Consider the following 57,067-nt stretch of genomic DNA (forward strand, 5'->3'; position numbering starts at 1 on the left):
TTTCTGACGGTTTATCCTATGCAAAGCCATTTGTGACAGGTGAAAAGTTTGTGCTTATGCTCGGTGATAATGTATTTGAGGATTCGTTAATTCCTTTTGTTGAAGCTTTTAAAAAACAAGAGAGCGGGGCAAAGGTGCTCCTAAAAGAAGTGGAAGACCCGAAGCGATTTGGCATTGCAGAAATTGATGAAGTGCATCATCGTATTTTATCAATAGAGGAAAAGCCGGAGCATCCGCGTTCATCGTATTGTGTCACAGGCATTTATTTTTATGATCAAGAAGTCTTTCAATATATTGAAAAAATTTCGCCATCAGACCGAGGCGAATTAGAAATTACAGACGTGAATAATCTCTATATCTCAAATAGCCAACTGACCTATGATATGTTAAATGGGTGGTGGATTGATGCGGGAACACATGAGTCCCTGCACCTGGCATCTATGAAAATGTTTAAAATCATTGAGAAAAAAGAAGAATAAGAGGGATACGTATGACGAAGTCTTATTTAATTACAGGTGGAGCAGGATTTATTGGTCTGAATTTCGTAAAGCTAATGCTTCAAGAATCAGATGTCCGGCTCACAGTATTTGATAAATTAACCTATGCCAGTCATCCAGATGAGATGGATTCATTATCAGCATTGTCTCATTTTCGTTTTATTCAAGGAGACATCACACAGGAGCATGAGTTGAATCAAGTCTTTGATGAAACCTATGATGCGATCATCCATTTTGCAGCAGAGTCGCATGTCGATCGCAGTATTGAGTCGGCAGAACCTTTTATCCAAACAAATGTCCTTGGCACGTATCGTATTTTAGAAGCTGTCTTAAAAGGAAAAGCGAAAAAACTGATCCATATTTCAACAGATGAAGTGTACGGAGATCTGGAGCTGAATGACCCTGCTTTCACAGAACAAACACCACTCTCACCGAATAATCCTTATTCAGCAAGTAAGGCGAGTTCCGACCTGCTTGTGAAATCTTATATTCACACACATCAATTACCTGCAATGATTACACGATGCAGCAACAACTATGGACCTTATCAGCATGAAGAGAAACTAATACCAACCATTGTACGAAAAGCATTAAATGGAGAAAAAATTCCGATTTATGGAGACGGTCAACAAATTCGTGATTGGCTGTATGTGAAGGATCATGCTAGGGCCGTGAAACTGATATTGGAAAAAGGGACAGCCGGAGAGGTGTACAATATTGGTGGCGGCAACGAGAAGACGAATCTCGACTTAACGAAAACCATTCTAACAAGCCTCGGTATCAGTCATGACCAAATTTCGTTTATTCAAGATCGAAAAGGGCATGACAGACGCTATGCGATTGATGCCAGTAAGCTAAAAAAAGAGCTCGGCTGGGCACAAGCTACTTCATTTGAAAAAGGTATTGAAAAAACGATCAGTTGGTATCGTGCCAAATTCGATCAGAGCGAAGAAGGGTGACGGATGAAGGTTTTAATCACCGGTGCAGGCGGCCAATTAGGGAAGGAATTGAGCAAACAGCTTAAGGAAAAAGATATGAGCGTTATTTCATTAACAAGGAGTATGCTCAATATCACTGATCAACAAGCGGTCAGACATGCAATGAGACATTACCGACCCGACATTGTCGTCAGTGCGGCTGCATATACATCAGTTGATCAATGTGAAACAGAAACAGAAAAAGCCTATCTCGTCAACGGGATTGGTGCATACTACACAGCTTTGGAAGCAAAGCAGGTGGGGGCAGATGTATTACACGTCAGTACAGATTATGTCTTTGATGGTCAAAAGGGCGCTCCTTATCAGGTTGATGATCAAGCTGATCCCCAAACCATATATGGAAAGAGCAAAAAGCTTGGAGAGGAATTGATTCGGCTTGTGTCAGACGAAGTGAAAATCATACGCACCTCATGGCTGTATGGACATGGAGGACACAATTTTGTAAATACCATACTTCGACTGGCTGATACAAAAGATCATGTACGTGTAGTGAATGATCAGTTTGGCTCTCCAACCTATACAAAGGATGTAGCAGAGGCTTTGATTCATTTATTTGATCAGGCATCTGGCATTTATCATGTCAGTAATAAGGAGAGCTGCTCCTGGTTTGAATTTGCAAAAGAAATTGTTGCAAGGAGTGGACGATCTACAACCATTGAACCGATTTCCACCGAGGAGTATGGCTTCCAAACACCTCGTCCAGCGTATTCTGTGTTAGACCTTCAAGCGATTGAGGCCACAGGCTGGCAACCGAGACATTGGAAGGAGGCACTTCAAGAGTATTTGCAGAAAGAAGGGAGATGGCATCAACATGATTGATGGTGTCCAAATCAAAAAACTAATCAAGCATTGCGATGATCGAGGCTTTTTCGCAGAACTCATTCGAGATGATGAACCGATGCTCAAGCGCTTTGGGCAGGCTTCGTGGTCAAAAAGCTATCCAGGTGTGATTAAAGCGTTTCATTATCACGAAAAACAAGATGACGTGTGGTTTTTTCCAGCAGGGCATGCACAGGTTGTTTTATACGATTTGCGAGAGGGATCAACCACAAATGGTCAAACGGATGTTTATTATATGGGTGAAGACAATCCGATGCTACTTCTCATTCCAAAGGGTGTCGCACATGGCTATCGTGTACTAGGCGAGACGCCGCTGCAAATTGTTTATTTTACAACAGAATCCTATGACCCGAAAAACCCAGATGAAAAGAGAATCGCTTGGAATGATGAGACGATCGGATTTAATTGGGAAACGACGTTTAAATAAGAGAGAAAGGACCTTTCGCAGGAGAAAGGTCTTGTTCATGTTGATTTGACTCCTGACTATGAAGTGAAATGAATCTAGGTGTTTCTTGAAAGATGGTTTGATTGATGAACAGAACGTGAAAGCTCGCGCTTGTAACTGCTTAAGCTAATGATAAAACCTACAAAGGTAATCAGCGCACAAAGAAGCCCGACTGTATGATATCCAAAGTGAACATAGACTAGTCCCATAAGTGCTGAACCGAGCATGACCGCAAGATTGGAGGCAAGGCTATAAAAAGCCATGATCTTCCCGCGGTACGTTTGAGAACATTCACTCAAAATTGTGCTCAGCAATGTGACCGATAAACTTTGCATAGCACCCCAAATCAATAGCGCAAAAATCAAGAATATCCATGAAAAAGGCGCATAGGGAAGTAAGGCTAAAACAATCGTCATTCCACCGAGGACCATAAATAAAGACCGTGTTTTTCCAAAAAAATCTGCTAGCTTACCAGTAAAGATGCTCATTGAAAAGCCAATACCATATACCATGATGAGGAGTCCTGCTGATGATTGTCCTCCCTCAAACAGACTTTGCAAATAGGTTCCTAAAAATGAGTACATGCCATAAAATCCAAGCATATTACAGAATGTCACTGTCAGATAGGCGGGTACTCGTTCAATGTTCAATGCATGCCATAACGAGCCTGTTTTCTCCCTAGATTCGGCGACAGATGTATCTGATTTGGTCACTTGTCTTCGTGATTCAAGGATGACGAGCAGCAGGACAACAAGACTCATGATAGCGAAAATCCAAAACGTCCAGCGCCAGTTCAGATTTTGACCGATAAAGGCTCCGATTGGTACACCAAGGACAAGAGAAAGAGACCAGCTCGACACAATGAGGCCCATCACTTTGCCTCGATATTGGTAAGGAACCCTGTCGCCCACAAGAGCATAAGCCGTTGGCACAAATACACCAGTCGCCAGCCCAGATATGGCTCGACCAGCAAAAAACACCGCCAAATTAGGTGCAGCAGCGCACATAATGGTTCCAATCAAAAAGAAAGAAAGTCCGACCACTAAACACAGTTCTCTTGAATACCGGTCCCCTAAAGGAACAAATAGTGGTGCTCCGATCAACACGGCTAAGCCATAAATACTGATGGAAAGAGCGAGAATCTCAAGAGAGTGCTGAAAGGAGTTAGATAAATCAGGCAGTAGTGGCGAAATCACCAGTTCTTCCGATCCCGCCGTAAATACGCCAAGTGTGAGCGCAATGGCAAGTGTGATGGGAAATGTTTTTGAGACCTGGTTGTCTAAAGTTTCTTTCATCAGGTGATCCCTCCATACTTGCTTTTTCATTTAGTTACGTTAGAATAAATTCTACCAATATTTAGTTTTATTTTGAACTTCATATCTTAAGTATTGTCATAAAATATGTTTCAAATGAAACGATTTTGAGATAGGAGATTAACGAATGAAAATCACCGATGTTGACGTGCATATTTTAAATGAATTGAGAGAAGACGCGCGCTTATCCATGAGAGAATTGTCCAAACGAGTCAATTTGTCAGCTCCTGCGGTAGCAGAAAGGGTCCGAAAACTAGAAGATGCAGGGATTATCGAAGGGTATTCCGTACAAGTCAATTATAAAAAACTAGGGCTTGTCATGGATTGTTTACTTGAAGTTACGGTGTTAAACGGAGAGTATCAGCGCTTTGTGACATTTATGGATCAGCATCCGCGTGCATTTTTTGCTTATCGTGTGACTGGACAGTCTTGCTTTTTCATTAAGCTGTCTGTCGCTTCACTTGAGGAGATTGAATCGTTTATCCAAGAGGTGTCTGGTTTTACTAAAACGGTCTCTCATATTGTATTGTCAGAGCTCTCCTTCTCCCATCCAGTACAGGATCGTGTGAAAAAAATAGGAGAGCCAGACATGACGATCATCAAATAAAAAAGGACCTGTTCTCAAGTCCTTGTCATATGTTTATCTGACTGATAGCTCATAATGGTGATGATGAGCCCAATGAACGTTCCAGCATCTCAATGGTGAGATGGCCAAGTGCTGCACCGCCGGCATTCCCGCTAGTAAAGGCAGAATGACTTAATGTAGATGCGAGTGTCGACGCTTCATGTGCCAGCATCATTGTGCGGTAAGACGTTAATGCAAAAATGGCAATAGGGAAGTTCTCATGATGAGATCACCTATCTAAACGATTACATAAAAAGGCTTCGGATGGACCCGAAGCCTTCAGAGCTTATCAAACATGGAAATAAGACGCCAGTTGTTCGTTTGCTAATCGGTTACCGACAAAGAAGGAACCGAATTCGCCATAACGTGCGCTCACTTCATCAAAACGCATTTCATACACTAGTTTTTTGAACTGAAGGACATCGTCAGAGAAAAGTGTGACGCCCCATTCGTAATCATCAAAACCGACAGAGCCTGTAATGATTTGTTTCACTTTTCCAGCATAGCTTCTGCCAATTAAGCCATGGCTTCTCATTAGCGATTTACGCTCGTCCATTGAGAGCATGTACCAGTTGTCATTGCCAGACCGTCTTTTATCCATTGGATAGAAGCACACGTATTTAGAAGAGGGAAGCTCTGGATATAGACGCGCACGTACATGAGGGTTCTCGTAAGGGTCACCCTCGCCGCTTGCTAAGTAGTTGCTTAGTTCAACAACTGAGACATAGGAATATGCAGGAATCGTGAATTCAGCTAGTCGTGACTTGTTGAATTCAAGCTCAATTTCATTTAGCTCTTCCATTGTTGGACGTAAAATCATGAGCATAATATCTGCTTTTTGGCCGACAATACTATAGATAGTTTGACTTCCAGCCTTATCGTGCTCCGCCTTTTTCCATTTTTCTAAAAGACTTGTGAACTCATGAATAATGGCTTGGCGCTCATCACTTGTCAGCAGCTTCCAAGCTGTCCAGTCAATGGTTCTAAAATCATGCAGCGCATACCACCCGTCTAGTGTTTGAGCTGCTTCATTTGTTGTATGTTGTTCGCTCATTTCTTTCACTCCTATTTACAGTTTTCCATCTGTTCCAACTATAACATAGATTGTTCAAATGGAGATGTGATCAAAACTTGAACGGTACAGTCTTTAATGAGTTTGATTAAATTAGTTTGAAAAATAAGAATTTAAATTGTAAGCGCTATAATGTAAGTTGGTAGTTTGAATTTATGTGGAAGAAGAGTATGCTTAAAAGAGAACGCTTTTTTTGTAAAATCAAGGAGGGTATATAAGTGGCAGATATTTTTTCAACAGTTCAGGAAAAGGTTGCAGGTAAAGGAGTAAAGATCGTTTTTCCTGAGGGAATGGACGAACGCATTTTAACAGCGGTTCACAAACTTGCAGATGGTAAAGTACTACAGCCGATTGTGATCGGTAATAAGCAGGAAGTCGAAGCAAAAGCAAAAGAATTAGGTCTTACACTGAATGGTGTTGACGTGTATGATCCTCATACATATGAAGGTTTTGAAGAGCTTGTCCAAGCTTTCGTTGAAAGACGTAAAGGAAAAGCAACAGAAGAACAGGCGAGAAAAGCATTACTTGATGAAAAATATTTCGGTACAATGCTTGTGTATAAAGGTCTTGCAGACGGTCTTGTGAGTGGTGCAGCACATTCAACTGCTGACACAGTGCGCCCAGCACTTCAAATCATTAAAACTAAAGAAGGCGTGAAGAAAACATCTGGCGTCTTCATCATGGCTCGCGGTGAAGAGCAATATGTGTTTGCTGATTGTGCCATCAACATTGCACCAGATAGCCAAGATCTTGCTGAGATTGCGATCGAAAGTGCCAACACAGCGAAAATGTTTGACATTGAACCGCGTGTGGCAATGCTTAGCTTCTCAACAAAAGGCTCAGCTAAATCTGATGAAACAGAAAAAGTTTCAGAAGCGGTTCGCATCGCAAAAGAAAAAGCACCTGAGCTTGTACTGGATGGAGAATTCCAATTCGATGCAGCTTTCGTTCCGTCTGTTGCAGCGAAAAAAGCACCAGACTCTGTCATCAAAGGGGACGCAAACGTATTTGTTTTCCCAAGCCTAGAAGCTGGAAATATTGGCTACAAAATTGCACAGCGCTTAGGTAACTTTGAAGCTGTAGGTCCAATTTTACAAGGCTTAAATCAACCAGTAAACGATCTTTCAAGAGGCTGTAATGCTGAAGATGTTTACAACCTTGCGCTTATCACAGCGGCTCAAGCGATATAATATAGAGGTCAAAAAACCTGTAAAAACAGTTAGTTTCGAGAAAATTTGAAACTAACTGTTTTTTTATGCCTGAAAATACAGGGAGAATAGACGTGTGTCACCTAGATTAATAAAAGAAAATACATCATTAATAGGTATAAAAGCCCAATACATATGATTCATTTTCATTGAATTCGTGTTCAGTTCCATCTCTCATACGCTAAAAAATGGTAGAATAGGTAAGGATAATGGAGGAATAGAGGTGTATGACAATATCTGGAGCAATGATGATAGAATATACAACGGCTTTGTATTCGTTAAAGGCAGACATATCCTTGAAAAAAGAACAAATCATAGAACTCAAAATGTGCCGCAAAGAAGTAAAAGCGGCTAAAGCATTCCTGTCGGATGCTAACCATATAATCACTCAACCTGCTCTTACATCACATACATGGTTTGGAAGGTTAGCAGATACATTTGATGACCTTCGTGATGAGATGACATCTGCCAGCCAAGAGATAAAGAGTACACAGCTCAATAATCTATTGAATCAAATTGATGACAAAATGAATGACCTAATATCAGATATCCAATCCTTAGAGAATGAGATTCGATCAGTCGAAAGTAAAATAGAGAAAGAGAAGCAAAAACAAATGGAAGAAAAAAGAGGTAATTAATATGAGCGGAGAAATCAAAATAGATGCAAGTCATATCAAACGAGCATTGAACAATGCCGAACAGGCAGCCTCTCAAATGAAATCATCACTTCCAAAAACCATCAAAGGGAAAAACCAGCTCTCAACAACAGACAAAATCGAAGTGATCAATCAGCAGTTGAATGAATTCATTACATCATATATAGAAATTCTTCAGAAACAGCTTGTACAAACAGAACAAGCCGTCGACACCATGATTGAAACCGATAAAGCGCTTGCGTCTGCCAGTAAAAGAAAGTAAAGGAGAACGAAATGAAAACCCTTGACGCCTATGCGCTGACAAACGGAATTGACAGGACGCTTGATGCGTTAAATCAGCAATCACAAAACATCAAATCCCTAGAAATACAAATCAATCAAATCATCTCACTAGATGGCGCACTAAAGGGCAAGACTGGAGAAGCCATTCGAGCGTTTTATGAAGAATGCCATATTCCTTTTCTGCAATTCTTTCAGGTCGTCATTGAAGAATACAGCGGTGCGCTAAAAAAGACAAAGCAGGCACTCCATGCACTTGAACCAAACCCGAATGGCTTTATCTCTCAATCATTCATTGAACACGAGCTTGACCAAGGGTTAAAAAAAGCCGAACGGACCATTTCTGATATCGTATCAGATGTCAATCAAGCCCTCGGCAAGGTCAGCCATATTGTGCATTTGCCTCATGTAGATGAATCTGCTTTTCAACAAAGCTATCAAAAAGCATGGCTTGAGACCTCAAGAACCATTGGACTGCTTCATGCATTTGACAGGGAACAAACGAGTGCTTTACATGAAACAGAAAGCTCCCTTCACACAATGAAGCAATACATAGACACCCTAAGCACCATGTTCACTGGTCCAAAAATCGAGATCACCAGCTATCAAAAAGGCTCTATTTTCAAAGATGGAAAAGCAGAAAAAGTGAGCAGTACGATCAGTGAATTGAATGAAAAAATAGACAATCCTGACGAACCCCCAATGATGATTATGCTGAGGAAGCTGAATGAAAAAGAGCAAGCGAATGTGGATGCGGTTGTTCGCAATGAGACCCGCCAAAACATCAACAGAGAAGGAAAAGCAAACGACCCATCGCTTACCCCATTGCAAAAAGAAGCCGTGATCGGAAAAAACCGGATTCATGGAGACATCAGGGTGATCAATGGTAAACTATACAATGTAAAAGGCATCAAAAAGCTCAAAGAATTCGATATCGCAGATGAAGTGGTCACAGACCCATCAGACATTGATTACATTGGCGGGCGGTATACCGTTTACGCCAATAAACAAATCATCCGAACGTATATCGTAAACGGCGAAGTAAAAATCGAAGAAGTCGACAACATCCCAGAAAGCCGAAGCCATGGAAACGTCAAACGCATCTTAGACGGCGAAGTCATCTCAGCCGCAGAAAACATCATCCTAGAATACAGTGGCATTTACGACGGCTACCGAGCCATCACAGGCAAAGACCCCGAAACGAGCCAAAACATTAGCAGCACAGACCAAGCCCTATCCGCAGTCTCCATCATGCCCATCATGAAATTAGCGAAGGTTGGGAAGGTATTTTTCAAAGTTGATAAAGGCGGGAAGATGGTTAAGAGGGTGGAGAAGGGGAATATATTAGATAGAAATCATCAACCGAAATTAGAAAACGCTAAGGTGGAAAGAGAGGTATCTGCAGAGGAAGTTAATAAATGGTGGAATGATGAAATGGGATATAATCAACCTCCATATAAACCGGGGACAATTGTAAAAGAACTAAAGTTAACAAAGCCTACTACTTTTGTAAGAGTTTACGATGGAGAGAACTCTAAAATGTATGGGGGCTGGTTCATGAAGCTAGAGGACATTAAAGACCTAAATCCCAAAGAAATACAAGAAAAATTTGCTTTACCTTATCAACCGAAATATATAGCAGATTTAAAACTGGAAAAGGACACTGTAATAAGAAATGGTATCGTGAACCCTCTATTTGGACATAAAGGTGGAGGGAGTCAATTTGATTTAATGGGTCAGTACATCGGTGAATTTGGTAATGAAAGACGAATAGGTGTGAAAAAATGAATAAAATAGAGATTGATGAAAATAAATTAATTATAGGAGAAAAAGAGGTCTCCTTCGATAAAAATATTCAAGAAGTAAAAATTTTAAATCAAATAATTCTTATACTTTTGGAAATTGATGGGTCTTTAAATAATGTGTATGCAATCAATTATAATTGCGACATATTATGGAAAATAAAAGAACCTAAAACCGAATTTATAGGAAATAGAAAATTCCCTTATGTTGGTTTTAGCGAAAAAGATAATAAAGTCAGTGTAATTGATTTTTATGGTAGAAGGTTTTATCTTGATATAACTAATGGAGAAATAATAGGTGCAGACATCGTTAAATAATTATTTTTAGTAGTATTTTCAAGAGAAAAAGTTTGAAATTTGACTAATTAAATAAATCTAAACCTTGATTGGCTAAATGTCTTTCAAGGTTTTTTGCTTTACTTATTTAATAGCTGGGATGGTTTTGGCATAACATAATTAAAAAACTAACGAGAATGACAAAGCTCGTGGCGATAAAGGGATCAATTATCTCTGATATCGTATCAGATGCCAACCACTTCCGCCAATAAGCAAATCATCCGAACGTATATCTAAACGGCGAAGTCATCTCAGCCCGCCGAAAACATCATCCTAGAATACAGCGGCATTTACGACGGCTACCGAGCCGTCACAGGCAAAGACCCCGAAACGAGCCAAAACATCAGCAGCACAGACCAAGCCCTATCCGCAGTCTCCATCATCCCATTTATGAAAATCATTAAAGGCGGGAAATATGTTTTTAAGATTGATCAAGGGAAGAATGTGGTGAAGAGGGTTGAGAAGCCGGCTAAGGGTGCGGGTGAACTGATTAAATTCAAAGGTGATGAAGCTATTATTCATTATGAAAAGCATAGCAAAGAGATAATGGATGCAATGGGTAAAAACCAATACAATATCAAAAATTATCTTGAAGATGCAAACCACCTTATTCAGAAGGGACAATATGTACCAGAACTGAATGGATATGTGAGACTTGTTGGTGGAAAGGGAAGTGCAAAATACGGATTTGTTGGGCTCGATAGAAAACAGGAAATGTCACCACATTTCATATAAAATCGGTTAAAGAACTTTCTAAAAAAGCACCAAGTTTAGGGATAAAAACAAAGAAGTAAGAAAAGGGTGATCGCATTGAAAATAAAAAAAATAAACTGGATTTCACAAGAAGCTTCAGAAGCTGAAGTAATTGTAACAGATGGTGAACTTGAAATAATGTGTTTTGCACAACCATTAAATTACCTTGAAGAAAGTGAACTATTAGAGCCTATTTATTGTTTAAATGTCTCAGACCTTGTGAAAGCTGAAATGTCAGAGTATAGAATTGAAAAATTAGATGATAATTTTAGCTATAGATTTATAGGACAATTAATTGATAAGCATGATGAAAAAGTGAAAATAGGTGAACTTTTATTAGAATTGGATAACAATCTACCAGGAGATATAGCTGAAGGCGATTTTATAAGTTTTAGTTGTCAACGATTAGATATTTATTAATATAAGGTGAAGTCTTAAATAAATAGAGTTGAAAAATAGTATACCTACACTAAAAGACGATGTGATCAGATACTTCTATTACAAAGATGGCCTATTGCATTGATAAGGGAATGAAAAAGTGCGGAGTCTTTAGTGGCGTTAAATGAACAAAAAAGAAGAGCTAACTAAACAAGTTCAAATAGTAATCATTCTAGAAAAAGAATATTCTCATGAGATAAATCAAGGTGTTCTTCAATTAATATATAAAAGATATAAGGATGCTCGAAGGATTATTCAAAAAAATGAAGATTTCCAAAAGGTCTGTATTATAGTCGGAGTAAGAGCTTATTTGGATAGTGACAATGACTATCTAAATCCCTTTCTCTTTCTAAACGAATGACATAAAGCGAATGTATAAAAGGGTCATGAAAAAATCAGCTGGTTAAAATATATCTCAACCTTTTAGGAGGCTCTCAAAAAATGATCAATTTACCTCAAATCCCAAACTTGCTCATGAACGAACCAGCAACTGACATACACATCAAAGAGCTAGAATTCCAACTCAACATGATTTTGCCTCATGCCTATAAAGCCTTACTGAAACATATCAATGGGTTATCCATTGGCGGTGAGCTACTTCTATACGGTACTGAGGACATTGTGGAACGTAATGAAACGTGGGAGGTCCATCATTATGCAAACGGCTATGTGGCGATTGGCGATGATGGCGGCGGGCAAGTATTTCTCATGCAACAGGCTGAAGAAGAGAAAAAAGTATGGATCGTCGATGCTGGTGTGATGGACCCTCAGCATGCGGAGTTGATGACCGAAAACTTGATAAAATGGGTAAGTGATGGCTGTATCATAGAAACATGATCCATATAGGAGATGATCACATTGCCTTGGAACACATTGATCGCTGCCGGTCTCATGGTTGGGGTACCTTTCATTTTGTTCGCCACTGTTTATTTCATCATGAAAACCAAGAACAAGAAAACCAAATCATCCAACTGAAACACTCTGTGACGCCCATTGTCACAGAGCTTTTTTTAAAATAGATCAAACAACACCCTTGGCATGTCACTTATTTTCCCTCCATTCCTCCCATGTTATAATAAACACAGTTTATGAACGAGAGGATATGTAGGAGATGAAAAATGAACCTATTGAGTTACTGACGCAGCCAACATGGCGAATCATTGACCAGTCGAGTCTGGGTCCTTATGTGGATGCGAAGCAATCTTTTGCCATGGATGATACGCTTTGTACGTCGGTTGGAAAAGGCTTATCGCCAGCGACGGCGCGCTCTTGGGTGCATCACAATACGATTGTGCTTGGGATTCAGGATACGAGACTTCCCTTCCTTCAAGACGGCGTGAGACTACTTAAAGAAGAGGGTTATCGTGTAATCGTGCGGAATTCAGGCGGTCTTGCTGTGGTTCTGGATGAAGGCGTATTGAATATTTCCTTAATTTTTGCAGAACAAAAGAAAGGCATAGATATCGACCGCGGGTATGATGCGATGGTGGCGTTGATCCGTCGTATGCTTGCGATGTATCAGGCTGATATTAAAGCTTATGAGATTGTCGGTTCTTATTGCCCAGGAAGTTACGATTTGAGTATTGATGGGAAGAAATTCGCAGGTATTTCTCAGCGCAGGTTGCGCGGGGGGGTTGCCGTGCAAATCTATTTGTGTGCAGATGGAAGCGGCAGGGAGCGAGCAGATTTAATTCTCCGGTTTTATGAGGCGGCATTAAAGGATAAACGACAAGAAGTGAAAGCCGCATATCCAGATATTCAGCCTGATACGATGGCATCCTTATCTGAATTAATAGGTGAACCGATTGACTGTATGTTTCTCATGCGTCTTTTGCTAGAAGAGCTAAAAAAGCTCAGTGATCAGCAGACAGCTTCCGGTCTAACCCCAGAGGAACAGTTAGAGTTTGAGAAAAACATGATGCGCATGATCGAGCGGAATGAGAAGGTATTTAGCTTGTAGAGAAAGGTTTTTTCTACAAGCTTTTTAATTTAGTTTATATCATAAAAAGTGGGTAAAATTTTCAAGAAAGATGTTGGAAATGGAAATATTGTGATATATAATGCTTCATATATGGGAAGATAAAATGAAAAACTCTATAGCTCATATTGTTTATTTTTTACTTGAAAACATAGTGTATCATGTGAGTATATTTGAAAAAATAGTGGTGTATCTTTTACTCGAGTGTTCTGTCTTCTTTTTCCACATGGACTTTTTGAAATTCCTGCACTGCTTTTAAGTGGTTCAATCGGTTTTATGAGCATAAAGATGGTCTGGGATTTATGTTTTACGAATCGAGAACATGCTTTAAAGATTGGAGTTAAACAGATCACTATGTGTGCGGTCTTTGTTGTTGTTCTAATAATCAGTGCAGCCTTCGTGGAGTCTTATTTGACACCTTTTTTATGTTGTAAGGAGAGATGAGTTTGAAATCGACCAACTATCTTTTAGGTATGCCAGTTATACTAGCAGTGGGTTGTCTTGTGTCAATGTCTCATGTTTTTTTATTTCCTGTATTGACATTTGGGCTTGTTGGTTTGTATTTGTTTATATTTTCTTCTGTTCAAAACAAGTGGGTCAACTATTTTTTCTTACTCATTTTTGTTCTGAACCTTTTAGCTAGTATTGCGCTTTACTTTGACAAACAATCGTAAATAGAGAGCGACAGGATGAAACATCTAGTATGGTGAAGCCGGAAGGAGTCGTATCTTGAAATCAAAAAACGGCAGTTACCTTTATTTACTTTGGCTCCCTATCATGATTGGAGCCGGCTATGGTATTTCGCTTTTCGTACCGTTTCTTCAGCCTGTACTGACACTTGGAATCGCAGGACTTTATATTTTTATCTTTGGTGATTTTCAGGTGAGACAGGTGAAGTATATCTTTATGTTCGTTTTTCTGATCAATGTCCTTTTTAGTGTGATGCTGTTTTTGGATATTTAAAAAAGTGCTTCCCTCAGGTGGGGAGCACTTTTTGTTATTCGGCCATTTTTTCAAGATTGCCGTTGCGATCCATTTTAAAGGTTGGTGCGGCATTATCTTCATCCTCAAATAAAACTAGTTTTCTTGCACGGTTCATAATTTTTACGAGTGTTTCATAATCTTCTTGAATGGTGAGCTGATCCTTTTCAAGCTTTTTCACTTCGGCTTCTAATTGCGCGACTTTATTTGAAAGTTCACTGTTTTCACGTTTTAACCGGCTGTTTTCCATACGCAAGGCAGAAGATTGTTGTCCCTCGCCTTCATAGCGGCGTAAGAAATGAATGATATCTTCTATTGTTAGTTCCTCGCGCTGCTTGACAGGAGGAGCTTCCGTTTTTTTCTCCTTGACGTGGGATGACTGTGACAATAAATGTGACAAACTAGCTAACTCTTCATTGTAACTTTGATCTACAAACTTGAGCTGTTCTGCTGTTTCAGCCGCAGGTGCAAATGTTTCTTTTTGTGCTGGTTTCAGTTCTTGAGATAATTCCTCATTTGTGATTGTGTCCTCTACTTGCGGTTGATATAGTAAGCGTTTCTTCGCAGGCTGTCCATTGCCGAGTGCGCGCATTCGTTGTTTTCGTTGTTTTTTGGCCAGTGCCAATGCTTTTTCATATTGATGTCTGACAACGGCATTCCATCTAAACCCGCATGCCGCCGAGGTGCGATTGAGCTTATCTCCTACTTCTTCAAAGGCATTCAACTGTGTGCTGCCCTCTCTAACATGACGTAAGACGGTTTCTGCCAGAAGGAGATCATTTTCCTCTGACCAGGCATCTTGTCTTTGTTTTGACATTGTTTAAACCCCCAAATGATTTGATGATATTAGATTAGCCAAGTTCATGATGGTTTATACAAGTTTGCTAAAAGGATAGTGGAAAATACTAGCTTTTATATGAACATGTTAGGTAACAGAATGCGTCTTGCAAGTCCAGCCGCTTCGATGTACAATGTTGGGTGGTATATTCTTAACGATTGCTTGTCCAACTGTTTCATATAAAACGAAGTTTTATCATTGAAAGGAAGCGTAAGACAATGGCTAATGAGTTTCGCGTATGTGACGATTGTGATGCGACGAACCTAAAGACGTTATTGCCTCGACTCAAATCGGTTGATCCTGATGCGAAAATTGAGATTGGTTGTCAATCCTATTGTGGTCCAGGACGAAAAAAGGCATTTGCGTTTGTGAACAATCGCCCATTATCAGCACCAACAGAAGATGAACTACTCGAAAAGATTCAAAAGAAAGTCAAATAAATGTCACTGAATGTATTCAGTCGTTCAAAAAAAGGTCCGTCCCTGTCAGGGCGGGCTTTTTCCGTCCGTTTGATCAACGAGAACACATTCTCCAACAAATTCAAGGATGTTTTCGGGGGAATTTTCCCGATATAATAGAAACACGTCTTAAAAAAGAGGGACGAAACGATGGCGTATCCAAAAGGGAAATTATCTGAAGAAAAAGTATTTAAAGATCCTGTGCACCGCTATGTCCACGTACGGGACGCATTAATATGGGATTTAATAGGAACACGAGAATTTCAGCGCCTTAGACGAATAAAACAGCTAGGAACAACTTATTTGACGTTTCACGGTGCAGAACACAGCCGGTTTAATCATTCACTCGGTGTATACGAGATTGTGAGACGGATTGTAGATGATGTGTTTAAAGGGCGCCCTGAATGGGATGAAGGGGAACGTGAGCTTGTGCTGAGCGCAGCTTTGCTTCATGATCTCGGACATGGTCCGTTTTCTCATTCCTTTGAAAAGGTCTTCCACTTAGATCATGAATCGTTCACAAGAGATATTATTCTAGGAAAAACTGAAGTGAATGAAGTGTTGAGCCGAGTTAGTGACGATTTTCCGAAGCATGTGGCTGAAGTGATTGCAAAAACATATCAAAACAAACAGGTGGTCAGTTTGATTTCCAGTCAAATTGATGCCGACAGGATGGACTACTTACAGCGTGATGCTTACTACACAGGCGTCAGCTATGGTCATTTTGATATGGAACGTATTTTGCGGGTAATGCGTCCGAGAGAAGATCAAATTGTGATGAAGCAGAGTGGGATGCATGCCGTAGAGGATTACATTATGAGCCGCTATCAAATGTATTGGCAAGTATACTTCCATCCAGTTACACGCAGTGCGGAAGTCATTTTAACGAAAATCCTTCATCGAGCGAAAGAGCTGCATGAAACCGGCTATATGTTTACACATGCCCCTGTTCATTTTTACTCGATTTTTGAGGGGAATGTCACAACAGAGGATTATATTAAGCTGGATGAATCCATTGTCTTGTTTTATTTTCAAGCGTGGGAAGATGAAGAGGACCACGTGCTCGCTGATTTGTGTCGCCGTTTTATGAACCGCCGTTTATTCCAATATACAGAGTTTAATCCAAACGAAGAAATGACGAAGTTTTTTAAGTTGACTGCCTTGTTCAAAGAGGCAGGCATTGATCCAGATTATTATTTAGTGGTCGACTCTTCCTCTGACTTACCTTATGACTTCTACAGACCGGGGGAAGAAGAAGAGAGACTGCCGATTCACCTCATGACACAGAGTGGTCATATTAAAGAACTGTCGAGACAGTCAGATATTGTCGACGCCATTTCCGGTAAACGAAGAACCGATCACAAACTTTATTTCCCGATGGACTTAATTGTAGATATGTCGGAAAAAGCTGAAGAAAAGAAGGCGATCATGAAGCTGCTTGGATTGGGATAAGGAAGTACTGAAAAAGGAGATGTCGGGAATTTGTTGAAAGAACATGCAAAGTTGATGAAGGTATTCTCTGAATCAGGAGAAATCGTTGGACGGAAGAAGCTGCAAAAAATGATTTACATAGCAAAAAAGTTAGACTTGCCTTTTTATGAGAAATACGATTTTCATTTTTATGGTCCGTATTCAGAGGAGTTGACGCTCAGGATTGAAGAGCTGTGTAACCTTGGATTCTTGGACGAAATGAAGGAAAAAAAGGGCGGATACTATCAATATCGCTATTCGCTAACGGATAATGGGAAGGAATTTCTCGATCAGTGTGAAGTGGACATGCCTGACGTTAAGAGGATTACTCAGCAGATGAATCAGCAATCGTCCCGTTTTCTTGAGCTCGTCTCGACGATTTTATACTTTGATGACTTGTCTCAAGATGAGGTGAAGGAAAAGGTCTTCACAATTAAAAGGAAGCAGCGGTATACGGACGAAGAGTTTGAAGCCGCACTTAATTATATTGATCAATTAAGAGAATTGTGCTAGTTTTGCCAAAACGCCCGACAGAATTCGGGCGTTTTTTTTTTTGTTTGTGAGGACCCATGCCAAAAGCGCTATTTACTAATGAAATGTGTGCCAAAATATCTGAAAAATTAGTGAATATGTCGTCATTAGACTACATTCTTGTGAATCTAACTTCCTGTTTTTGACTGAATAGAAGGAAAATGGTGAATTTTCAGTGAATATATAACCTTGTTAAAAACAAAGGAGGGATAGGAATGAGAAAACGATCAGTCTTTTTGTCATTTTTATTGGTAGGTAGTTTGTTACCGGGGGTAAGTTCTGCTTCAGCACCATTAACGAGTGCAGGTCATGATCATGATCATCATGTGCCATTTGAAACACATATCAGTGATGGGTTGCCAAAGGCAAACGATTTTAAAGATTTGATGACAGCTCCTTCAATTGAGCGTGATGTAACGACAAAGGTTTTAGATGAATCTGGTAAGCAGGTTGGATCAAGAACCTTTAAGGCGAATACAGGAGATTCTATTTCAACGAAAGCAAGCACAGGCAGTCAAAAAGTGACAGTCTATGCAGTGGCAGATGCACAGTATCGTGCGAAATATAGCGATTGGCAAACACGTATTGCCAGCATCATTGAGCAAGCGGATGTCACATTTAATCGTGACCACGATGTCGATTTTGTTGTACAAGCCGTAGGGTCTTGGACGTCTTCTGGGTCTAACGCTGATCAAATTCTTTCAAACCTTCAGCGTAGCTTTGATGGCAGAGGGTATGACTTTGTGACAGGATTTACAGCAAATCCAAACTTTGATGCTGGCGGTATCGCTTATGTATATAATAGTGCTCCGAGCGGAAGTGCATTTGCCGTTAACCTTGATCAAGGAACAGCGAATACAGCGAAAGCAGCTACTCACGAATATGGTCATAACTTTGGTTTACCTCATGACCCTCAAGGAAGTGGTATTGTTTGCTTAATGAATTATGATTATTCTTACACAGTCGATTTTTTTGATGCTGCACATAAAAATCAAGTGAATCGTAATAAAGCTTGGTATAGATAAGATAAGAAACAAAAAGGACAAACACTCAAACACGAGGGGTTTGTCCTTTTATATGCTTACTGGTCGCTCATTCGTTTTCCTGCTACGGCATAGTGTTCTTTTTTCATTTCTTCAATAATGACAGAGACTTTTTCTGCTCCTGCGCCTGTTGTTTCCACAACTGCAGCTGTTACTTTTTCCACAAGTGCTCTTTTTTGTTCATCTGTTCTTCCTTCAAGCATTTGTACGGTGACAATCGGCATATTCAATCCTCCTTTTTCCTTCAATGTTACGCTTCCCTTTAGTTTAAGGAACTTCTTATAGTATACTGAATGAAGTAAATCATTGTATAGAAAGAAAGAGGGATTTATGTCTTTGGACCAATTGTTTGTTTATCCATTAGAACTCATTCCATTTGTCGCCATTACGCTTGTTGTTGCGTTCACGATGCACGAGCTGGCTCATGCATCTGTTGCTTATCGTTTTGGAGACCCGACGGCTAAGAATCAAGGGAGACTCACGTTAAACCCACTGAAGCATCTCGATATATTCGGAACGATTTTGATCTTTGTGGCCGGGTTTGGCTGGGCGAGACCTGTACCGGTGAATCGTTACCATTTTAAAAAACCGCGCTTAGCAGGGATTTGTGTCTCCATTGCTGGGCCCTTAAGTAACTTGGTGCTGGCGTTTTTGGGCTTTTTTGTGTATGTGCTTCTTCAGAAATTTGGCGGGGAGTGGGTCATGCGCTTTGAGCCGGGAATCGATAATTTCTTCTTAATCTTTATTAACTTAAACGTCATCTTGTTCCTATTTAACTTATTCCCACTTCCGCCGCTGGATGGGTATCGAATTATTGAGGACGTCGTCAGCCCTGGTATCCGGGCGAAAATGACGCAATTTGAACAATATGGGATCATTATTTTTCTCATATTCGTGATCACACCGCTGGGACAGTTTGTGTTTGGTCCATTGATCGGAATGCGGGATCAAATCATATACTGGTTTAATCTTATTTTGAAGCCGCTGCTTTAGGAGGTCAGATGAATGGAAGGTAAAAAAAAGAAACCAATTGGTTTTAATATCATTAAAAAAACAGATGCAACTGACGGGCATGGAGGTTTTGGGGCAGGTGCGCTCAGCCTTGATAACATCTCACCCGTCATTATTGATGTGGAGGAGAAGGAAGCTTTCATTGATATCGGTGCGATGCATGCAAGAAGTGCAGTAGAAAAAGGAATTAAATTTTTGAAAAATAAAGAAGAGGTTCCAAACGGAAAACCATATTGGCTCGTGTGGGTGACCATTGACCGCAGGGAAGTGGGTCCTTATTACGCAGGGGTGACGGCATGTGAAATGACGGTCGACCGTTCGATTCGCCGCGGATATAAGTCGCTCCCAGAACATGTGAATTTAATGGATAAATCAATGAAACGTAACATCATCGTGGACCATATGGATGATTCGTCCAAGAAGGTACTCGCTGATTTCTTAAAGACACATAATGAAGCTCTTTGGGAAGCATCAACAGATGAATTGAAAAAAGGTCTCGCCGTCGCTGATTAATTGTGAATTTTTTGTGAAGAATGGCTGGAAGGCTACCCATTCTAGCTGTTTTTTGAGTAAACTGGTGTTAAAGCTAGGACATGGAGAATCCCGAGATTTGTTCATCTCGGGTTTTTTCATGTCTTTTTTTATTTTATCGGTTCAACCATTTTTCCCACCATTTTCTTGGCTTTTGATCTTGAGGCGGATCTTGATCCACTGCCTTTTTCTCGGCGCCATTACATACCCCTGTCGGTTCAGTTCCTTCTATAAAATAAGTGAATACTTTTGATTCACATCCGGGGCCTGCGATATCACCGGTTTTTGGGTTGATATACACGCCTTTCACTCCGTCCGGCGGCATAAAGGAGGAGGCTGGTTGATCTTCAAGGGCTGATTCCATAAAATCTGCCCAGATTTTTTTCGCATAGGCGGTTTCTTCAACAGAGTCAATAGTGCGTCCTTTATCATATCCAGTCCACACCCCTGTGACGAGCTGCGGGGAAAAACCAATCATCCAGCTATCGGCTCCAGTTGTCCCAGATTTCCCGCCATATGTTCGTGTGAGTTCCTTCATGATGGTGCGACCGGTGACACTCGTATACCCGTTTAGTTGATCATTGAACATGCCTGTCATCATGTCTGTTATGACAAATGCCGCTTTTTCATCAAGCACTTGCTCTCTTTTTTGTTTCTCCTCAAAGAGTACGTTGCCTTTTGCATCCGTTACTTTGGTGATAAAAGTTGGTTTCACCCGTTTGCCCCCGTTCACAAGCATGGCATACGCATTTGTCATTTCAATGGGCTTAACAGGTGACGTACCTAGAGCAAGAGAAGGGACTTGATCCAGTTTTTCATGGATGCCAAATGTTTTGCCAGCACGTACAAGCTGTTCCATCCCTAAAAACAGATGGGTTTTGACGGCATATATATTATCAGAGAGAGCCAAGGCTTGAAGCATTGTAATGCCGTCATTGGCGTAATAGCCGTGATAGTTGCTTGGCGAATAGGTAGCGTCGTTTCCTTGATCGTCGAGTTCAAATACAGTTTCCTCACTTCGCATCACTGTCGCTGGTGTAAATCCATTTTGCACTGCAATGTAATAGAGCAATGGTTTCATGGTTGAACCAGGCTGTCTTTTAGCTTGTGTGACCCGATTGAATGGGCTTTTCTTATAATCTCTTCCGCCAACTAAGGCAAGCACATGCCCTGTCTGGGGATGAATAGCTGTGAAGCCAATCTGGATGTCTGAATGAGGACTTATGGTGTCTTTCATTGTGTTCTCAGCGATTTTTTGCAAAGCAGGGTCCAGTGTTGTTTGAATATGAAGTCCATAGGTTTCAATCTGTTCCTCTGTTAAGTGAAGGTTTTGTTTCAGCTCTCTGATCACATCATCATAAAAATACGGTGCTTGTTTTGCTTGCAATTGCTGTTTTTGCAAAGGACGATAAGACAGTTTTTCTTGAGCCGCATCAGCGGCTGCTTTCTTTGAGATCATCCCATCTTCTTGCATTTGTTTCAGGATCATCATTTTTCTTGAATGGGCTTTCTCCTGATTGACATAAGGAGAATAGAGGGAAGGACCTTTTGGGATTCCGGCGAGCAGGGCGGATTCGGCTAAAGTCAAATCCTTTGCTTTTTTTCCGAAATAAAGTCGAGAAGCGGCTTCCACACCATACGCACCGTGACCGTAATAGATGGTGTTCAAATAGCCTTCTAAAATTTCATCTTTTGTATAGTTTTGCTCTAAGCGAATCGTGTAAAATGCTTCATTCCACTTTCGCTTCCATGTTTTATCGTGATCTAAATAAAGGTTACGCGCGTATTGCTGGGTGATCGTGCTGGCACCTTGGACCTTTGCCATGGCACGGATATCAGCCACCGCAGCACCTGCCATCCGTTTGATATCAAACCCATGATGCTGATAAAAAGTTTTATCTTCAACGGCCACAACTGCTTGTCTCATGTAAGGAGACATCTCTTTCAATGGAACCCAATACCGTTTTTCTCCAAAATTGGTTTCTCCAAGCTTCGAGCCGTCCGCTGCATAAATGGTCGTGGATTGAGGAACTTGCACAGAAGGAGCACCTTGCCATTTTGCCAGTAAAAGGATTGTCAAAAATACAGTCCCTGCAAATAGAAAGGCGAGCAGGCCAATAAAAAAGCATGCTCGAATCGTTTTCATGGTCATGCGGATTCTTTTATTACTCATGATTGTGTCCATGCAAAGCCCCCATTTTGCCGTTTTTTATCAGTATGGAACAAAGAAAACTGTTTTAAACAAGCGAATGCATTGGCTTGATGGAAAAATGAAGATATGTCATGTGGTTCTTTACAATTTGATATGAATCCACTATACTTTTTTCTTGGACAATTGCGATATGTAATAGCCGTTACAGTGCTAACAATAGATGTTTGTTTATTATTGGATGAGAGGAAGATGAACAATGAGCGAGCTTTGGTATACAGAAAAGCAAACGAAGAATTTTGGCATTACATTGAAGGTCAATAAAACCCTTCATACGGAGCAAACAGACTTTCAACATTTAGAGGTGGTGGAAACAGAAGAGTTTGGCAATATGCTGTTTTTAGATGGCATGGTGATGACGTCAGAGAAGGATGAGTTTGTATACCATGAGATGGTGGCGCATGTTCCTCTTTTCACTCATCCAAACCCTGAAAATGTACTAGTCGTAGGTGGGGGAGACGGCGGTGTCATTCGTGAAATCCTCAAACATCCAAGTGTGAAAAAAGCGACACTTGTTGATATTGATGGCAAAGTGATCGACTACTCGAAGAAATATCTTCCTTCAATTGCTGGCAAGCTCGATGATCCTCGTGTCGATGTCAAAGTGGGAGACGGTTTTATGCACATTGCAGAAGCTGACAACGAGTATGATGTCATCATGGTGGACTCTACTGAACCAGTAGGACCAGCGGTTCATTTGTTCTCCAAAGGATTTTACGCAGGAATTTCAAAAGCATTAAAAGAAGACGGCATTTTCGTTGCACAAACGGACAATCCTTGGTTTACACCAGAATTGATTACGAATGTACAGCGTGATGTGAAAGAAATCTTCCCGATTACAAAGCTTTATCTTGCAAACATCCCAACGTATCCGAGCGGGCTTTGGACATTTACGATGGGTTCGAAGAAATATGATCCACTTGCGGTGGAGGACAGCCGTTTCTTCGATATTGATACGAAATATTATACGAAAGAATTGCACAAAGCGGCGTTCGTTTTGCCGAAATTTGTGAGCGACTTAATCAAATAATCAAGTAAAACTTGGAATGCGCAAATGACTGTTTGCGCATTTTTTGAAAGCTAAAAGGAGGAATCTTTGCATGAGATTTGACGAGGCTTATTCAGGAAAAGTATTTATTGGAAGTCTTCCAACATGGGAAGATGCAAAAGTGATTTTATATGGCATGCCGATGGATTGGACAGTGAGCTATCGCCCAGGTTCACGTTTTGGTCCGAACCGCATTCGAGAAGTATCCATTGGTTTAGAAGAATACAGTCCTTATTTAGATCGTCAGTTGCATGAAGTACCATTCTTTGATGCCGGAGATATTCCACTTCCATTTGGTAACGCACAAAAAAGCTTAGATTTAATTGAAGAGTACGTCGACAGTATTTTAGAAAAGGGCAAGTTTCCATTAGGAATGGGCGGGGAGCATCTAGTCTCTTGGCCTGTCTTCCGTGCCATGCATAAGAAATATCCAGATTTAGCGATTATTCATATGGATGCCCATACGGATCTGCGTGAGGAATATGAAGGTGAGCCGCTATCACATTCTACACCGATTCGTAAAGTAGCAGAGCTGATCGGTCCTGAAAATGTGTTCTCTTTCGGTATCCGTTCTGGTATGAAAGAAGAGTTCGAATGGGCAAAAAAAGCCGGCATGCATATATCTAAATTTGAAGTGCTGGAGCCATTGAAGGAAGTATTGCCGAAACTGAAAGGTCGTCCAGTTTATGTGACCATTGACATTGACGTACTTGATCCAGCACATGCGCCTGGTACAGGAACAGTTGATGCTGGCGGAATTACTTCTAAGGAATTGCTTGCGTCTATTCATGCCATTGCTGGTTCTGATGTGAACGTTGTCGGTGCAGACCTTGTGGAGGTTGCGCCTGTATACGATCACTCCGACCAAACAGCGAATACAGCCAGCAAGCTTCTTCGCGAAATGCTGCTCGGGTTTGTGAAATAAATCGTGATATAAGAGCTTGCCATTTAAATTGGACAAGCTCTTTTTTTAGCTTGGTTGATCATTGGATTTATTCTGTTTTTCAGCTTCATTTTCTCTTTTCCTTTTTTTACAGTGAAATAGCCCATTCAAACAACGTTTATTCCAAGTGAAGTTTAGAAATGATGGTATGATAGGCGAACGTGAATATGGTATACTATTTTAGTTAAACGGGTCTTAGCAAAGGAAGTGCAAAATGACACAAAACCAGATTTCAATTCATGTAAAGTCAGTGATGAGACCAGAGACGGAGCAAGCTGAAACAATTGAATTCCGAACAACTGGAACGTATCAAGAGATAAATGACAAAACGTATCTCACTTACTATGAAGAACATGAAATGGGTAAAGTGAAAACCGTTGTGAAAATGAGTGAAAAAGAGATTTTTGTCATGAGATCAGGTGCTATTCATATGAAGCAACGTTTTCTCATTGGAGAAACGACAGTGACACATTACAAAATGCCATTTTGCACACTTCAGCTTGATATGCACACACATGGCATCGAACTCGATGAGGAAAATGGGTTATTGCACATTACGTACGATATGCTGACAGGTGAAAATCAAAAGCATTTACATACATTATCTATTTCGTATAAGGAGGATTTACGTTCATGAATATCGCAGAACAGGTCAAAGATGCGTTAAAGAAAGAGATAATCGCCGCAGTCGTCAAGGCAGGACTTGCCACAGAAAGTCAGGTGCCTGATGTCTTGCTAGAAGTGCCGAAGGAGAAGGCGCACGGAGACTATTCCACCAATATGGCAATGCAGCTTGCAAGAATCGCAAAGAAAGCACCACGTCAAATTGCAGAAGACATTGTGGCGGTCTTTGATAAAGGGAAAGCATCTATTGAAAAGCTTGATATTGCCGGACCAGGCTTTATTAACTTTTATATGAACAATCAATATTTAACAAAATTAATCCCAGCTGTACTTGAAGCAAAAGACGCTTATGGAGAAACAAATACAGGGGGCGGACAAAAAATCCAAGTTGAATTTGTTTCTGCAAATCCAACTGGAGACCTTCACCTAGGACATGCACGCGGGGCAGCCGTAGGTGATTCGCTTTGTAATATCCTTGCTAAAGCAGGCTATGAAGTGAGCCGTGAATACTATATCAATGATGCGGGCAATCAGATAAACAACTTGGCGTTATCTGTAGAGGTACGCTACTTCGAGGCGCTTGGTCTTGAAAAGGAAATGCCAGAGGATGGCTACAGAGGGGAAGACATTAAAGGAATTGGTCAGAAGATTGCCGATGAATTTGGTGATCGTTTCGTGCATGAGCCAGAAGAAGAACGAATGAAGTTCTTTCGTGAGTACGGTTTAAAATATGAATTAGAGAAACTACGTGTAGACCTAGAGAATTTCAGAGTTCCGTTTGATGTATGGTATTCAGAAACATCCTTATATGAAAACGACAAAATTGAGCCTGCACTTAAAACGCTTCGTGAAAAAGGCTATATCTATGAATCAGAGGGTGCGACTTGGTTTCGTTCGACTGATTTTGGCGATGACAAAGATCGCGTCTTGATAAAAAAAGATGGCAGCTTCACCTATTTGCTCCCAGATATCGCATATCATAAGGACAAGCTAGACAGAGGTTTTGACCAACTGATTAACATTTGGGGGGCAGACCACCACGGCTATATCCCTCGAATGAAGGCGGCGATTCAAGCGCTTGGATATCCAGCCGACAAACTTGAAGTGGAGATCATTCAGCTCGTTCACCTATACAAAAATGGTGAAAAGATGAAGATGAGTAAGCGTACAGGGAAGGCTGTCACCATGCGTGATCTCATTGAGGAAGTCGGATTAGATGCGACTCGTTATTTCTTTGCAATGAGAAGCGCGGCGACACATATGGACTTTGACCTAGACTTAGCGATTTCAACGTCTAATGAAAACCCAGTGTATTATGCACAGTATGCACATGCGAGAATTTGCAGTATGTTGCGTCAAGGTGAAGAAAAAGGCTTTGAGCCGAGCCTTGAAAAAGCAGATCTTACTTACATCCAGTCGGAAAAAGAATACGATCTTCTGAAAATCATTGGCAGTTTTCCAGAGGTTGTGGCAGAAGCAGCTGAAAAGCGTATTCCGCACCGCGTAACAAATTATATTAACGACTTGGCATCTGCGCTTCATAGCTTCTACAATGCTGAGAAGGTCATTGATGTAGAAGACGAAACAAAAACAATTGCACGTCTGACATTAATGAAGGCAACACAAATTACCCTATACAATGCATTAAAATTGATCGGTGTATCCGCTCCTGAAAAAATGTAACATGAACAAGACCCGCTTAGGAAAAAGAGCGGGTCTTGTTTTTAGTGATGAATGATCATGTTGCTTGTGTCAAAAAATCATATTGTCTGTTTTTTCGCTAATGCATTTGTTTTTCATTCGACCATCCACTGTAAGCATCAAATTCTGTCGACCTGTCAATGATAGAAGAAAGCTTAAACGACAATCTGCGTTTGAGCCAAGCTGTAAACAGGGTATAAAAGAGAAAAAGACGGAGACGAATGAGGCGGAAAACGGTGGAAAAGAGAAGACTGGAATTTTTATTTTTATATTTCATGATATTGGGCGCATATGCTGTGTTTTGGCTGCCGATACCAGCATGGAGCAGCCAGTTGTATGCTACTTTTTATGTTGCCATTATTTTATTTAGCGTCGTGTCACTGATGCTAGAGAATCGCACATCACAGCACACACTGTTATGGATGTATGTACTGATCTTTTTCCCGATCATTGGGTATCTGTTTTATTTGTTTTCAGGACAGCTCTATGTAAAAGGGCACTTGTTTAAATCAAAGAGAATGTATAACCGTGAGAAGTTACGTAGAATATCTGAATTGGAGAGTCGGCCGGATGAAACGTGTTTAACAGATAGCCAGCGTGCTTTTTTTCACTATACAGAAAAGGCGACAGGCATGCATGTGAATACGAATAGTAATATGGAAATTTTAAAAAATGGAGAAGAAACTTTTCGGCGAATGTTTGAAGAAATAAAAAAGGCTGAAACGTTCATTCATCTTGAATACTACATGTTTAAATCTGATTTCCTCGGTCATCGGATGATGGAGATTCTCATAGATAAGGTGAAAGAAGGCGTTGAGGTTCGCTTTATTTATGATGCGGTGGGCAGTATTCGTTTTTCACGCAAAGATATTCAACGATTGAAGCAAGCTGGTGTAAAAGTGGCTCCATTTTTACCGTTGAAATATGGATTTTTTAATCAAAAAATCAACTTCCGAAATCACCGGAAAATCGTTGTGATTGATGGAAAGACTGGGTTTGTCGGTGGATTAAATGTTGGGAAAGAATATGTAGGGCGAGATGAAAGTATCGGCTTTTGGCGTGACACGCATACGATATTGAAGGGTGAAGCTGTTCAGACTCTTCACTCTATTTTTATGTTGGACTGGGAGTACGTATCAGATGAAGTGTTAATCGATGACCCGAAGTATCATACACCACATCCTGTCACAGGAGAGGACGTCATTCAAGTTGTACCAACCGGTCCTGATATGAAGGAAAGTATGAGTGATTTATATGATGCACTCATTTCCAATGCCAAGAAGTTTGTTTGGATTGCCACACCTTACTTTGTGCCAAATGAGTCGATTCGGACAGCACTAAAAATCGCTGCCACAAGAGGTGTCGATGTGCGTGTGATGGTGCCGGAGACGAATGACGGCTTCTTGACGCAGTACGCCACACGATCATATTTCCCAGAGCTTTTAAAAGAAGGCATTAAAGTGTATCACTATCAGAAAGGCTTTATGCATCAAAAGGTCATGATTGCAGATGGAGAGCTGGCCTCTGTTGGCACAGCGAATGTCGATATGAGAAGCTTTCAGCTCAATTTTGAGGTCAATGTGTTTATGGCTGCGAAGAAACCGATTGCACAATTGATAGCACATTATGAAGAAGATATGAAGGAATGTGAGCAGATGGGACCGGTTCATTTTTATAAAAGAGGCTTGAAGGAACGTTTAAAGGAATCTTTTGCCCGATTGTTTTCAGGTGTGTTGTGAAACGTGTCATTGGAAGAAATCATTCGTTTTCATAAAACGAAACTCCTTTTCTATAAACATGATGTCGGTCAATGGAGTCGTCCACCAACTGCAGTCTTCCGCCGCGTTTTTATGATCGTGATGATGGAGAGATCACCATTGATGGCGTGAACACGAAATCAATGGCATTGTCTCCAGTTCTCATCTTTGATGAAACAACGTTAGCACATTTGGCAGCCGATCAGACAACATGGCTCATCGACTTGCAATGATAAAAATTGCAAATTGTATCATTGTGGTCATAGAAAACGGCATTCAAGAACAAGGCCGCCACCAAGACTTAATCAAAATGGGCGGCGTATACAGCAGACTGCACGAAGCGCAATTTGGGCATGAATGAAAAACTCTTTTGAAGAAGGGCTTTTTTTGTCAGGATAGAAAAAAATCGTGTAGGAAGGATCTGATGGAATGAAGGGGCTTCGGCGATTACAAAAGGGAGATAAGATCGGTATTTTTTCACCTTCAAGTCCTGCATCAGCGACCTCGCCTCTTAGGTATCAGCGGGCGAAGAAGTGGCTTGAGCAAAAAGGATTCATTGTGGTACCAGGATCATTAACAGGAAAAGAGGATCACTACCGTTCAGGTACGATTCAAGAACGAGCGGATGAGCTGAATGAGCTTATGGCTAGGGAAGACTTGGCGTGTGTCATGTCAATGATTGGCGGGACAAATTCAAATAGTTTGCTGCCTTATCTTGATTTTGAGCTGCTGAATCAACATCCGAAAATCATGATCGGTTATTCAGATGCGACAGCGATTCTTTTAGCCGCCTACGAAAAAACGGGACTGCCTGTTTTCTACGGACCGGCGCTTGTCCCATCTTTTGGAGAGTTTGAACCGTTCGTCGTTTATACATATCAGTCGTTCGAAGACATCCTGATGCAGCCTCAAACCATTCCTTATCAAATCAAAAAACCACCCTTTTGGACGGATGAACGAATCAATTGGGAAGAAAAGACACATGATAAAAAGCAGCGTCCAAACGATTGGCTGAGCGTCATAGAAGGGCAGGCTGAAGGCAGGTTGATCGGCGGGAACCTGAATGCAATGTACGGAATATGGGGCAGTGAGTACATGCCCGCAATCCAAAAGGGAGATATTCTCCTCATTGAAGATTGCATGAAAACCGCTTCGGTTGTAGAAAAAAACTTCTCTTTATTGAAAGTAAATGGAGTGTTTGAGCGGGTATCAGGTATTCTTTTGGGAAAACATGAGCTGTTTGATGATGAGGGAACGGAAAAAGAACCTTACGAGATTTTACTTGAGGTGCTTGGAGAGACAAAGAGACCGCTCATCGCAGATTTTGACTGTGCCCATACACACCCGCTGCTTACGATGCCAATCGGGGCACAAGTGAAAATGGATGCAGCTTCAAAACAAATTTGGTTAACAAAAGAGTGGATATAACAAAAGAGCGGCCTGAGGGCTGTTCTTTTTTATGAAACCTACTCTTTTTCAAATGACTGTAGAAGATCTTGCGCTTTTTTCCCCTCTATGACAATTAAGTAGTCATACTCTAAATGAGTGAGCCTAAAGGTTTCAAGCTCTACGATGTTCTTTGCTTTCGTAGCGATTTGGATTGAATAGATTTGAGACACCTTCATATCCTCCTGATAATTACTTTTTCACAAGTTTGCATAAGGATTAACCTTTCTCTATGATTTCCACTCAATGGTTCCTCCGCCTGTTCGCTTGTTGCCTCTTATCGCAGACAGCTCTTCGACAAGACGGAGCAGTGCCTGATCCTTTAACTTCGCCTCAATCATAAAATCTACATCACGCCCATACGGTTTTAATGCATGAAAAAGCGGTAAGACAAAGGACATATCTACACCATCTGCATGACTGCGTATGGCTTTTTCTGATTTCGGTGAGGATAAATGGATTTTAGGCGGAATGCCAGTGCTCGTCCAAGTATCGAACATTCTTGGCAGGATGTCTTCAAGCACGGCATCATCATCTTTATTGGCCACGTGATGGTGGTAATCAAAAACAAATGGAATACCCTGCTTTTCACATACACTAAGGGTTTCTAACGATGTATACGTTTTGTCATCATTCTCAAGCGTCATTCTTGCCTTGATATGCGCCGGAAGCTGTTTGATATTGTCATCAAAACGTTGAAGCGCCGATTCTTTATCGCCGTACGCACCGCCCACATGAATGTTTATATAGCCTTTCTTTTCGAGCTTCATCGCCTCAAGCATTTGATAATGGTACGTCATATCAATCACGGCATTTTCTGTGATTGAAGGCTTTGGGCTAGTAAGCAAGGTAAATTGGTTAGGGTGAAAGCTCACACGCAGCCCATGCCGTTTCACCAACTCGCCAATCTCAAGAAACTCCTTTTGAAAAGGTGTCACAAAGTCCCAGCGCACCTCGGGATGGGTCGCAAGCGGGACGATCGAACTTGAAAAACGGTAAAGCGGGATATCATGGGCAATGGCGAAATAAAGGGTCCTTAACGTATTCACGAGATTGGCTTTCGTTGTACGTAATAACGCCTCCTGCCTGTCCTCTTTTGACAACTTGCTGTATCTTGCGAAGGTCAGCGACTTAGCAGGAGAAGCGTCCCATAATGTGACCGCATTAGATACATAACCAAAGCGATAACGCATAGGTCATCTCCTTTATAAAAAGTACGAGAACATGGCGCCAACCCATTCCAGCGGACGTGACAAAAGCGGACGCTGTGTCAATTTCTCCTCTGTCATAAGCTCAGACACTTCCATGTGCTCCCGAATCTTTTCCTCTACGTGTGCAGTAAAGTCGGCATCATCAATGACCACATCTACTTCCTCATTTAAAAACAAGCTACGTTTATCAAAATTTGCTGTACTGATCATGCAGCGACTTTGATCAATCAGCATCGCTTTTGCATGATAGAAGCCTTTATAAAAACGATAAACGAGACAGCCAGTTTCAATCAGATTTTTTAGATAATGAAAACCTGCTTCTTTGACAAGAGGATGATCTGCCTTCATTGGAATGACGATTTCCACTGTTACTCCCCGCTTTCGTGCATCGAGCAGGGCCTGAAGAAGTTGTTTCGATGGAATAAAATAAGGTGTGCAAATGATCACCTGTTGCTTTGCATGTTGAATATCATGAAGTAATAATTGTTCAAGCGAAAAGCCAGCAGTCGCACGTGTCGTACATGGTAATGTTCCCGGTTCAAGTGTAGGAAAAATCTCGTATTGTAGCTGATGAATGCCAGATGAACGGAACAAATCATTTAGGAACACATGCTGCAGGTCTGCTACAATTGGTCCTGTCAATCTCAAATGATAATCCTTCCAAATGCCGAAACGTCCTTTTTTGCCTACATATTCATCTCCAATATTAAATCCGCCAATATAGCCTATTTTTCCATCAATAACTGTGATCTTGCGGTGATTTCTCATATTTAGTCGATAAATAAAAAACGGAAAACGGGGTTTATTTAAAAAGTAGAACTGAATACCGCTTTTTTTCAGCATTTGTATTGTTTGTTGATCAAACGAATATGATCCTATCCGATCGGTCAGTAAAAAGACAGAAACCCCTTGTTCCGCTTTGGCTTTTAGTGCTTGTAAAACTCTTTGCCCGATCTTGTCGTTCTTTACAATAAAGAACATCATATGAATAGAAGAAGAGGCCTGTTTAATATCAGTGAGTAACTGATCAAAAAGTGGTTCCCCATCATGATAAAAGACTGCATCGCCACTCGTTTGTTCAAAGGACCGTTCAAAAGCGTGTGCAGAAAAATATTTTTTTGCTATATAAAGATCTAACATCACAAGCAGTGCCAATGCGATGAGTATGAGTAGGATGATCAATGCGATCATGAAGGTTCCTCCTTTTTTGCATATTTCATTAGTGTACCCAAACGTGTAAAAAATATTGACTGAATACTCATTCATTATTTATGATAGAGGTACAACATGGAAACGGAACAAAGAGGTTTTTGGGGAATGAAAGGGGGAGGGCAAGATGGATAGCCTTTTAATTGTTAACTTTATCGCATTTGCGGCGGTGACCGCTTACGCTGTTTATTTGTTTATTTATCTCATTCGAACACGTACGGCGTATATTCGCCTTGGCAAAAAGGAAGAGTTCCAAAAGGACTTAAAGAAACGCTTCAAACGTGTATGGGTCAATGTGTTTGGACAAAAGAAACTGTTAAAGGATAAAAAGAGCGGTATCATACATGTGCTGTTTTTCTATGGGTTTATTCTTGTTCAGTTTGGTGCTCTTGATTTTATTATGAAGGGGCTCGTTCCAGATAGCGGGCTACCGTTAGGCTCACTGTATGGTGTCTTTACTTTCTTCCAAGAGATCGTCACGCTCCTAATTTTAGTAGCAGTTGTTTGGGCGTTTCATAGAAGGTATGTGGAGAAGCTTGTACGCTTAAAACGAGGCTTTAAGTCAGGTCTTGTGCTTTTGTTTATTGGTGGTTTGATGCTGACCGTATTACTTGGGAATGGCATGAATATCATCTGGCATGAGCATTCACTATCATCAAACGAGCCAATTGCTTCAAGCATTGCCTTCTTGTTCAGTGGGCTGTCACCAATGACCGCTGCCGTTGTTTTTTATATTGCATGGTGGGTACACCTTCTGATATTGCTTACTTTTTTAGTATATGTTCCGCAGTCAAAACATGCCCACCTCATTGCAGGACCAGTTAACGTGTTTGTCAGCAGGTTGGACCCGCCAGGCAAGCTGAAAAAAATTGATTTTGAAGATGAGACACAAGAGACCTTTGGTGTTGGGAAAATTGAGGATTTTAGACAATCTCAACTGATTGATCTTTACGCTTGTGTTGAATGTGGACGCTGCACAAATATGTGTCCGGCGACTGGAACGGGTAAGATGCTCTCGCCAATGGATTTAATATTAAAATTAAGAGACCATTTGACGAATAAAGGAGCTGCTATTACATCCAAGACACCTTGGGTACCGCAGCTTGCCTTCAGGCAGACAACAGGTAACCAATTGGCAATGCAGGCAAGAGGAGCTGGAGCGGAAGAATCAGCAGCAGGAATTCTATATCATCCGTCTCTCATTGGTGAGGTGATGACAGAAGAAGAGATATGGGCTTGTACGACATGCCGGAACTGTGAAGATCAATGCCCTGTCATGAATGAACATGTTGATAAAATTATTGATATGCGCAGATATCTTGTACTCACAGAAGGGAAAATGGATGCAGATGCACAGCGTGCGATGACGAGCATCGAGCGTCAAGGAAACCCTTGGGGGCTGAATCGGAAAGAAAGGGAAAACTGGCGTGATCTTAGAGAAGATGTGTATGTGCCAACAGTGAAAGAACTGAAAAAAGAAGATAAAACTTTTGACTACTTATTCTGGGTTGGCTCAATGGGTGCGTATGACAATAGAAGCCAAAAGATTGCGCTCGCCTTTGCAAAACTGCTCAATAAAGCAGGGGTCTCCTTTGCCATCTTAGGCAATAAAGAGAAAAACTCAGGTGATACACCAAGAAGGCTTGGGAATGAATTTTTGTTTCAAGAGCTCGCGACGAAGAACATTGAAGAATTTCAGAAAAATGGCGTCAAGAAGATCGTAACGATTGATCCACACGCTTATAATGTATTTAAAAATGAATATCCAGACTTCGGGCTTGATGCAGAAGTGTACCATCATACAGAATTGCTTGCAGAGCTTGTCAAACAAGGAAAATTAACGCCTGTACATGAAGTGAATGAAGTGATTACCTTTCACGATTCTTGCTATCTTGGCAGGTATAACGAGGTATATGATCCACCAAGAGATATTTTAAAAGCCATTCCTGGTGTGACGCTGAAAGAGATGGAGCGTCATCGTGAAACAGGGATGTGCTGTGGTGCTGGTGGAGGCTTAATGTGGATGGAAGAGGAGACAGGAACTCGCATTAATACAGCGCGTACCGAGCAGGCCTTGCAAGTAAAACCATCCATTATCAGCTCCGGTTGCCCATATTGTTTGACGATGCTTGGGGATGGGACAAAAGCGAAGGAAGTAGAAGAGCAAGTTGGTACATTTGACGTTGCTGAGATTCTTGAAAAATCAGTATTTGGTGAGACCAAGACACAAGCTTCATAAAGATGACATGCCGATGAATTCCATGTTCGTCGGCATGTACTAGGTGTCTATAACAAACGGTTTGACTTGAATGTAAGCGGTAACAAATTGGAGGGAGAAACGATTGAGCAGAACTGTCATCGTAGCTGGAGCGAGAACGCCATTTGGAAAACTGGGAGGATCTTTAAGTAGTTTCACTGCCGCTGAATTAGGAGGGATGGCCATAAAGTCTACATTGGAAAAAGCCTCAGGTTCTCACGAAATAGATGAGATCATCATGGGAAGTGTGCTTCAAGGAGGTCAAGGACAAATTCCATCAAGACAAGCGGCAAGATATGCTGATATTCCATGGTCAGTTCCAACGCAAACGATCAATAAAGTGTGTGCTTCTGGAATGCGTAGTGTGAGTGTAGCCGACCAAATCATTCGAGCTGGAGATGCAAAAGTGATTGTGGCAGGCGGAATGGAGTCGATGTCTCATGCACCATATCTTCTTAAAAAAGCAAGATGGGGCTACAAAATGGGAGACGATGCTGTGGAAGACGCTATGATTTCAGATGGATTAACCTGTTCATTTACAGGTGTTCATATGGGCGAATATGGAAGTCATGCAGCGAAAGAACTTGGGATTACGCGAGAAGAACAGGATCTATGGGCGCTCAGAAGTCATGAGCGAGCTGTCGAAGCTCATAGGAGCGGTTTTTTCCAGAATGAAATCACCCCAGTCACGGTCAAGACTAAAACAGGGGATCAATTCATGGCAGCAGATGAAACACCTCGGCGTGATACGTCATATGAAAGATTATCAAAGCTCATGCCTGTTTTTGATGCGAGCGGCACAATCACAGCTGGGAACGCACCTGGTGTCAATGATGGTGCATGTGCCCTCCTTTTAATGCAGGACACATATGCAGCACATCACGGTGAAAAACCAATGGCCGTCGTGCTTGGGCATGCACAGGTGGCACTAGAGGCAAAGGATTTCCCGAAAACCCCAGCTCTTGCAATCGAAAAGGTCTTACAGAAAACAGGAAAACGTTTAGAGGATATTGATTTGTTTGAAATCAATGAGGCCTTTTCTGCTGTAGTACTGGCATGTGAGAAAATACTGGCGCTAGACCGGCGTAAAATAAACATCAACGGAGGGGCAGTAGCACTCGGTCATCCGATCGGAGCAAGTGGAACGCGCATGATACTGACCTTAATTCATGCATTGAAACAAAGAGGAGGCGGCATTGGTATCGGAGCCATTTGCAGTGGGGGCGGTCAAGGGGATGCATTGATGATTCAGGTGGAATAAAAGAGGAGGGGTTATGATCATGAGTACAGAAGAGACCGTCATGGTCGTCGGTGCTGGTCAAATGGGAACAGGGATTGCACAAGTATTTGCACAGTCTGGTTATACCGTCCTGCTCCATGATGTAGCAGAAGAACAGGTCCATAGAGCCATTTCTTCCATGACCAAACAACTGACGAAGCGGGCGGAAAAAGGAAAAGTTGCACATCAAGCAGTCCGTGATATCACGCAACGGCTTGCGGTCTCCACAGATTTAAAGGATGTGAAGCAGGCTCATATGGTGATTGAAGCTGCGTCAGAGCAAATGATCGTAAAAAAACAAATTTTCGAAACCCTTGATCAATATGCAGAGGATCAGGCGATATTTGCGACCAATACCTCTTCCTTGTCGATCACAGAATTAGCAGCAGTCACAAAAAGACCAGAGCAAGTCATTGGCATGCACTTTATGAATCCTGTCCCTGTCATGAAGCTTGTTGAGGTGATCCGAGCGTTGCAAACAAATGATCAAACCTATCAGATCGTTTGTGAAACAGCCAAAAAACTAGACAAAACACCGATTGAAGTAGAAGACTTTCCGGGTTTTATTTCAAATCGTATTTTGATGCCGATGATTAATGAAGCCATTTACGCCCTTTATGAAGGGGTGGCAGATGCAGAAAGTATTGATGGCATCATGACACTTGGCATGAATCATCCAATGGGTCCGCTTCGTCTCGCCGATTTAATCGGGCTTGATACATGTTTATTTATTATGAATACTCTTCACGAGGGGCTAGGGGATAGTAAATATCGACCTTGCCCACTCCTTAAAAAATATGTGAATGCGGGCTGGCTTGGCAAAAAGACAAAGAGAGGTTTTTACACATACCACGATCTCTCATAGGGGGAGTCAAGATGGATGTTTTACTAACAGAAAAACAGCGTCTTTGGAGAGAACAAGTAGCGGAGTTTGCACATCAATATGTATTCCCTGAAATAGAGAACATGGAAAAAGGCCGATTTCCTAGAAAACTTTTAACTGATATGAGTAAGCAAGGTTTCCTAGGTATTCCAATCCCTTCCGCATATCATGGATTAGGAGCAGATTTTACAACCTATATTATTGCCATTCACGAACTGTCTAAAGTGAATGCGGCCATTGGTGTCATCGTTTCAGTTCATACATCCGTTGTGACAATGCCCATTTTAGCATTTGGCACGAGCCGGCAAAAAGAGTCATATGTTCCGTTGCTTGCTACTGGGCAGAAGCTGGGTGCATTCTGTCTGACAGAGCCTACGGCTGGGTCAGATGCTTCAAGTATTCAGCTAAGGGCAGAGCGATCAGACGAACATTATGTGTTAAATGGGACGAAAATTTTTATCACAAGTGGAGGAGAAGCAGATGTGTACCTTGTGTTTGCAGTGACGGACCCCTCTTCGACTAAAAAGAATATATCGGCTTTCATTGTCGAGAAAGGCACGCCAGGGTTTACTGTTGGAAAAGATGAGAAAAAGATGGGACTTCATGGATCAAAAACAGTGACGCTTCATTTTGATGGGGTTCGCATCCCGAAGGAGCAGTTGCTCGGCGTTGAGGGAGAAGGCTTTCAAATTGCCATGTCGAGCTTAAATGCGGGGAGAATCGGCATCGCAGCACAAAGTCTTGGCATTGCAGAAGCAGCATTGACCGAGGCAGTATCTTATCTAAAGCAGCATCCAGCCGGGATTGAGACGACCATTCGCCTTGGCGATATGGCGGCTAAATGGGAAGCGGCTAAGCTGCTTGTCTATCAGGCCGCATCTTATAAACAAGCGAATCGACCGGTCACAAAGGAGGCATCGATGGCAAAATTATTTGCCTCCAAAGCGGCGGTCGAGATCAGTACAGAGGCCATCCATTTGCTTGGCATGGCGGGTTATACAAACAGATACAAGGCAGAACGTTATTTTCGTGATGCGAAGATTTGTGAAATATATGAAGGGACAAGTGAAATTCAAAGGTTAGTCATTTGTAAACAGCTAATGAAATGAGGTGCCACGAATGCAGTTCCAATTAAGCGATGAACATGAAATGATACAAAAAATGGTGAGAGACTTTGCAATAAATGAAGTGGAGCCAACAGCAGCAGAGCGAGACGAGACAGAAACTTACGATCCAACCATTTTTCGTAAGATGGCGGAGCTTGGATTAACAGGGATTCCTTGGCCAGAGGAAGTTGGCGGTATTGGTAGTGATTATTTGGCATATGTGATTGCTATTGAGGAGCTCTCAAGGGTATGCGCCTCCACTGGTGTAACACTGTCCGCACACACATCACTTGCCTCGTGGCCCATCTATTCATTTGGAACAGATGAGCAAAAGGAGAAGTACTTAAAGCCGCTGGCAGAGGGGCAAAAGGTAGGGGCATATGCACTGACTGAAAGTGGTTCCGGATCAGATGCTGGCGGTATGAAGACAACAGCGATGAAAGTAGGAGACGAATACGTATTAAACGGTGCGAAGATATTTATTACAAATGGTGGGATTGCAGATTTTTATATTGTGTTTGCAGTGACAGACCCAGAGGCAAACTCTCGGAATATCACTGCCTTTATTGTAGAAAAAGAGACGCCAGGTTTTTCCGTTGGCAAAAAGGAAAGTAAACTTGGTATACGTTCCTCTCCAACGACTGAGATTGTTTTTGAAGATTGTCGTCTTCATGAAGAGAATCGCCTCGGTCAAGAAGGGGAAGGCTTCAAAATCGCAATGATGACGCTGGACGGTGGAAGAAATGGAATTTCTGCACAGGCTGTCGGGATTGCTCAAGGTGCACTCGATGCAGCGGTTACCTATGCAAAAGAGCGCCGACAATTTGGAAAGCCAATCATTCAGTTGCAAGGTATTGCTTTCAAGTTAGCAGATATGGCTACAGCCATTGAGGCTGCAAGGTTGCTCACATATCAGGCGGCGTGGCTTGAATCAAATGGCCTTCCTTATGGAAAGGAATCAGCCATGTCCAAACTCTTTGCTGGTGATACAGCCATGAAGGTGACAACAGAAGCGGTTCAGATCTTTGGCGGGTACGGCTATACAAAGGATTATCCAGTTGAACGCTACATGCGTGATGCGAAAATCACGCAAATCTATGAAGGAACGCAGGAAATACAGCGGCTTGTCATCTCAAGGAAACTGCTAGATATTTAGAAAATGAGCACAGACCACCTGAACGTAAAATCTTTACTTCATACTGGAATATTAAGCTTTGTGATGCAAATCGAACTGGCAACCCATATGTAGTAATGATGGATACACATAACCCACAACAGACCTACTAAAGTATCTCATTGATGATATAGTTGAACCAGCATACAAGGTAATAGTCAGATTTTCCTTAATTTAAGATCATTTCCAGTAATGATCCATATTATACTGTATGTTAAAATTGGAAGAAATATAAATATGGGAGGTTATTATGACCACAACTACTTCCATCTTAGCAATAGTAACTATGGTTATATGGATTATGGTTTCCGCAGAACTTTCGAAATCTTCAAAGAAGGACGATAAAGAAAAAAGCCGTAGAAAATTAATCGTATTAATGTCCGCAGGAACTTTATTGACCATAGCTGTAGTAATCTCATTACTTCAGAATATCTAGCTTTAAAATAAAGCATAAAAGAGGTTTTTTTCATCTGATTTTTAGAAAATATTATTTAGTATATGTAAAAATTGGTAATAATTTCTTAGACGTCAAATACTTAAAGCAAAGCACAATGCTTGAGAAGTAAGTTGTGCCGAAAAGAAATGAAATTATCTTGGATTTAGCAGAAGTGTTAGTGATTAGCCTCATCCTAGAAGAGAATGGATTTATAAAAATGATGGATACTAATACTAGAACAGTCAAAAACAATTATTTGCAACATTAATTCAAAAAAATAAAGCCTTATTTACTATGTCATATGCTAGTTTTTGTAAGCAATGGAAAGCATCAATTCTCTTTGCTGCACCATTTATAATTGATGCTTTAATTTCCTTAGTTAAAGAAATAGTCACTATATTGTGATGAATGATAATTAGAGCACTAACTTGCAAGTGAAGAAATAAGTTTGATCGTTGATTATTCAAAATAAACAAAGCTTGCTAAAAAGAGGTAACTGTATTAGTACAAAATGAAGTCAAGGTGCATCAAAGAATAATGGCTAAATATCAAGTTTTTTCAATGAGGGTACACGTAGACATAAACCCGTTTACGTGTACCTTTTTATAAAGCATTATGAAAAAAACAGACATTTACTTCGTCCGCTCGATAGCCGACCAGGTGCTTATTGTCATGTACAGACATTATATCCATTCGCCTAGATTGTCGCGGGCTGTTTCGGTTTCATCCATGTGAAAAAGACCTAACGGGTAAGCGATCCCATCCCAAATATGATGCAGAGGGAAAGGGTGAGAATAAAATAGATTTTCTTGCCTAACGGTGCAAAGCGGCTGGCTGTTTTTTTGCTGAAGGGCCAACAATGTACATTTTAATCAACAAAGCGGTGACAAAACCGAGCACATAGCTGAGGAACCTTTCTAACCACGTCATATGTCCATACTGACCATTTAGAAATAGATTGTAAAAGAACATCACTGAAAACATACAAAAACACATCAATACACCAAATTGTAAATCTTCTATTTTTGTCATTGTCAATTCGATCAACCTCTAAAAATTAGTCTACTCATTATAGATTTTTGTATCAAACGGTAGTAAGTGAACATTTTAGTTCCCTTTTTAAAGAAGGAGAAATAGCTTTTATGCTATCAAAACGGAAGATAAAAAAGCACACATAAAGTGTAAGGCATACGAGAACCAGTCCAATTCTGTGCACATGATTATCCTCTGGAGGCTCCTCATGAGAAAAAATCAAAATTTAACTACGATAAAGGTGGCATAAACTCCCCTCATTTGTTTATAATGAGAGGTATGGTTTGTCGTCAGAATAAGGTATAAATACTTATTATTTCACTGATAAATGGATACATACATGTAATAGAAAGGGAGTGTCTGACCTTGAGTTTGAAAGAATACTCACAGGAACAGCTCAAACAAATGTCTTTAGTTGAACTTGCTTATGAAATTTTCAGAGACAGTAAAACACCGATTACGTTTACAGAGTTAATAGATGAAATGGTTCGTTTGCAAGGGATACAAAAATCTGATCTCAATGATCGACTTGCCCAATTTTATACAGACTTAAATATAGATGGTCGTTTCATTTCGCTTGGTGATCAGAGATGGGGACTTCGTAGCTGGTATCCAGTTGATCAAATCGAAGAAGAAGTTCAGCCAGCCGTTAAAACAAAAGCGAAAAAGAAAAAAGTAAAAGCTGCAGTCATTGAAGAAGACTTTGATGATTTAGAAGAAGAAATCGATGAGCTTGAAGAAGATATTGACCTTCTTGATGACGACGATGATCTAGATTTAGATGATGAAGAAATCGATGAAGAGCTAGATGAATTCGACGACGATGAAGATGATGACGACCTAACTGAAATTGACGAAGATAATTTAGAGGACGAAGAGGAAGAGAAATAAACCTCATAAACCGACCGTCACAACTGGACAAAACCATCTTGACTTTCGAGAGCGAACTATGTAGTATGTATTTTGGGCTCTCTAAAAAAAGAGTACGTCAAGATACGTTCATTTACGCTCCCTTTCATTTATTTGAAAGGGAGCTTTCTTATTTTTCAAAAAAGTTAGGGATACAATTTAATTGGATGAAGCTGTGCATGTCTAGTCATGCAAGGGTAAAAAAGAGAGGAGTATACGAAATGACAAAGTATATTTTTGTAACAGGAGGAGTTGTTTCCTCACTTGGAAAAGGGATCACGGCTGCATCATTAGGTCGCCTTTTGAAAAACAGAGGGCTGGATGTGACCATTCAAAAATTCGATCCTTATATAAATGTAGACCCAGGGACAATGAGTCCATACCAGCACGGAGAGGTTTTTGTCACAGATGATGGTGCTGAAACCGACCTTGACTTAGGTCACTACGAGCGTTTTATTGATATTAACTTAAATAAGTACAGCAACGTGACGACTGGTAAAATCTATTCAACTGTTCTGAAGAAAGAGCGCCGCGGTGACTATTTAGGCGGTACGGTTCAGGTGATTCCCCACATTACAAATGAAATCAAAGACCGTGTATACCGTGCAGGTAAAGAAACCGGTGCAGATGTCGTGATTACAGAGATCGGTGGTACAGTTGGAGATATTGAATCTCTACCATTCCTTGAAGCGATTCGTCAGATGAAGAGTGATATCGGTCGTGAAAATGTAATGTATATTCACTGTACCCTTGTCCCTTATATCCGTGCAGCAGGTGAGCTCAAAACAAAGCCGACACAGCACAGTGTAAAAGAATTGCGCAGTCTTGGTATTCAGCCAAACGTCATTGTTGTGAGAACAGAAATGCCAATGACACAAGATATGAAGGATAAAATTGCACTATTTTGTGACATTGATACAAAAGCTGTCATTGAATGTCAGGATGCAGATACACTCTATTCCATTCCGCTTGATTTGCAAAAGCAGGGATTGGACAAGCTTGTATGTGAGTACATGAAGCTCGATTGCAAAGATGCGGACATGAATGAGTGGAAGGCACTTGTAGACAAAGTACAGAACCTTTCAAAACAAGTAACAATTGGCCTTGTCGGAAAGTATGTTGAATTGCAGGATGCGTATATCTCTGTCGTAGAATCACTTCGTCATGCAGGTTATGCGTTTGATGCCGATGTCCACATCAAATGGATTAATGCAGAAGAAGTAACAGCAGATAATATAGCTGATTTAGCACATGATGTAGACGGTATTATCGTACCTGGTGGCTTCGGAGATCGCGGAGTTGAAGGGAAAATCATTGCGACACAATATGCTCGTGAAAACAAAGTGCCGTTCTTCGGTATTTGCTTGGGTATGCAAGTCGCGTCTATCGAATATGCAAGAAATGTGTTAGGTTTTGAGGGAGCACATTCAGCGGAAATTGATCCAGAAACGAAGTTCCCAATTATCGACCTTCTTCCAGAACAAAAGGATGTAGAAGATCTCGGCGGAACACTTCGTCTTGGACTATACCCTTGTAAATTAAGTGAAGAGACAAAAGCATTTGCTGCGTACAATGATGAAGTGGTATACGAACGTCACCGTCACCGCTATGAATTCAACAACGAATACAGACAACAAATGGAAGCAGCAGGATTTGTTTTCTCTGGTACAAGCCCAGACGGACGCCTTGTTGAAATTATCGAGCTAAAGGATCATCCGTGGTTCCTTGCCTCTCAGTTCCACCCAGAATTCACTTCAAGACCAACAAGACCACAGCCGTTATTTAGAGACTTCGTAGGTGCTTCACTGCAAGCAGCCGAATCAAAATAAAACAAAAAACTGCCGAGATGATCATGTTCTCGGCAGTTTTTTTATTCGTATTCTTCTATGATTTCTTTGACAGTAAAAGAAAGTGCGTGGTACACGTATAAGCATGTCATCAAAGCAGGATAACCGAACCGTGTTCCATCTTCAGCAGGTACAAGTGGTTTTTTGAGCTGGAAATCAATGTGGACATCACAATGTTCCTCAATCGTTGACGGTTCTGTTTGTGCTGGTCCCACACCTACAATCGGTGTACCTTGTGCATAAAGCTCTTTGACAAGTGATTTAATTTCCTCGTCTTCTGGATCGGAATAAAAAAGTAGCACCCTGTCACCTGCATGGAGTGAGGCACGTTCTTTTTGATCATGCGGAAGCACGTTGCAGCTCGGAAATGGTTCCTTGCTTTCGGATGCTTCTATGGCCACAGCTGCTAGTTCGTGCTTACCGTAAAAATAAACAGAATGTCCACTCACCACGGCCTGGGCAAGAAGGCGTGCACCGTCTTCAATAGATTCTGCTTCCTTTTCTCCAATACGTGAAAAAATACCCGATAACTGGGTTGTAAAAATTTTTAACAAGACTCATTTCCTCCTTCGGTCAGATCATTTTATAATAGAATCTCAAGAGAATGTTAGGAAAAATGCTCAGAAAATCTCAGAAAATGTCGTAAAGTAAACTATTATAAATAAAGGAAATGTGAAAATCAAACAGAATTATTTAACAACTGCTCTTTTTATGACGAAAAATGAAAGCAATGGGGTGTAACGGATGAATGAGAAAATTTTAATTGTCGACGATCAGTACGGTATTAGAATATTGCTGAATGAAGTGTTTCATAAAGAAGGCTATCAAACTTTCCAAGCAGCGAATGGACTTCAGGCGTTAGATATTGTGAAAAACCATAGACCGAACCTCGTCCTGCTTGATATGAAAATTCCCGGAATGGATGGAATTGAGATTTTAAAACGCATGAAATTAATTGATGAAGATATTCGCGTCATCATTATGACAGCGTATGGTGAACTGGACATGATCCAAGAGTCAAAAGAACTTGGCGCACTTACTCATTTTGCAAAGCCATTTGATATTGATGAAATCAGAGATGCTGTAAAAGAATATTTGCCGCTTGAAACAAATGGTTAAATGGAAATGATTGAATCGATTCATTCTGTTGCCGATTTGTCGAATAATTGGTATTCTAGATAAGAAGAAGAAAGCGATCTAAGTGTACATATGACGAGAAATTCTGGTCATGCTAGGGTGGAGAGCTTTTTTTAGTAAGCAAATTAGCTACATAGGGAGGATTTTTCATCATGCCTTTAGTTTCAATGACAGAAATGTTGAAAGATGCAAAAGAAAAAGGTTATGCTGTCGGACAGTTTAACTTAAATAACTTAGAATTTACGCAAGCGATTTTACAAGCTGCTGAAGCTGAGAAGTCTCCAGTCATCTTAGGAGTATCAGAAGGAGCAGGACGCTACATGGGTGGCTTCAAAACAGTTGTCGCTATGGTGAAAGCGTTAATTGAAGAATATAATGTAACAGTTCCTGTTGCGATTCATTTAGATCACGGTTCAAGCTTTGAATCTTGTGCGAAAGCGATCCATGCAGGATTTACTTCTGTAATGATTGATGCTTCACACCATCCATTTGAAGAGAATGTGGAAATAACTGCAAAAGTAGTAGAACTTGCACATATCCACGGTGTATCTGTAGAAGCTGAGCTTGGAACTGTTGGCGGACAAGAAGACGACGTCATTGCTGATGGTGTTATTTATGCTGATCCAAAAGAATGCCAAGAGCTTGTAGAACGTACTGGCATTGACTGCCTTGCGCCTGCACTAGGCTCTGTGCATGGTCCATACAAAGGTGAACCAAACCTTGGTTTCGCTGAAATGGAAGAAATTGGAAAAACAACTGGTCTTCCGCTTGTTCTTCATGGCGGAACAGGCATCCCAACTGCTGATATCAAGCGTGCAATCTCACTTGGTACAGCAAAAATCAATGTCAACACTGAAAACCAAATTGCTTCTGCAAAAGCAGTTCGCGAAACACTTGCTGCAAAAACAGAAGAGTATGATCCACGTAAATATCTTGGACCAGCTCGTGACGCAATTAAAGCGACTGTTATCGGCAAAATGCGCGAATTTGGTTCTTCTAACCAAGCATAATTTGATGAGAACCGAGAGCCGCCTGAGTCACAGGCGGTTTTCTCCATATCTTGAGAAAGCGCAAACAAATTTACATTTCAGACAATTTATTGATAGGAGAGTGGCACTGTTATGTTATTTTTCGTAGACACAGCTAATATTGCAGATATCAAAGAGGCACATGAACTTGGTATTTTAGCAGGTGTAACAACAAACCCTAGTTTAGTAGCGAAAGAAAAGGGCGTCTCATTCCATGATCGTCTCCGTGAAATCACTGATGTGGTTTCAGGTTCTGTCAGCGCTGAAGTCATTTCCTTAAAAGCAGAGGAAATGATTGAAGAAGGTAAAGAGCTTGCTGCCATTGCCCCAAACATTACAGTCAAAATTCCAATGACAACGGACGGTCTTAAGGCAGTCAAAGCCTTAACGGATCTTGGCATTAAAACGAACGTTACCTTGATCTTTAATGCGAATCAGGCATTGCTTGCAGCTAGAGCTGGTGCGACATACGTTTCTCCATTCCTTGGTCGTTTAGATGACATTGGTCACAATGGTCTTGATCTCATTAGCGAAGTGAAAACCATCTTTGATGTTCATGGATTAGATACACAAATTATTGCTGCATCCATTCGTCACCCACAGCATGTGACAGAAGCCGCTTTAAGAGGTGCTCATATCGGTACAATGCCACTGAAAGTCATTAAGCAACTGACAAAACACCCGTTAACGGATGCAGGCATTGAACAATTTTTAGCAGATTGGAATAAATAAGTGATTGTGGCAGGCGGAAAAAGTTTTCCGTTTGCCGCAGTTTCTTGCGAAAACGCTAAGAAATGTTTTGTGCAAAGAAGAGAACATCACAGCCTCGCAAAGCTTCGATTATTTTTCTTCCGACAAATTTCGTTTAACCTGTATTCTTTCTCTAGATATTGGCTAAATTTTGGACAAGACCTTTTTAAGCGCGACATCCACAATCAGTATAACTCCAACAGTGATCTTCTTTAAGAAGGGAGATAAATATGGAAAAGTTAAACATTGCCGGCGGTGATCCCCTTCGCGGGACCGTACATATTAGTGGTGCAAAAAATAGTGCTGTTGCACTGATTCCTGCCACGATTCTCGCTGATTCCCCAGTCACAATTGAGGGCCTTCCGCACATTTCAGATATTTACACATTAAGAGATCTTTTAGAAGAAATCGGTGGGAAGGTCATATTTGAAAAGGGGGAAATGGTTGTCAATCCTGCAAATATGATTAGCATGCCGCTTCCTAATGGGAAAGTGAAAAAACTGCGTGCGTCCTATTATTTAATGGGTGCTATGCTTGGCAGGTTCAAACAAGCTGTCATTGGTTTGCCAGGAGGATGTCATCTAGGACCTAGGCCGATTGATCAGCATATCAAAGGCTTTGAAGCACTTGGGGCAGAAGTGACAAATGAGCAGGGTGCAATTTATTTACGTGCCGAAAAATTAGTCGGAGCCCGCATTTATCTTGATGTTGTCAGTGTAGGTGCGACCATCAATATTATGCTTGCTGCCGTGCTGGCTGAAGGAAAAACAGTCATAGAAAATGCCGCAAAGGAGCCTGAAATCATTGATGTGGCAACACTACTTGCAAGCATGGGAGCAAAAATCAAAGGGGCGGGTACAGATGTCATTCGTATTGAGGGTGTAGAATCTCTACACGGCTGCAAACATTCAATCATCCCTGACCGCATTGAAGCAGGTACATTTTTAATTGCTGGTGCTGCGATGGGGGATGAAGTTGTACTTGATAATGTCATACCAACTCATTTAGAATCAATTACGGCGAAACTTAGAGAGATGGGGTTCACAATTGAAACGAGCAACGATCAGATGCTGATTGTTGGGAAAAATGAAGGACTCAAGCCTGTCGATATCAAAACCCTTGTGTACCCAGGCTTTCCGACTGACCTCCAACAGCCGATGACTGCACTGTTAACAAAAGCGAAAGGCACAAGTGTGGTCACAGATACGATCTACTCTGCCCGTTTTAAGCACATTGACGAATTGCGCCGAATGGGTGCAAACATGAAAGTTGAGGGGAGATCTGCCATTATCACAGGACAAACACAGCTTCAAGGTGCAAAAGTAAAAGCGAGTGATTTGAGAGCGGGTGCTTGTCTAGTGGTTGCAGGATTAATGGCAGACGGAGTGACTGAAATCACAGGGCTTGAACATATTGACAGAGGATATAGTATGCTTGAGGAGAAGCTTGAAGGCTTGGGTGCAACCATCTGGCGTGAAAAGCTGAATGACCGAGAAATAGAAGAACTTCAAAATTCATAAGGCTTTGACTGTGAGAGGAGATTTGGACAAAAATGGAAAGAAGCTTATCAATGGAACTAGTACGGGTGACAGAAGCAGCCGCGTTGAAATCTGCCCGCTGGATGGGAAGAGGGAAGAAAGACGAAGCGGATGACGCTGCAACTAGTGCGATGCGTGATGTATTTGACACAATTCCAATGAAGGGAACAGTCGTCATCGGCGAGGGAGAAATGGACGAAGCACCAATGCTTTATATCGGGGAAAAGCTTGGGAACGGATATGGACCTCGCGTTGACGTAGCAGTTGACCCACTGGAAGGAACAAATATTGTGGCAAGCGGCGGCTGGAATGCATTAGCTGTTATCGCTGTTGCTGATCATGGCAACTTGCTGAATGCACCTGATATGTACATGGATAAAATCGCAGTTGGTCCAGAAGCGGTAGGCTGTATCGATATTGAAGCACCTGTCATTGATAATCTTCGCGCTGTTGCAAAAGCGAAAAACAAAGATATTGAAGATGTTGTTGCAACGATTCTAAACAGAGATCGACACGAGAAAATTATTGCAGAGCTGAGAGAAGCAGGAGCAAGAATTAAACTGATCGACGATGGTGACGTTGCAGGAGCTATTAATACAGCATTTGATCATACAGGTGTTGATATTCTATTTGGTTCAGGTGGAGCGCCAGAGGGTGTCCTTTCTGCTGTTGCATTAAAGGCACTTGGTGGTGAAATTCATGGTAAGCTTCTTCCTCAAAGTGAAGAAGAGATGAGACGCTGTGAGAAAATGGGTCTAGATGTTGGAAAAGTCTTACGAATGGAAGATCTCGTAAAAGGGGATGACGCCATTTTTGCAGCTACCGGTGTGACAGATGGCGAGTTATTAAAAGGTGTACAATTTAAAGGGTCTGTTGGAACAACGCACAGTGTTGTCATGCGTGCGAAATCGGGTACTGTTCGATTCGTAGATGGTAGACACAGCTTAAAGAAAAAACCGAATCTTGTCATTCGTCCGTAAGAAAGCGGGGTATCATTACCCGCTTTTCTATAGGTGTCAAATAAATATCATTTTCCTTTTAAAGTTGAATATTCTCTGCAAATGAGGTAAAACTAAAGAGTGCTGCGAAATTTTCTGCGAATTTACTTCTTTTAAGCTTCAACAAGTTTAAATACTGCCGCATCATGAGATATACTCATTACCCTTCTCTATGTTGACAAAGCTCTATTTCACATTGTTCCTATCTTCACGATATAACGAGTGGGAGCGTTACCATAAGAGCGAGGTCATTCCAACAAAAAGCGGAATTAAAAAGGCTAATCAAATACAATGTTCATGGATTTTGTAAAGAAATACATTGACTAGAAAAGTGTGGTGTCCATTTTGAAAGATGTGTCGATTTCATCTTTGGAAAATATGAAATTAAAAGAGCTGTATGAGCTAGCAAAACGGTATAAAATCTCTTATTACAGCAAACTAACAAAAAAAGAATTGATATTTGCCATTTTAAAGGCAAATGCCGAACAAGAGGATCTCTTATTTATGGAAGGGGTTCTTGAAATTATTCAGTCTGAAGGGTTTGGCTTTTTAAGACCGATTAACTACTCCCCAAGTTCTGAAGATATTTATATTTCTGCTTCACAAATCAGACGCTTTGATTTGCGAAATGGAGATAAGGTTTCTGGAAAGGTACGCCCTCCAAAAGAGAATGAACGCTACTATGGACTTCTTCATGTTGAAGCGGTAAATGGGGACGACCCAGAATCAGCTAAGGAACGTGTTCACTTTCCTGCACTCACACCGCTATTCCCAGATCGCCAAATGGTTCTTGAAACACAGCCTAATCACCTGTCCACTAGAATTATGGATATGATGGCGCCGGTTGGGTTTGGACAGCGCGGGTTAATCGTGGCGCCGCCGAAGGCAGGGAAAACCATTTTGCTTAAAGAAATTGCAAACAGCATTTCAGAAAATCACCCTGAGGCAGAATTGATTGTCCTTCTAATTGACGAACGCCCTGAGGAAGTAACAGATATCGAACGTTCTGTTGCAGGGGATGTTGTTAGCTCAACCTTTGACGAAGTACCGGAAAACCACATTAAAGTAGCAGAGCTTGTATTAGAGCGTGCGATGCGTCTTGTTGAGCATAAAAAAGACGTCATTATTTTAATGGACAGCATTACAAGGCTCGCTCGTGCATACAACCTTGTCATTCCACCAAGCGGAAGAACGCTTTCTGGCGGGATTGATCCGGCTGCTTTCCATCGTCCAAAACGTTTCTTTGGAGCCGCGCGTAACATCGAGGAAGGCGGAAGCTTGACCATTTTGGCAACAGCACTTGTTGAAACAGGATCACGTATGGATGATGTGATCTATGAGGAGTTTAAAGGAACGGGGAACATGGAACTCCATCTGGACCGCTCTCTTGCAGAAAGAAGAATTTTCCCGGCCATTGATATTCGCCGTTCTGGTACAAGAAAAGAAGAGCTGCTTGTTCCAAAAGAGCATCTTGATCGTCTATGGGCCATGAGAAAATCAATGTCTGATACACCTGACTTCGTTGAAAAATTCATGCGTAAAATGAAAAAAACGAAGACAAACCAAGAATTTTTTGATATCTTAACGCAAGAATGGAAACAAGCAAATATGTCTGCAACTAGAAGATAGATTCTTGAAAAAAACCATTTGCAATCATAGACTCACACTGTTATAATTTTATCATGTGCGTTTCAGATTTATTCTGAGATAATAACTCTGTTTCCGAATTGGATTCAGGGCGGAAGGAGATGACAGTAGATGAAAACAGGAATTCATCCTAACTACAAAAAAGCTACAGTCAAATGCGCTTGTGGAAATGAGTTTGAAACTGGATCAGTAAAAGAAGAGGTACGCATCGAGATTTGCTCTGAGTGCCATCCTTTCTATACAGGCCGTCAAAAATTCGCTTCTGCTGATGGACGTGTTGACCGCTTTAATAAAAAATACGGTCTTAAGTAATAATAGATACAATAAACAGGCAGGAATCCGTTCTTGCCTGTTTTTTTACGTGGATTGATGGAATTTTATAATGGGGGAGAAGACCTTATGTATGTGATGAAACAAAGCGGTTGGCTTGAAGTCATCTGTGGTAGTATGTTTTCTGGAAAGTCGGAGGAATTGATTCGGAGAGCTAAAAGAGCCGTCTTTGCCAAACAAGAAGTTAAAATATTCAAACCAATGATTGATAACCGATATAGCACAAGTTCCGTTGTGTCACATAACGGTTCTTCAGTAGATGCAATTGCAGTTGCCTCACCAAAAGACATCATAACGCACATATCAGAAAAAACCGATGTCATTGGCATAGATGAGGTGCAATTTTTTGATGAGACAATCATTGACATTGTCACTCAATTGGCTGATAAAGGCTACCGAGTCATTGTTGCAGGCCTCGATCAAGACTTCAGAGGAGAGCCATTTGGTGTTGTTCCGCATTTAATGGCATGTGCAGAGCTTGTGACAAAACTTCAAGCAGTTTGTTCGGTATGCGGCTCCCCAGCGAGTAGAACACAACGCTTGATCGACGGTAAACCCGCATCCTATGATGATCCCATCATTTTAGTAGGTGCGGAGGAATCATATGAAGCACGATGCAGACATCACCATGAAGTACCAAGACTTGATGTTGGTACAACACTTGACAATTAAAAAATAGCAAATGCCGCTGTGTTTTGTTTTTCGTGTTTTTGACTTAACACCCATCATTTTTACTTAAATAAGTTAAATAACGCTATGAAAAAATTATCTAATTTTCAAAGCTTGCGTTTTAACATAAGCAGGCATAAAATGACTAACTGTAGTGTAAAGCATTTAAACGAAAGTTCGATTTCTTGTCATAATTTTTTTGATGAAGGATTTTTCTCCTTAATCGTTCTTTGGATTAATAGTTAACCTTATTTATATTTTAGAAAGAGGGTAGTTTTGATGAACAACGTGAAGAAAACAAAAGAAGGTTACCTCGAAACCACTTTAACAGGCAAAGATGTATTATCAATTCCAACGTTGAACAAAGGTGTTGCTTTTTCAGAAGAAGAAAGACAAGAACTCGGACTAGAAGGCTTGCTTCCTCCAACTGTACTTACTTTAGAACAACAAGCAGAAAGAGCATATAAGCAATTTCTTGCTCAGCCAGACCGTCTTCGTCAAAACGTATACTTAAGCGATTTACAAAACCGCAATGAAGTCTTGTTTTACAAACTGTTAACAGACAAGCTTCGCGAAATGCTGCCTGTTGTATACACACCAACTGTTGGTGAAGCGATTCAAGAATACAGCCATGAATACAGAAGACCTCATGGTGTCTATCTTTCAATCGACAACATTGATGGCATTGAGAAAGCATTTGAAAACTTACATGCAACAGCTGGCGATATCGACCTTATCGTTGCAACTGACTCTGAGAGCATTCTAGGAATTGGTGACTGGGGTGTTGGTGGTATTAACATTGCAATCGGTAAATTAGCGGTTTACACTGCAGCAGCAGGTATTGACCCAAGCCGTGTGATTCCGGTCGTATTAGATGTTGGAACAAACAACGAAAAATTATTGAATGATCCATTATACATCGGAAACCACCACAAACGAGTACAAGGTGAAAAGTACGAAGAATTCATTGATGCTTATGTGAAAACAGCACTCAAATTCTTCCCGAAAGCATTACTACACTGGGAAGATCTTGGTAACAAAAATGCACGTAACATCATGAAAAAATACAACGATAACATCTTAACATTTAACGATGATATTCAAGGTACTGGTGCCATTACTTTAGCGGGAGTTCTTGCAGCTGTCAAGAAAACTGGTACACAATTGAAAGATCACCGTATTGTGATCTTCGGAGCAGGATCAGCTGGTATCGGAATCGCAGATCAAATGCGTGACAAAATGGTACTTGAAGGTCTTACTGAAGAAGAAGCGAACAATGCATTCTGGACATTAGATTACAGAGGACTATTAACAGATCAATTTGAAGATGAAGTGCTTGATTTCCAAAAACCATATCTTCGTTCATCTGACGAAGTAGATGGCTGGGCACGTGACGAAAAAGGACAAATTTCCTTTGCAGAAACAGTTCGCCAAGTGAAGCCGACAATTTTAATCGGTACGTCAGGTCAAGGTGGAGCTTTCACAGAAGAGATCATCAAAGAAATGGCAGCTCATACAGAGCGTCCTGTTATTATGCCAATGTCTAACCCAACACCACTTGCTGAGGCAGTGCCAGAGGATCTATTCAAATGGACAGACGGACGTGCACTTGTTGCAACAGGTAGCCCATTTGAAAACGTTGTATACAACGGAATCGAACATGAAATTGGACAATCAAACAATGCGTTTGTCTTCCCAGGTCTTGGTCTTGGTTCAATCGTAACGGAGTCAAAAATCATCACAAAAGGAATGTTTGTGGCTTCTGCAAATGCAATTGCGGAAATGGTTGATTATGATCATCCGGGTGCTGGTCTACTGCCAAGTATTGATAAATTGCAAGAAGTTTCAATCCAAGTAGCGATTGCTGTAGCTAAAGCAGCGATCGAAGATGGGGTAGCAAGAAAGACTCCAGATAATATCGAACAAGCTGTAAAAGATGCAATGTGGATTCCTGAATATAAAAAAATTGTAAGAGCATAATAAGGTAAGTATGCGGTATTGTTTAGAATACCTAAACAATACCGCTATCAAAAGAAACATGTAAAGAGGATTTAAGGAGGAAAAGTAAGATGGACTTTTTAAATATTTTGGTCCTCCTAGCACCGATTTTTTTCGTTATCGCGCTGGGTTGGTTCGCAGGGCACTTCGGCAGCTATGACGTTAAATCTGCAAAAGGTGTAAGCACACTTGTGACAAAGTATGCTTTGCCAGCGCACTTTATCGCCAGCATTCTGTCTACCCCCAAAGATAAATTTTATAGTCAAATCCCATTTTTCGTTGCACTCATTTTAGGGATTCTCGGTTTTTATGTCATTATCCTATTTGTTACAAAGTTTGTTTTTAAATATGATTTAACAGATTCTTCTGTATTCTCATTAAACTCAGCTCAACCGACCTTTGCATTCATGGGGATCCCGGTCTTAGGCAGTATATTTGGGGCTCAAGAAGTTGCAATTCCTATTGCGATTACCGGAATAGTTGTAAATGCATTGCTTGATCCAATTGCGATTATTGTTTCAACTGTCGGTGAAAAAACAAAAGGTAAAGTCAAAGAGGGCGAAAGCTTCTTAAAGATGACAACAAAGGCCATTTTGCACGGTTTGTCAGAGCCGCTAGCGCTTGCGCCGCTTGTAAGTATCATTCTTGTTCTTCTAGGATTTAAACTTCCTGAAATTGGACATGACATGTTAGAAGAAATCGGAAGCGTTACATCAGGGGTTGCGCTATTTGCAGTTGGTGTCACTGTTGGTATTCGTAAGATTAAATTAAGCCTACCAGCATTTAGTATCGCTTTGCTAAAAGTAGCTGTACAACCTATACTTATGTATTTTATCGCCATTCTTCTAGGTCTTTCAGCTGATGAAATTACAAAAGCTGTATTACTTGTTGCCTTCCCTGGTTCGGCAGTTGCGGCCATGATTGCTACAAGATTTGAAAAACAGGAAGCAGAAACTGCATCCGCATTTGTAATTAGTGCGATCTTGTCATTGATTACCTTACCAATTATTATTGCTCTGACCGTATAATAAAGTAGAAAGGCTGCCTGTTTTAGGCAGCCTTTCTTAGCGAAATGATTGAAAGAGAGGGAAAAGAACACGTTTCTTTTTGATCTCAGAGTGTGCGGTTTCCTTTTCTTCTTTTACTTTGGATAGTTGTTTGAGTGAAGTAGTCAGGTGTTCGAGCCGTGCAGTTAAATCTTCAATTTCCCTTCGATGCTGTAATAGCTGATAAGAGACAACCTCATCTGCTTTTTTCGCAAGCTTCCGCTCAAGCTCGTTTAAACGATGTTCAAAAGCATTGGCGTGTGATGGCTGTTGAAGCAGTTGTTTTACTTGCTGTTCTAGTGCTTCAACTCTTTGTGTATAAATTTTAGATTCTGCGGCAGATGCGAGCTGATGGGCCGTCTCTTCATCAATTGGTAGTCTAATCTCTTGCAGGAGCACACCATCACTTAGTTGCTGTTTCACTTGCTTGAGCAGCATCACATTGTCTTCAGAGAATTCATAATGCCCAAGTTCGTTCCGGGCGACAGGGATATGGAGTTGTTTGACCCAACGCTGAATCGTTTTTGAAGAGACACCAATTTCCTTTGCAACCTCATTTGTATTCAAACCAAAAGCCCTCCCTTTTTTCGATTATAAGTATCATTCTCTTGAGAGAGGACTTGCTCCTTCACCTTAGACAAAACAAGTAACCATTCGCCAAAGAAAGTGGTTTTTAGTGAAAAATTGATATTTTTTTGACTGTCATATCCCGCTATACTATAATTAGACTGTTACGCACAAAACAGAGGTGAAGACCATGTTAGACCGTTTAAAATCAATTGAAGAACGCTATGAAAAGCTAAATGAATATTTAAGTGATCCTGAAGTGGTGAACGACCCTAAGAAGCTTCGAGAATATTCAAAAGAACAATCTGATATTCAAGAAACTGTTGAGGTATATAGACGATATCGTGAGGCGTATGAACAGCTAAGTGATGCGAAAGCTATGTTAGAAGAGAAGCTGGATGCCGACATGCGCGACATGGTCAAGGAAGAAATTTCAGAGCTCACTGCAGAAACAGAACGTTTGGAAGACAAGCTGAAAATTTTGTTGATCCCGAAAGACCCAAATGACGATAAAAACGTTATTGTAGAGATTCGTGGTGCAGCGGGCGGAGAAGAGGCTGCTCTTTTTGCAGGAAACCTTTACCGTATGTACAGTCGATATGCTGAAATGCAAGGCTGGAAAACCGAAGTCATGGAAGCAAGTGTAACTGGCACAGGTGGATATAAAGAAATCATCTTCATGATCAACGGGAAAGGCGCTTATTCCAAATTGAAATTTGAAAATGGCGCACACCGCGTGCAGCGTGTTCCTGAAACAGAATCAGGCGGTCGTATTCATACATCGACTGCAACAGTTGCTGTTTTACCTGAGGCAGAGGAAGTAGAAGTTGATATTCATGAAAAAGATATTCGTGTAGATACGTTCGCATCAAGCGGACCTGGCGGACAAAGTGTTAATACCACAATGTCAGCTGTTCGATTAACTCACCTTCCAACAGGTGTCGTTGTTTCCTGTCAAGATGAGAAATCGCAAATCAAAAACAAAGAGAAAGCAATGAAAGTGTTACGTGCTAGAATTTACGATAAATTCCAGCGTGAAGCACAAGCTGAATATGATCAAACACGTAAATCTGCTGTCGGAACAGGGGATCGTTCAGAGCGTATCCGTACATACAACTTCCCGCAAAACCGTGTAACAGACCACCGAATTGGATTGACGATTCAGAAGCTTGATCAAATACTTGAGGGTAAACTTGATGAGGTCATTGATGCATTAATTGTTGAAGATCAATCAAGAAAGCTTCAAAATGAAAAATAATCATCAACGAACGATTTTTGAAGCCCTTAAATGGGCTTCTTCTTTGTTAACAGAAGTCGGCAGAGACCAAAATGCATCTGAAATTCTTCTCATGCATGTACTCGGATTGAGTAGAAGTGAGCTCCTCGCACGATTTCATGATCCGCTACCAGAGGAACAGGATCGTCTGTTCAGTGACTTTGTCAAACAGCACGAACTTGGGGTGCCTGTTCAACATTTAATTGGCTTTGAATACTTTTATGGTCGCCCCTTTGAGGTAAACAAGCATGTCCTCATTCCTCGTCCTGAAACGGAAGAAGTCGTTCTCTGTGCACTGAATATGCTGAATGATGTATTTCCGCATGATCAGCAGTTGTCAGTTGTTGATGTTGGCACAGGAAGCGGTGCCATTGCAATTACTTTAGCGCTTGAAAATAAGTTTCTAAATGTGACAGCGACGGATATCTCACTTGATGCGCTTGAGGTAGCGAAACGGAACCAGCAAGCACTTGGTGCTGATGTTCACTTTTTACACGGGGACTTACTTGAACCTGTGATTGCTCAAGGAATAAAGGTGGATTTGTTCATTTCCAATCCGCCCTATATTGCAGTAGAAGAAATGGACAACCTGTCTGATGTTGTGACAAAGCATGAACCAGAGAATGCACTGACTGATGGGCGTGACGGGCTGTGGTTTTACCAGCGTCTGACCAGAGATCTCCACAAAGTATTAAACAAGCAAGCTGTTGTTGTATTTGAAATTGGACACACGCAAGCACGAGATGTACAAGCGCTTCTCGTCCAAGCGTTCCCTTCTGCAGATGTGAGCATCGTACAAGATATCAACGGAAAGGATCGAGCTGTTTGCGCACACATTCAAATGGAAAGTCCGGCTAAATAAAGTCGGACTATTTTATTATGTAAAAATGAAACTAATGGTAAAAGAGA

General features: G+C 41.1%; 62 protein-coding genes and 2 pseudogenes (1 of these 64 only partly in view). 52 read left to right on the forward strand and 12 right to left on the reverse strand.

Annotated features, from left to right (window positions below; all coding sequences use genetic code 11):
- The 4 genes in view from ACIQCE_RS06065 to ACIQCE_RS06080 are tightly spaced (at most 11 nt apart) and all read left to right on the forward strand, a layout consistent with a single transcriptional unit that may run on beyond the window.
- Nucleotides 1-479 carry the 3' portion of a sugar phosphate nucleotidyltransferase gene (locus ACIQCE_RS06065; protein ID WP_400494010.1) on the forward strand. 256 nt of this gene lie to the left of the window's left edge, so only the last 479 of its 735 coding nucleotides appear in the window; the start codon falls outside the window, past its left edge; the stop codon is at nt 477-479.
- Between the two features lie 11 nt (nt 480-490).
- On the forward strand, nt 491-1,456 hold the full coding sequence (rfbB, locus tag ACIQCE_RS06070) for a dTDP-glucose 4,6-dehydratase (protein ID WP_353854281.1): 966 nt from the start codon (nt 491-493) through the stop codon (nt 1,454-1,456).
- 3 nt (nt 1,457-1,459) lie between these two features.
- Nucleotides 1,460-2,314: a dTDP-4-dehydrorhamnose reductase gene (gene rfbD, locus ACIQCE_RS06075; protein WP_400494011.1), complete on the forward strand. Its 855-nt coding sequence runs from the start codon at nt 1,460-1,462 to the stop codon at nt 2,312-2,314.
- Nucleotides 2,307-2,762, forward strand: coding sequence for a dTDP-4-dehydrorhamnose 3,5-epimerase family protein (locus tag ACIQCE_RS06080; protein ID WP_400494012.1), 456 nt, complete (start codon nt 2,307-2,309; stop codon nt 2,760-2,762). The genes rfbD and ACIQCE_RS06080 overlap by 8 nt, the downstream gene beginning before the upstream one ends.
- A gap of 74 nt (nt 2,763-2,836) precedes the next feature.
- Here the strand turns inward: ACIQCE_RS06080 and ACIQCE_RS06085 are convergent, their stop codons facing one another.
- Nucleotides 2,837-4,075: an MFS transporter gene (locus ACIQCE_RS06085; protein WP_400494013.1), complete on the reverse strand. Its 1,239-nt coding sequence runs from the start codon at nt 4,073-4,075 to the stop codon at nt 2,837-2,839.
- A 145-nt stretch (nt 4,076-4,220) separates the two neighbouring features.
- On the opposite strand from ACIQCE_RS06085, the gene ACIQCE_RS06090 reads away from it, so the two are divergent.
- Nucleotides 4,221-4,700, forward strand: a complete 480-nt coding sequence (locus ACIQCE_RS06090) for an Lrp/AsnC family transcriptional regulator (RefSeq protein WP_400494014.1) — start codon at nt 4,221-4,223, stop codon at nt 4,698-4,700.
- Between the two features lie 49 nt (nt 4,701-4,749).
- Here the strand turns inward: ACIQCE_RS06090 and ACIQCE_RS06095 are convergent, their stop codons facing one another.
- Nucleotides 4,750-4,893 (reverse strand): hypothetical protein, encoded by a 144-nt coding sequence (locus tag ACIQCE_RS06095; RefSeq protein WP_400494015.1) that lies wholly within the window; start codon nt 4,891-4,893, stop codon nt 4,750-4,752.
- Between the two features lie 114 nt (nt 4,894-5,007).
- Nucleotides 5,008-5,772: a hydrogen peroxide-dependent heme synthase gene (gene hemQ / locus ACIQCE_RS06100; protein ID WP_400494016.1), complete on the reverse strand. Its 765-nt coding sequence runs from the start codon at nt 5,770-5,772 to the stop codon at nt 5,008-5,010.
- 236 nt (nt 5,773-6,008) lie between these two features.
- Between hemQ and pta the strand changes: the two genes are divergently transcribed.
- The 14 genes and pseudogenes from pta to ACIQCE_RS06170 all read left to right on the forward strand — a co-directional run bounded on the left by pta (nt 6,009) and on the right by ACIQCE_RS06170 (nt 14,203).
- Entirely contained in the window at nt 6,009-6,980 is a 972-nt protein-coding gene (pta, locus tag ACIQCE_RS06105) for a phosphate acetyltransferase (RefSeq protein WP_400494017.1), read from the forward strand.
- A gap of 245 nt (nt 6,981-7,225) precedes the next feature.
- A complete protein-coding gene (locus ACIQCE_RS06110) occupies nt 7,226-7,636 on the forward strand; it encodes a YwqH-like family protein (RefSeq protein WP_400494018.1) in 411 nt (136 codons plus the stop codon).
- A gap of 1 nt (nt 7,637) precedes the next feature.
- Nucleotides 7,638-7,916, forward strand: a complete 279-nt coding sequence (locus ACIQCE_RS06115) for a YwqI/YxiC family protein (protein WP_400494019.1) — start codon at nt 7,638-7,640, stop codon at nt 7,914-7,916.
- An 11-nt stretch (nt 7,917-7,927) separates the two neighbouring features.
- Complete coding sequence (locus ACIQCE_RS06120; protein WP_400494020.1) at nt 7,928-9,721, forward strand: T7SS effector LXG polymorphic toxin; 1,794 nt, start codon at nt 7,928-7,930, stop codon at nt 9,719-9,721.
- Nucleotides 9,718-10,053 (forward strand): DUF7957 family protein, encoded by a 336-nt coding sequence (locus tag ACIQCE_RS06125; protein WP_353854289.1) that lies wholly within the window; start codon nt 9,718-9,720, stop codon nt 10,051-10,053. Before ACIQCE_RS06120 ends, ACIQCE_RS06125 begins: the two co-directional genes overlap by 4 nt.
- Nucleotides 10,054-10,359: 306 nt before the next feature.
- A pseudogene (locus ACIQCE_RS06130) lies at nt 10,360-10,434 on the forward strand (pre-toxin TG domain-containing protein); the annotation flags it as partial.
- An 84-nt stretch (nt 10,435-10,518) separates the two neighbouring features.
- Nucleotides 10,519-10,806, forward strand: coding sequence for a hypothetical protein (locus tag ACIQCE_RS06135; RefSeq protein ID WP_400494021.1), 288 nt, complete (start codon nt 10,519-10,521; stop codon nt 10,804-10,806).
- 75 nt (nt 10,807-10,881) lie between these two features.
- Entirely contained in the window at nt 10,882-11,244 is a 363-nt protein-coding gene (locus ACIQCE_RS06140; RefSeq protein ID WP_400494022.1) for a hypothetical protein, read from the forward strand.
- A gap of 142 nt (nt 11,245-11,386) precedes the next feature.
- Nucleotides 11,387-11,623, forward strand: coding sequence for a hypothetical protein (locus ACIQCE_RS06145; RefSeq protein ID WP_400494023.1), 237 nt, complete (start codon nt 11,387-11,389; stop codon nt 11,621-11,623).
- A gap of 80 nt (nt 11,624-11,703) precedes the next feature.
- Nucleotides 11,704-12,099, forward strand: coding sequence for an SMI1/KNR4 family protein (locus ACIQCE_RS06150; protein WP_400494024.1), 396 nt, complete (start codon nt 11,704-11,706; stop codon nt 12,097-12,099).
- 274 nt (nt 12,100-12,373) lie between these two features.
- Nucleotides 12,374-13,222 carry an octanoyl-[GcvH]:protein N-octanoyltransferase gene (gene lipL, locus ACIQCE_RS06155; protein WP_400494025.1) on the forward strand — a complete coding sequence of 283 codons (849 nt, stop codon included), beginning with the start codon at nt 12,374-12,376 and terminating at the stop codon, nt 13,220-13,222.
- Nucleotides 13,223-13,444: 222 nt separating this feature from the next.
- A complete protein-coding gene (locus ACIQCE_RS06160) occupies nt 13,445-13,684 on the forward strand; it encodes a stage II sporulation protein M (protein ID WP_353854291.1) in 240 nt (79 codons plus the stop codon).
- 2 nt (nt 13,685-13,686) lie between these two features.
- Nucleotides 13,687-13,914, forward strand: coding sequence for a DUF5970 family protein (locus ACIQCE_RS06165; RefSeq protein WP_400494026.1), 228 nt, complete (start codon nt 13,687-13,689; stop codon nt 13,912-13,914).
- A gap of 55 nt (nt 13,915-13,969) precedes the next feature.
- Nucleotides 13,970-14,203 carry a DUF5970 family protein gene (locus ACIQCE_RS06170; protein WP_400494027.1) on the forward strand — a complete coding sequence of 78 codons (234 nt, stop codon included), beginning with the start codon at nt 13,970-13,972 and terminating at the stop codon, nt 14,201-14,203.
- 34 nt (nt 14,204-14,237) lie between these two features.
- On the opposite strand, the gene ACIQCE_RS06175 is transcribed toward ACIQCE_RS06170, so the two are convergent.
- Nucleotides 14,238-15,038: an RsfA family transcriptional regulator gene (locus ACIQCE_RS06175; RefSeq protein WP_400494028.1), complete on the reverse strand. Its 801-nt coding sequence runs from the start codon at nt 15,036-15,038 to the stop codon at nt 14,238-14,240.
- A 239-nt stretch (nt 15,039-15,277) separates the two neighbouring features.
- Between ACIQCE_RS06175 and ACIQCE_RS06180 the strand changes: the two genes are divergently transcribed.
- The 4 genes from ACIQCE_RS06180 to ACIQCE_RS06195 all read left to right on the forward strand — a co-directional run bounded on the left by ACIQCE_RS06180 (nt 15,278) and on the right by ACIQCE_RS06195 (nt 18,543).
- Nucleotides 15,278-15,499, forward strand: coding sequence for a YuzB family protein (locus tag ACIQCE_RS06180; protein ID WP_353854295.1), 222 nt, complete (start codon nt 15,278-15,280; stop codon nt 15,497-15,499).
- Nucleotides 15,500-15,667: 168 nt separating this feature from the next.
- Nucleotides 15,668-16,969 (forward strand): HD domain-containing protein, encoded by a 1,302-nt coding sequence (locus ACIQCE_RS06185; protein ID WP_353854296.1) that lies wholly within the window; start codon nt 15,668-15,670, stop codon nt 16,967-16,969.
- A 30-nt stretch (nt 16,970-16,999) separates the two neighbouring features.
- On the forward strand, nt 17,000-17,500 hold the full coding sequence (locus ACIQCE_RS06190) for a YwgA family protein (RefSeq protein WP_400494029.1): 501 nt from the start codon (nt 17,000-17,002) through the stop codon (nt 17,498-17,500).
- A 233-nt stretch (nt 17,501-17,733) separates the two neighbouring features.
- Nucleotides 17,734-18,543 (forward strand): zinc-dependent metalloprotease, encoded by an 810-nt coding sequence (locus ACIQCE_RS06195; protein WP_400494030.1) that lies wholly within the window; start codon nt 17,734-17,736, stop codon nt 18,541-18,543.
- Nucleotides 18,544-18,599: 56 nt separating this feature from the next.
- Here the strand turns inward: ACIQCE_RS06195 and ACIQCE_RS06200 are convergent, their stop codons facing one another.
- Nucleotides 18,600-18,785 (reverse strand): 2-hydroxymuconate tautomerase, encoded by a 186-nt coding sequence (locus ACIQCE_RS06200; protein WP_353854299.1) that lies wholly within the window; start codon nt 18,783-18,785, stop codon nt 18,600-18,602.
- Between the two features lie 106 nt (nt 18,786-18,891).
- Between ACIQCE_RS06200 and ACIQCE_RS06205 the strand changes: the two genes are divergently transcribed.
- Both ACIQCE_RS06205 and ACIQCE_RS06210 read left to right on the forward strand, forming a co-directional pair.
- A complete protein-coding gene (locus ACIQCE_RS06205) occupies nt 18,892-19,554 on the forward strand; it encodes a site-2 protease family protein (protein WP_400494031.1) in 663 nt (220 codons plus the stop codon).
- 12 nt (nt 19,555-19,566) lie between these two features.
- A complete protein-coding gene (locus ACIQCE_RS06210) occupies nt 19,567-20,085 on the forward strand; it encodes a YwhD family protein (RefSeq protein WP_400494032.1) in 519 nt (172 codons plus the stop codon).
- 133 nt (nt 20,086-20,218) lie between these two features.
- Here ACIQCE_RS06210 and ACIQCE_RS06215 read toward each other — a convergent pair whose 3' ends face one another.
- Nucleotides 20,219-22,288: a transglycosylase domain-containing protein gene (locus ACIQCE_RS06215; protein ID WP_400494034.1), complete on the reverse strand. Its 2,070-nt coding sequence runs from the start codon at nt 22,286-22,288 to the stop codon at nt 20,219-20,221.
- Nucleotides 22,289-22,511: 223 nt separating this feature from the next.
- On the opposite strand from ACIQCE_RS06215, the gene speE reads away from it, so the two are divergent.
- From speE to ACIQCE_RS06255, 8 genes and pseudogenes are all read left to right on the forward strand, one after another.
- Nucleotides 22,512-23,342, forward strand: coding sequence for a spermidine synthase (gene speE / locus ACIQCE_RS06220; RefSeq protein WP_400494035.1), 831 nt, complete (start codon nt 22,512-22,514; stop codon nt 23,340-23,342).
- A 70-nt stretch (nt 23,343-23,412) separates the two neighbouring features.
- Complete coding sequence (speB, locus tag ACIQCE_RS06225) at nt 23,413-24,285, forward strand: agmatinase (RefSeq protein WP_400494036.1); 873 nt, start codon at nt 23,413-23,415, stop codon at nt 24,283-24,285.
- A gap of 232 nt (nt 24,286-24,517) precedes the next feature.
- Nucleotides 24,518-24,940 carry a YwiB family protein gene (locus ACIQCE_RS06230; protein ID WP_400494037.1) on the forward strand — a complete coding sequence of 141 codons (423 nt, stop codon included), beginning with the start codon at nt 24,518-24,520 and terminating at the stop codon, nt 24,938-24,940.
- On the forward strand, nt 24,937-26,610 hold the full coding sequence (gene argS, locus ACIQCE_RS06235) for an arginine--tRNA ligase (RefSeq protein ID WP_400494038.1): 1,674 nt from the start codon (nt 24,937-24,939) through the stop codon (nt 26,608-26,610). Before ACIQCE_RS06230 ends, argS begins: the two co-directional genes overlap by 4 nt.
- Before the next feature lie 254 nt (nt 26,611-26,864).
- Nucleotides 26,865-28,367, forward strand: coding sequence for a cardiolipin synthase (gene cls, locus ACIQCE_RS06240; RefSeq protein ID WP_400494039.1), 1,503 nt, complete (start codon nt 26,865-26,867; stop codon nt 28,365-28,367).
- 71 nt (nt 28,368-28,438) lie between these two features.
- Nucleotides 28,439-28,618 carry a hypothetical protein gene (locus tag ACIQCE_RS06245; RefSeq protein ID WP_400494040.1) on the forward strand — a complete coding sequence of 60 codons (180 nt, stop codon included), beginning with the start codon at nt 28,439-28,441 and terminating at the stop codon, nt 28,616-28,618.
- Nucleotides 28,597-28,746: pseudogene (locus ACIQCE_RS06250) on the forward strand (hypothetical protein); the annotation flags it as partial. The gene ACIQCE_RS06245 and the pseudogene ACIQCE_RS06250, both read left to right, overlap by 22 nt.
- 68 nt (nt 28,747-28,814) lie before the next feature.
- Nucleotides 28,815-29,813, forward strand: coding sequence for a S66 family peptidase (locus ACIQCE_RS06255; protein ID WP_400494041.1), 999 nt, complete (start codon nt 28,815-28,817; stop codon nt 29,811-29,813).
- A 38-nt stretch (nt 29,814-29,851) separates the two neighbouring features.
- Here the strand turns inward: ACIQCE_RS06255 and ACIQCE_RS06260 are convergent, their stop codons facing one another.
- The 3 genes from ACIQCE_RS06260 to cls (ACIQCE_RS06270) are packed head-to-tail and all read right to left on the reverse strand — an operon-like array spanning nt 29,852 to nt 32,233.
- On the reverse strand, nt 29,852-30,004 hold the full coding sequence (locus ACIQCE_RS06260) for a hypothetical protein (protein WP_400494502.1): 153 nt from the start codon (nt 30,002-30,004) through the stop codon (nt 29,852-29,854).
- Nucleotides 30,005-30,061: 57 nt separating this feature from the next.
- Complete coding sequence (uvsE, locus tag ACIQCE_RS06265) at nt 30,062-31,024, reverse strand: UV DNA damage repair endonuclease UvsE (protein ID WP_400494042.1); 963 nt, start codon at nt 31,022-31,024, stop codon at nt 30,062-30,064.
- A 12-nt stretch (nt 31,025-31,036) separates the two neighbouring features.
- Nucleotides 31,037-32,233, reverse strand: a complete 1,197-nt coding sequence (cls, locus tag ACIQCE_RS06270) for a cardiolipin synthase (RefSeq protein ID WP_400494043.1) — start codon at nt 32,231-32,233, stop codon at nt 31,037-31,039.
- A 145-nt stretch (nt 32,234-32,378) separates the two neighbouring features.
- On the opposite strand from cls (ACIQCE_RS06270), the gene ACIQCE_RS06275 reads away from it, so the two are divergent.
- From ACIQCE_RS06275 to ACIQCE_RS06295, 5 genes are all read left to right on the forward strand, one after another.
- Complete coding sequence (locus ACIQCE_RS06275; protein ID WP_400494044.1) at nt 32,379-34,490, forward strand: heterodisulfide reductase-related iron-sulfur binding cluster; 2,112 nt, start codon at nt 32,379-32,381, stop codon at nt 34,488-34,490.
- A 103-nt stretch (nt 34,491-34,593) separates the two neighbouring features.
- Complete coding sequence (locus ACIQCE_RS06280) at nt 34,594-35,769, forward strand: acetyl-CoA C-acetyltransferase (protein ID WP_400494045.1); 1,176 nt, start codon at nt 34,594-34,596, stop codon at nt 35,767-35,769.
- Nucleotides 35,770-35,788: 19 nt separating this feature from the next.
- Nucleotides 35,789-36,652, forward strand: coding sequence for a 3-hydroxybutyryl-CoA dehydrogenase (locus ACIQCE_RS06285; protein WP_400494046.1), 864 nt, complete (start codon nt 35,789-35,791; stop codon nt 36,650-36,652).
- Between the two features lie 11 nt (nt 36,653-36,663).
- Complete coding sequence (locus tag ACIQCE_RS06290; RefSeq protein ID WP_400494047.1) at nt 36,664-37,779, forward strand: acyl-CoA dehydrogenase family protein; 1,116 nt, start codon at nt 36,664-36,666, stop codon at nt 37,777-37,779.
- Nucleotides 37,780-37,789: 10 nt separating this feature from the next.
- Nucleotides 37,790-38,932, forward strand: a complete 1,143-nt coding sequence (locus ACIQCE_RS06295; RefSeq protein ID WP_400494048.1) for an acyl-CoA dehydrogenase — start codon at nt 37,790-37,792, stop codon at nt 38,930-38,932.
- A gap of 1,267 nt (nt 38,933-40,199) precedes the next feature.
- Here ACIQCE_RS06295 and ACIQCE_RS06300 read toward each other — a convergent pair.
- Nucleotides 40,200-40,418 carry a DUF2798 domain-containing protein gene (locus ACIQCE_RS06300; protein ID WP_483861786.1) on the reverse strand — a complete coding sequence of 73 codons (219 nt, stop codon included), beginning with the start codon at nt 40,416-40,418 and terminating at the stop codon, nt 40,200-40,202.
- Nucleotides 40,419-40,784: 366 nt separating this feature from the next.
- Between ACIQCE_RS06300 and rpoE the strand changes: the two genes are divergently transcribed.
- Both rpoE and pyrG read left to right on the forward strand, forming a co-directional pair.
- A complete protein-coding gene (gene rpoE, locus ACIQCE_RS06305; RefSeq protein ID WP_400494050.1) occupies nt 40,785-41,309 on the forward strand; it encodes a DNA-directed RNA polymerase subunit delta in 525 nt (174 codons plus the stop codon).
- Between the two features lie 239 nt (nt 41,310-41,548).
- The gene (gene pyrG, locus ACIQCE_RS06310; protein ID WP_400494051.1) at nt 41,549-43,156 is read left to right on the forward strand and encodes a glutamine hydrolyzing CTP synthase; all 1,608 of its coding nucleotides are present in this window, start codon (nt 41,549-41,551) and stop codon (nt 43,154-43,156) included.
- A gap of 41 nt (nt 43,157-43,197) precedes the next feature.
- Here the strand turns inward: pyrG and ACIQCE_RS06315 are convergent, their stop codons facing one another.
- Entirely contained in the window at nt 43,198-43,728 is a 531-nt protein-coding gene (locus tag ACIQCE_RS06315) for a DUF2529 domain-containing protein (RefSeq protein ID WP_400494052.1), read from the reverse strand.
- Between the two features lie 190 nt (nt 43,729-43,918).
- On the opposite strand from ACIQCE_RS06315, the gene ACIQCE_RS06320 reads away from it, so the two are divergent.
- The 10 genes from ACIQCE_RS06320 to ACIQCE_RS06365 all read left to right on the forward strand — a co-directional run bounded on the left by ACIQCE_RS06320 (nt 43,919) and on the right by ACIQCE_RS06365 (nt 54,297).
- The gene (locus ACIQCE_RS06320) at nt 43,919-44,293 is read left to right on the forward strand and encodes a response regulator (RefSeq protein WP_003214681.1); all 375 of its coding nucleotides are present in this window, start codon (nt 43,919-43,921) and stop codon (nt 44,291-44,293) included.
- A 170-nt stretch (nt 44,294-44,463) separates the two neighbouring features.
- Nucleotides 44,464-45,321, forward strand: a complete 858-nt coding sequence (locus ACIQCE_RS06325) for a class II fructose-bisphosphate aldolase (RefSeq protein WP_353854317.1) — start codon at nt 44,464-44,466, stop codon at nt 45,319-45,321.
- A gap of 111 nt (nt 45,322-45,432) precedes the next feature.
- Complete coding sequence (fsa, locus tag ACIQCE_RS06330) at nt 45,433-46,071, forward strand: fructose-6-phosphate aldolase (RefSeq protein WP_353854318.1); 639 nt, start codon at nt 45,433-45,435, stop codon at nt 46,069-46,071.
- Nucleotides 46,072-46,319: 248 nt separating this feature from the next.
- Nucleotides 46,320-47,609 (forward strand): UDP-N-acetylglucosamine 1-carboxyvinyltransferase, encoded by a 1,290-nt coding sequence (locus ACIQCE_RS06335; RefSeq protein WP_400494053.1) that lies wholly within the window; start codon nt 46,320-46,322, stop codon nt 47,607-47,609.
- Nucleotides 47,610-47,641: 32 nt separating this feature from the next.
- Nucleotides 47,642-48,607, forward strand: a complete 966-nt coding sequence (gene glpX / locus ACIQCE_RS06340; protein ID WP_353854320.1) for a class II fructose-bisphosphatase — start codon at nt 47,642-47,644, stop codon at nt 48,605-48,607.
- Between the two features lie 363 nt (nt 48,608-48,970).
- The gene (gene rho / locus ACIQCE_RS06345; RefSeq protein ID WP_353856658.1) at nt 48,971-50,254 is read left to right on the forward strand and encodes a transcription termination factor Rho; all 1,284 of its coding nucleotides are present in this window, start codon (nt 48,971-48,973) and stop codon (nt 50,252-50,254) included.
- A 129-nt stretch (nt 50,255-50,383) separates the two neighbouring features.
- Entirely contained in the window at nt 50,384-50,584 is a 201-nt protein-coding gene (rpmE, locus tag ACIQCE_RS06350; protein ID WP_003215407.1) for a 50S ribosomal protein L31, read from the forward strand.
- An 87-nt stretch (nt 50,585-50,671) separates the two neighbouring features.
- The gene (locus tag ACIQCE_RS06355; protein WP_400494054.1) at nt 50,672-51,274 is read left to right on the forward strand and encodes a thymidine kinase; all 603 of its coding nucleotides are present in this window, start codon (nt 50,672-50,674) and stop codon (nt 51,272-51,274) included.
- Nucleotides 51,275-51,550: 276 nt separating this feature from the next.
- Nucleotides 51,551-53,251, forward strand: coding sequence for an oxaloacetate-decarboxylating malate dehydrogenase (malS, locus tag ACIQCE_RS06360; protein ID WP_400494055.1), 1,701 nt, complete (start codon nt 51,551-51,553; stop codon nt 53,249-53,251).
- 89 nt (nt 53,252-53,340) lie between these two features.
- Nucleotides 53,341-54,297 (forward strand): AEC family transporter, encoded by a 957-nt coding sequence (locus ACIQCE_RS06365; protein ID WP_400494056.1) that lies wholly within the window; start codon nt 53,341-53,343, stop codon nt 54,295-54,297.
- Nucleotides 54,298-54,333: 36 nt separating this feature from the next.
- Here ACIQCE_RS06365 and racA read toward each other — a convergent pair whose 3' ends face one another.
- A complete protein-coding gene (racA, locus tag ACIQCE_RS06370) occupies nt 54,334-54,882 on the reverse strand; it encodes a chromosome-anchoring protein RacA (RefSeq protein WP_400494057.1) in 549 nt (182 codons plus the stop codon).
- Between the two features lie 190 nt (nt 54,883-55,072).
- Between racA and prfA the strand changes: the two genes are divergently transcribed.
- Nucleotides 55,073-56,140: a peptide chain release factor 1 gene (prfA, locus tag ACIQCE_RS06375; protein ID WP_400494058.1), complete on the forward strand. Its 1,068-nt coding sequence runs from the start codon at nt 55,073-55,075 to the stop codon at nt 56,138-56,140.
- On the forward strand, nt 56,130-57,020 hold the full coding sequence (prmC, locus tag ACIQCE_RS06380) for a peptide chain release factor N(5)-glutamine methyltransferase (RefSeq protein WP_400494059.1): 891 nt from the start codon (nt 56,130-56,132) through the stop codon (nt 57,018-57,020). The genes prfA and prmC overlap by 11 nt, the downstream gene beginning before the upstream one ends.
- Nucleotides 57,021-57,067 lie beyond the last annotated feature (47 nt).

Source organism: Bacillus sp. NPDC093026, from assembly GCF_044754665.1.
Classification (GTDB): Bacteria; Bacillota; Bacilli; order Bacillales; family Bacillaceae; genus Bacillus; species Bacillus maqinnsis.

Bases quoted from the DNA above. Each gene is read 5' to 3' on its own strand.
- rfbB (WP_353854281.1), top strand. From the start codon at position 491: ATGACGAAGTCTTATTTAATTACAGGTGGAGCAGGATTTATTGGTCTG.
- rfbD (WP_400494011.1), top strand. From the start codon at position 1,460: ATGAAGGTTTTAATCACCGGTGCAGGCGGCCAATTAGGGAAGGAATTG.
- ACIQCE_RS06080 (WP_400494012.1), top strand. From the start codon at position 2,307: ATGATTGATGGTGTCCAAATCAAAAAACTAATCAAGCATTGCGATGAT.
- ACIQCE_RS06085 (WP_400494013.1), bottom strand. From the start codon at position 4,075: ATGAAAGAAACTTTAGACAACCAGGTCTCAAAAACATTTCCCATCACA.
- ACIQCE_RS06090 (WP_400494014.1), top strand. From the start codon at position 4,221: ATGAAAATCACCGATGTTGACGTGCATATTTTAAATGAATTGAGAGAA.
- ACIQCE_RS06095 (WP_400494015.1), bottom strand. From the start codon at position 4,893: ATGATGCTGGCACATGAAGCGTCGACACTCGCATCTACATTAAGTCAT.
- hemQ (WP_400494016.1), bottom strand. From the start codon at position 5,772: ATGAGCGAACAACATACAACAAATGAAGCAGCTCAAACACTAGACGGG.
- ACIQCE_RS06110 (WP_400494018.1), top strand. From the start codon at position 7,226: ATGACAATATCTGGAGCAATGATGATAGAATATACAACGGCTTTGTAT.
- ACIQCE_RS06115 (WP_400494019.1), top strand. From the start codon at position 7,638: ATGAGCGGAGAAATCAAAATAGATGCAAGTCATATCAAACGAGCATTG.
- ACIQCE_RS06120 (WP_400494020.1), top strand. From the start codon at position 7,928: ATGAAAACCCTTGACGCCTATGCGCTGACAAACGGAATTGACAGGACG.
- ACIQCE_RS06125 (WP_353854289.1), top strand. From the start codon at position 9,718: ATGAATAAAATAGAGATTGATGAAAATAAATTAATTATAGGAGAAAAA.
- ACIQCE_RS06145 (WP_400494023.1), top strand. From the start codon at position 11,387: ATGAACAAAAAAGAAGAGCTAACTAAACAAGTTCAAATAGTAATCATT.
- ACIQCE_RS06150 (WP_400494024.1), top strand. From the start codon at position 11,704: ATGATCAATTTACCTCAAATCCCAAACTTGCTCATGAACGAACCAGCA.
- lipL (WP_400494025.1), top strand. From the start codon at position 12,374: ATGAAAAATGAACCTATTGAGTTACTGACGCAGCCAACATGGCGAATC.
- ACIQCE_RS06175 (WP_400494028.1), bottom strand. From the start codon at position 15,038: ATGTCAAAACAAAGACAAGATGCCTGGTCAGAGGAAAATGATCTCCTT.
- ACIQCE_RS06180 (WP_353854295.1), top strand. From the start codon at position 15,278: ATGGCTAATGAGTTTCGCGTATGTGACGATTGTGATGCGACGAACCTA.
- ACIQCE_RS06185 (WP_353854296.1), top strand. From the start codon at position 15,668: ATGGCGTATCCAAAAGGGAAATTATCTGAAGAAAAAGTATTTAAAGAT.
- ACIQCE_RS06195 (WP_400494030.1), top strand. From the start codon at position 17,734: ATGAGAAAACGATCAGTCTTTTTGTCATTTTTATTGGTAGGTAGTTTG.
- ACIQCE_RS06200 (WP_353854299.1), bottom strand. From the start codon at position 18,785: ATGCCGATTGTCACCGTACAAATGCTTGAAGGAAGAACAGATGAACAA.
- ACIQCE_RS06205 (WP_400494031.1), top strand. From the start codon at position 18,892: ATGTCTTTGGACCAATTGTTTGTTTATCCATTAGAACTCATTCCATTT.
- ACIQCE_RS06210 (WP_400494032.1), top strand. From the start codon at position 19,567: ATGGAAGGTAAAAAAAAGAAACCAATTGGTTTTAATATCATTAAAAAA.
- ACIQCE_RS06215 (WP_400494034.1), bottom strand. From the start codon at position 22,288: ATGGACACAATCATGAGTAATAAAAGAATCCGCATGACCATGAAAACG.
- speE (WP_400494035.1), top strand. From the start codon at position 22,512: ATGAGCGAGCTTTGGTATACAGAAAAGCAAACGAAGAATTTTGGCATT.
- speB (WP_400494036.1), top strand. From the start codon at position 23,413: ATGAGATTTGACGAGGCTTATTCAGGAAAAGTATTTATTGGAAGTCTT.
- ACIQCE_RS06230 (WP_400494037.1), top strand. From the start codon at position 24,518: ATGACACAAAACCAGATTTCAATTCATGTAAAGTCAGTGATGAGACCA.
- argS (WP_400494038.1), top strand. From the start codon at position 24,937: ATGAATATCGCAGAACAGGTCAAAGATGCGTTAAAGAAAGAGATAATC.
- ACIQCE_RS06245 (WP_400494040.1), top strand. From the start codon at position 28,439: ATGGAGTCGTCCACCAACTGCAGTCTTCCGCCGCGTTTTTATGATCGT.
- ACIQCE_RS06255 (WP_400494041.1), top strand. From the start codon at position 28,815: ATGAAGGGGCTTCGGCGATTACAAAAGGGAGATAAGATCGGTATTTTT.
- uvsE (WP_400494042.1), bottom strand. From the start codon at position 31,024: ATGCGTTATCGCTTTGGTTATGTATCTAATGCGGTCACATTATGGGAC.
- cls (WP_400494043.1), bottom strand. From the start codon at position 32,233: ATGATCGCATTGATCATCCTACTCATACTCATCGCATTGGCACTGCTT.
- ACIQCE_RS06275 (WP_400494044.1), top strand. From the start codon at position 32,379: ATGGATAGCCTTTTAATTGTTAACTTTATCGCATTTGCGGCGGTGACC.
- ACIQCE_RS06285 (WP_400494046.1), top strand. From the start codon at position 35,789: ATGAGTACAGAAGAGACCGTCATGGTCGTCGGTGCTGGTCAAATGGGA.
- ACIQCE_RS06290 (WP_400494047.1), top strand. From the start codon at position 36,664: ATGGATGTTTTACTAACAGAAAAACAGCGTCTTTGGAGAGAACAAGTA.
- ACIQCE_RS06295 (WP_400494048.1), top strand. From the start codon at position 37,790: ATGCAGTTCCAATTAAGCGATGAACATGAAATGATACAAAAAATGGTG.
- ACIQCE_RS06300 (WP_483861786.1), bottom strand. From the start codon at position 40,418: ATGACAAAAATAGAAGATTTACAATTTGGTGTATTGATGTGTTTTTGT.
- pyrG (WP_400494051.1), top strand. From the start codon at position 41,549: ATGACAAAGTATATTTTTGTAACAGGAGGAGTTGTTTCCTCACTTGGA.
- ACIQCE_RS06320 (WP_003214681.1), top strand. From the start codon at position 43,919: ATGAATGAGAAAATTTTAATTGTCGACGATCAGTACGGTATTAGAATA.
- ACIQCE_RS06325 (WP_353854317.1), top strand. From the start codon at position 44,464: ATGCCTTTAGTTTCAATGACAGAAATGTTGAAAGATGCAAAAGAAAAA.
- fsa (WP_353854318.1), top strand. From the start codon at position 45,433: ATGTTATTTTTCGTAGACACAGCTAATATTGCAGATATCAAAGAGGCA.
- ACIQCE_RS06335 (WP_400494053.1), top strand. From the start codon at position 46,320: ATGGAAAAGTTAAACATTGCCGGCGGTGATCCCCTTCGCGGGACCGTA.
- glpX (WP_353854320.1), top strand. From the start codon at position 47,642: ATGGAAAGAAGCTTATCAATGGAACTAGTACGGGTGACAGAAGCAGCC.
- rpmE (WP_003215407.1), top strand. From the start codon at position 50,384: ATGAAAACAGGAATTCATCCTAACTACAAAAAAGCTACAGTCAAATGC.
- ACIQCE_RS06355 (WP_400494054.1), top strand. From the start codon at position 50,672: ATGTATGTGATGAAACAAAGCGGTTGGCTTGAAGTCATCTGTGGTAGT.
- malS (WP_400494055.1), top strand. From the start codon at position 51,551: ATGAACAACGTGAAGAAAACAAAAGAAGGTTACCTCGAAACCACTTTA.
- ACIQCE_RS06365 (WP_400494056.1), top strand. From the start codon at position 53,341: ATGGACTTTTTAAATATTTTGGTCCTCCTAGCACCGATTTTTTTCGTT.
- prfA (WP_400494058.1), top strand. From the start codon at position 55,073: ATGTTAGACCGTTTAAAATCAATTGAAGAACGCTATGAAAAGCTAAAT.
- prmC (WP_400494059.1), top strand. From the start codon at position 56,130: ATGAAAAATAATCATCAACGAACGATTTTTGAAGCCCTTAAATGGGCT.